The organism is Sinorhizobium chiapasense (genome assembly GCF_036488675.1).
Taxonomy (GTDB): Bacteria; Pseudomonadota; Alphaproteobacteria; order Rhizobiales; family Rhizobiaceae; genus Sinorhizobium; species Sinorhizobium chiapasense.
Window position 1 is genome coordinate 1988187 of sequence record NZ_CP133148.1, and the last position, 54830, is coordinate 2043016.

At 62.1% G+C, this 54830-nt stretch carries 63 protein-coding genes and 1 riboswitch (2 of these 64 cut by a window edge); of the genes, 23 read left to right on the forward strand and 40 right to left on the reverse strand.

Going from position 1 to position 54830, the window contains the following annotated elements; genetic code table 11:
- A protein-coding gene (locus RB548_RS09515) for a DUF1636 family protein (protein ID WP_331374682.1) crosses the window boundary here: on the reverse strand, positions 1–148 show its beginning. Its footprint begins 263 nt before the window's first position; only the first 148 of its 411 coding nucleotides appear in the window; the start codon lies at positions 146–148; its stop codon lies off the left edge, out of view.
- A gap of 108 nt (positions 149–256) precedes the next feature.
- A riboswitch (cobalamin riboswitch) is annotated at positions 257–469 on the reverse strand.
- A 171-nt stretch (positions 470–640) separates the two neighbouring features.
- A complete protein-coding gene (locus RB548_RS09520; RefSeq protein ID WP_331374683.1) occupies positions 641–1522 on the reverse strand; it encodes a LysR family transcriptional regulator in 882 nt (293 codons plus the stop codon).
- Positions 1523–1670: 148 nt separating this feature from the next.
- Here RB548_RS09520 and RB548_RS09525 point away from each other — a divergent pair, with 148 nt between their 5' ends.
- On the forward strand, positions 1671–2567 hold the full coding sequence (locus RB548_RS09525) for a polysaccharide deacetylase family protein (RefSeq protein WP_331374684.1): 897 nt from the start codon (positions 1671–1673) through the stop codon (positions 2565–2567).
- A gap of 157 nt (positions 2568–2724) precedes the next feature.
- On the opposite strand, the gene RB548_RS09530 is transcribed toward RB548_RS09525, so the two are convergent.
- On the reverse strand, positions 2725–4503 hold the full coding sequence (locus RB548_RS09530; RefSeq protein ID WP_331374685.1) for an SLC13 family permease: 1779 nt from the start codon (positions 4501–4503) through the stop codon (positions 2725–2727).
- Between the two features lie 317 nt (positions 4504–4820).
- Between RB548_RS09530 and RB548_RS09535 the strand changes: the two genes are divergently transcribed.
- The 4 genes from RB548_RS09535 (at position 4821) to RB548_RS09550 (ending at position 6257) form a co-directional block, all read left to right on the forward strand.
- Positions 4821–5111, forward strand: a complete 291-nt coding sequence (locus RB548_RS09535) for a hypothetical protein (RefSeq protein WP_331374686.1) — start codon at positions 4821–4823, stop codon at positions 5109–5111.
- A gap of 67 nt (positions 5112–5178) precedes the next feature.
- Positions 5179–5478 (forward strand): hypothetical protein, encoded by a 300-nt coding sequence (locus RB548_RS09540; protein WP_331374687.1) that lies wholly within the window; start codon positions 5179–5181, stop codon positions 5476–5478.
- A 28-nt stretch (positions 5479–5506) separates the two neighbouring features.
- Positions 5507–5782, forward strand: a complete 276-nt coding sequence (locus RB548_RS09545; RefSeq protein ID WP_331374688.1) for a hypothetical protein — start codon at positions 5507–5509, stop codon at positions 5780–5782.
- Between the two features lie 169 nt (positions 5783–5951).
- Positions 5952–6257 (forward strand): hypothetical protein, encoded by a 306-nt coding sequence (locus RB548_RS09550; protein WP_331374924.1) that lies wholly within the window; start codon positions 5952–5954, stop codon positions 6255–6257.
- Between the two features lie 164 nt (positions 6258–6421).
- Here the strand turns inward: RB548_RS09550 and RB548_RS09555 are convergent, their stop codons facing one another.
- The 26 genes from RB548_RS09555 to RB548_RS09680 all read right to left on the reverse strand — a co-directional run bounded on the left by RB548_RS09555 (position 6422) and on the right by RB548_RS09680 (position 25718).
- On the reverse strand, positions 6422–6670 hold the full coding sequence (locus tag RB548_RS09555) for a hypothetical protein (protein WP_331374689.1): 249 nt from the start codon (positions 6668–6670) through the stop codon (positions 6422–6424).
- Between the two features lie 323 nt (positions 6671–6993).
- Positions 6994–7332 carry a DUF1515 family protein gene (locus RB548_RS09560; protein WP_331374690.1) on the reverse strand — a complete coding sequence of 113 codons (339 nt, stop codon included), beginning with the start codon at positions 7330–7332 and terminating at the stop codon, positions 6994–6996.
- Positions 7325–7576 carry a hypothetical protein gene (locus RB548_RS09565; protein ID WP_331374691.1) on the reverse strand — a complete coding sequence of 84 codons (252 nt, stop codon included), beginning with the start codon at positions 7574–7576 and terminating at the stop codon, positions 7325–7327. Before RB548_RS09565 ends, RB548_RS09560 begins: the two co-directional genes overlap by 8 nt.
- A 120-nt stretch (positions 7577–7696) precedes the next feature.
- Positions 7697–8530, reverse strand: coding sequence for a lysozyme family protein (locus RB548_RS09570; RefSeq protein ID WP_331374692.1), 834 nt, complete (start codon positions 8528–8530; stop codon positions 7697–7699).
- A 63-nt stretch (positions 8531–8593) separates the two neighbouring features.
- The gene (locus tag RB548_RS09575; protein WP_331374693.1) at positions 8594–8962 is read right to left on the reverse strand and encodes a hypothetical protein; all 369 of its coding nucleotides are present in this window, start codon (positions 8960–8962) and stop codon (positions 8594–8596) included.
- A 161-nt stretch (positions 8963–9123) separates the two neighbouring features.
- Positions 9124–9321 (reverse strand): hypothetical protein, encoded by a 198-nt coding sequence (locus tag RB548_RS09580; protein ID WP_331374694.1) that lies wholly within the window; start codon positions 9319–9321, stop codon positions 9124–9126.
- Between the two features lie 100 nt (positions 9322–9421).
- A complete protein-coding gene (locus tag RB548_RS09585) occupies positions 9422–9817 on the reverse strand; it encodes an ISAs1 family transposase (RefSeq protein ID WP_331374695.1) in 396 nt (131 codons plus the stop codon).
- Positions 9818–9874: 57 nt separating this feature from the next.
- Positions 9875–10210, reverse strand: a complete 336-nt coding sequence (locus RB548_RS09590; RefSeq protein WP_331374696.1) for a transposase family protein — start codon at positions 10208–10210, stop codon at positions 9875–9877.
- Positions 10211–10421: 211 nt separating this feature from the next.
- The gene (locus RB548_RS09595; protein ID WP_331374697.1) at positions 10422–10913 is read right to left on the reverse strand and encodes a hypothetical protein; all 492 of its coding nucleotides are present in this window, start codon (positions 10911–10913) and stop codon (positions 10422–10424) included.
- Positions 10914–12008: a hypothetical protein gene (locus RB548_RS09600; RefSeq protein WP_331374698.1), complete on the reverse strand. Its 1095-nt coding sequence runs from the start codon at positions 12006–12008 to the stop codon at positions 10914–10916. It lies immediately after the preceding gene.
- A gap of 87 nt (positions 12009–12095) precedes the next feature.
- Positions 12096–13445 carry a tail fiber domain-containing protein gene (locus RB548_RS09605; protein WP_331374925.1) on the reverse strand — a complete coding sequence of 450 codons (1350 nt, stop codon included), beginning with the start codon at positions 13443–13445 and terminating at the stop codon, positions 12096–12098.
- A 7-nt stretch (positions 13446–13452) separates the two neighbouring features.
- Complete coding sequence (locus RB548_RS09610) at positions 13453–13899, reverse strand: GNAT family protein (RefSeq protein ID WP_331374699.1); 447 nt, start codon at positions 13897–13899, stop codon at positions 13453–13455.
- Positions 13896–15509, reverse strand: a complete 1614-nt coding sequence (locus RB548_RS09615; RefSeq protein WP_331374926.1) for a hypothetical protein — start codon at positions 15507–15509, stop codon at positions 13896–13898. Before RB548_RS09615 ends, RB548_RS09610 begins: the two co-directional genes overlap by 4 nt.
- An 11-nt stretch (positions 15510–15520) precedes the next feature.
- Positions 15521–16123 (reverse strand): phage adaptor protein, encoded by a 603-nt coding sequence (locus RB548_RS09620; protein ID WP_331374700.1) that lies wholly within the window; start codon positions 16121–16123, stop codon positions 15521–15523.
- A complete protein-coding gene (locus RB548_RS09625; protein WP_331374701.1) occupies positions 16120–16716 on the reverse strand; it encodes a phage adaptor protein in 597 nt (198 codons plus the stop codon). The genes RB548_RS09620 and RB548_RS09625 overlap by 4 nt, the downstream gene beginning before the upstream one ends.
- Positions 16713–17036, reverse strand: coding sequence for a hypothetical protein (locus tag RB548_RS09630; protein WP_331374702.1), 324 nt, complete (start codon positions 17034–17036; stop codon positions 16713–16715). The genes RB548_RS09625 and RB548_RS09630 overlap by 4 nt, the downstream gene beginning before the upstream one ends.
- A gap of 2 nt (positions 17037–17038) precedes the next feature.
- The gene (locus RB548_RS09635; RefSeq protein WP_331374703.1) at positions 17039–17206 is read right to left on the reverse strand and encodes a hypothetical protein; all 168 of its coding nucleotides are present in this window, start codon (positions 17204–17206) and stop codon (positions 17039–17041) included.
- Positions 17207–17525: 319 nt separating this feature from the next.
- Positions 17526–18119, reverse strand: coding sequence for a hypothetical protein (locus RB548_RS09640; protein WP_331374704.1), 594 nt, complete (start codon positions 18117–18119; stop codon positions 17526–17528).
- A gap of 153 nt (positions 18120–18272) precedes the next feature.
- Positions 18273–19085 carry a phage tail tip lysozyme gene (locus tag RB548_RS09645; protein WP_331374705.1) on the reverse strand — a complete coding sequence of 271 codons (813 nt, stop codon included), beginning with the start codon at positions 19083–19085 and terminating at the stop codon, positions 18273–18275.
- A 203-nt stretch (positions 19086–19288) separates the two neighbouring features.
- On the reverse strand, positions 19289–20410 hold the full coding sequence (locus RB548_RS09650; RefSeq protein ID WP_331374706.1) for a hypothetical protein: 1122 nt from the start codon (positions 20408–20410) through the stop codon (positions 19289–19291).
- A 283-nt stretch (positions 20411–20693) separates the two neighbouring features.
- Positions 20694–21434: a hypothetical protein gene (locus RB548_RS09655; RefSeq protein WP_331374707.1), complete on the reverse strand. Its 741-nt coding sequence runs from the start codon at positions 21432–21434 to the stop codon at positions 20694–20696.
- Positions 21435–21545: 111 nt separating this feature from the next.
- Positions 21546–22133 (reverse strand): L,D-transpeptidase, encoded by a 588-nt coding sequence (locus RB548_RS09660; protein ID WP_331374708.1) that lies wholly within the window; start codon positions 22131–22133, stop codon positions 21546–21548.
- 95 nt (positions 22134–22228) lie between these two features.
- Positions 22229–23224, reverse strand: coding sequence for a DUF5309 domain-containing protein (locus RB548_RS09665; RefSeq protein WP_331374709.1), 996 nt, complete (start codon positions 23222–23224; stop codon positions 22229–22231).
- A gap of 231 nt (positions 23225–23455) precedes the next feature.
- A complete protein-coding gene (locus RB548_RS09670; protein ID WP_331374710.1) occupies positions 23456–24409 on the reverse strand; it encodes a hypothetical protein in 954 nt (317 codons plus the stop codon).
- Positions 24410–24583: 174 nt separating this feature from the next.
- Complete coding sequence (locus tag RB548_RS09675) at positions 24584–24865, reverse strand: hypothetical protein (protein ID WP_331374711.1); 282 nt, start codon at positions 24863–24865, stop codon at positions 24584–24586.
- 616 nt (positions 24866–25481) lie between these two features.
- Positions 25482–25718: a hypothetical protein gene (locus RB548_RS09680; protein ID WP_331374712.1), complete on the reverse strand. Its 237-nt coding sequence runs from the start codon at positions 25716–25718 to the stop codon at positions 25482–25484.
- A gap of 200 nt (positions 25719–25918) precedes the next feature.
- Between RB548_RS09680 and RB548_RS09685 the strand changes: the two genes are divergently transcribed.
- The gene (locus tag RB548_RS09685) at positions 25919–26197 is read left to right on the forward strand and encodes a hypothetical protein (protein WP_331374713.1); all 279 of its coding nucleotides are present in this window, start codon (positions 25919–25921) and stop codon (positions 26195–26197) included.
- A gap of 281 nt (positions 26198–26478) precedes the next feature.
- Here the strand turns inward: RB548_RS09685 and RB548_RS09690 are convergent, their stop codons facing one another.
- The 3 genes from RB548_RS09690 to RB548_RS09700 form a co-directional block, all read right to left on the reverse strand.
- Positions 26479–26751 (reverse strand): hypothetical protein, encoded by a 273-nt coding sequence (locus tag RB548_RS09690; RefSeq protein ID WP_331374714.1) that lies wholly within the window; start codon positions 26749–26751, stop codon positions 26479–26481.
- 66 nt (positions 26752–26817) lie between these two features.
- Positions 26818–27972 (reverse strand): amidohydrolase, encoded by a 1155-nt coding sequence (locus RB548_RS09695; protein WP_331374715.1) that lies wholly within the window; start codon positions 27970–27972, stop codon positions 26818–26820.
- Between the two features lie 190 nt (positions 27973–28162).
- Positions 28163–30217 carry a portal protein gene (locus RB548_RS09700; protein WP_331374716.1) on the reverse strand — a complete coding sequence of 685 codons (2055 nt, stop codon included), beginning with the start codon at positions 30215–30217 and terminating at the stop codon, positions 28163–28165.
- Between the two features lie 304 nt (positions 30218–30521).
- Here RB548_RS09700 and RB548_RS09705 point away from each other — a divergent pair, with 304 nt between their 5' ends.
- The 3 genes from RB548_RS09705 (at position 30522) to RB548_RS09715 (ending at position 32909) form a co-directional block, all read left to right on the forward strand.
- Entirely contained in the window at positions 30522–30710 is a 189-nt protein-coding gene (locus RB548_RS09705; protein WP_331374717.1) for a hypothetical protein, read from the forward strand.
- 333 nt (positions 30711–31043) lie between these two features.
- Positions 31044–31205 carry a Thivi_2564 family membrane protein gene (locus RB548_RS09710; RefSeq protein WP_153437503.1) on the forward strand — a complete coding sequence of 54 codons (162 nt, stop codon included), beginning with the start codon at positions 31044–31046 and terminating at the stop codon, positions 31203–31205.
- A 1485-nt stretch (positions 31206–32690) separates the two neighbouring features.
- A complete protein-coding gene (locus RB548_RS09715; protein ID WP_331374718.1) occupies positions 32691–32909 on the forward strand; it encodes a hypothetical protein in 219 nt (72 codons plus the stop codon).
- Here the strand turns inward: RB548_RS09715 and RB548_RS09720 are convergent.
- Complete coding sequence (locus RB548_RS09720) at positions 32887–34245, reverse strand: terminase large subunit domain-containing protein (RefSeq protein ID WP_331374927.1); 1359 nt, start codon at positions 34243–34245, stop codon at positions 32887–32889. The genes RB548_RS09715 and RB548_RS09720 overlap by 23 nt on opposite strands.
- 171 nt (positions 34246–34416) lie before the next feature.
- Here RB548_RS09720 and RB548_RS09725 point away from each other — a divergent pair, with 171 nt between their 5' ends.
- On the forward strand, positions 34417–34662 hold the full coding sequence (locus tag RB548_RS09725) for a hypothetical protein (RefSeq protein WP_331374719.1): 246 nt from the start codon (positions 34417–34419) through the stop codon (positions 34660–34662).
- Between the two features lie 608 nt (positions 34663–35270).
- Positions 35271–35612 (forward strand): GFA family protein, encoded by a 342-nt coding sequence (locus tag RB548_RS09730; protein ID WP_331374720.1) that lies wholly within the window; start codon positions 35271–35273, stop codon positions 35610–35612.
- Between the two features lie 56 nt (positions 35613–35668).
- Here the strand turns inward: RB548_RS09730 and RB548_RS09735 are convergent, their stop codons facing one another.
- The gene (locus RB548_RS09735; protein ID WP_331374721.1) at positions 35669–35824 is read right to left on the reverse strand and encodes a DUF3309 family protein; all 156 of its coding nucleotides are present in this window, start codon (positions 35822–35824) and stop codon (positions 35669–35671) included.
- 337 nt (positions 35825–36161) lie between these two features.
- Between RB548_RS09735 and RB548_RS09740 the strand changes: the two genes are divergently transcribed.
- Complete coding sequence (locus tag RB548_RS09740) at positions 36162–36566, forward strand: hypothetical protein (protein ID WP_331374722.1); 405 nt, start codon at positions 36162–36164, stop codon at positions 36564–36566.
- Between the two features lie 210 nt (positions 36567–36776).
- On the opposite strand, the gene RB548_RS09745 is transcribed toward RB548_RS09740, so the two are convergent.
- Positions 36777–37202 carry a hypothetical protein gene (locus RB548_RS09745; protein WP_331374723.1) on the reverse strand — a complete coding sequence of 142 codons (426 nt, stop codon included), beginning with the start codon at positions 37200–37202 and terminating at the stop codon, positions 36777–36779.
- A 197-nt stretch (positions 37203–37399) separates the two neighbouring features.
- On the opposite strand from RB548_RS09745, the gene RB548_RS09750 reads away from it, so the two are divergent.
- The 4 genes from RB548_RS09750 (at position 37400) to RB548_RS09765 (ending at position 41329) form a co-directional block, all read left to right on the forward strand.
- On the forward strand, positions 37400–37885 hold the full coding sequence (locus RB548_RS09750) for a hypothetical protein (RefSeq protein ID WP_331374724.1): 486 nt from the start codon (positions 37400–37402) through the stop codon (positions 37883–37885).
- A 75-nt stretch (positions 37886–37960) separates the two neighbouring features.
- Positions 37961–38305, forward strand: a complete 345-nt coding sequence (locus RB548_RS09755; RefSeq protein ID WP_331374725.1) for a hypothetical protein — start codon at positions 37961–37963, stop codon at positions 38303–38305.
- A gap of 1128 nt (positions 38306–39433) precedes the next feature.
- A complete protein-coding gene (locus tag RB548_RS09760) occupies positions 39434–39631 on the forward strand; it encodes a hypothetical protein (protein ID WP_331374726.1) in 198 nt (65 codons plus the stop codon).
- Between the two features lie 126 nt (positions 39632–39757).
- Entirely contained in the window at positions 39758–41329 is a 1572-nt protein-coding gene (locus RB548_RS09765; RefSeq protein WP_331374727.1) for a calcium-binding protein, read from the forward strand.
- Between the two features lie 343 nt (positions 41330–41672).
- Here the strand turns inward: RB548_RS09765 and RB548_RS09770 are convergent, their stop codons facing one another.
- Complete coding sequence (locus RB548_RS09770; RefSeq protein WP_331374728.1) at positions 41673–41930, reverse strand: hypothetical protein; 258 nt, start codon at positions 41928–41930, stop codon at positions 41673–41675.
- Positions 41931–42712: 782 nt separating this feature from the next.
- Between RB548_RS09770 and RB548_RS09775 the strand changes: the two genes are divergently transcribed.
- Entirely contained in the window at positions 42713–42892 is a 180-nt protein-coding gene (locus RB548_RS09775) for a hypothetical protein (protein WP_280658773.1), read from the forward strand.
- A gap of 260 nt (positions 42893–43152) precedes the next feature.
- Here RB548_RS09775 and RB548_RS09780 read toward each other — a convergent pair whose 3' ends face one another.
- Positions 43153–44883, reverse strand: coding sequence for an adenylate/guanylate cyclase domain-containing protein (locus RB548_RS09780; RefSeq protein WP_331374729.1), 1731 nt, complete (start codon positions 44881–44883; stop codon positions 43153–43155).
- A 206-nt stretch (positions 44884–45089) separates the two neighbouring features.
- Here RB548_RS09780 and RB548_RS09785 point away from each other — a divergent pair, with 206 nt between their 5' ends.
- Positions 45090–45764 (forward strand): L,D-transpeptidase, encoded by a 675-nt coding sequence (locus RB548_RS09785; protein ID WP_331374730.1) that lies wholly within the window; start codon positions 45090–45092, stop codon positions 45762–45764.
- Positions 45761–46315 (forward strand): OmpA family protein, encoded by a 555-nt coding sequence (locus RB548_RS09790; protein ID WP_331374731.1) that lies wholly within the window; start codon positions 45761–45763, stop codon positions 46313–46315. Before RB548_RS09785 ends, RB548_RS09790 begins: the two co-directional genes overlap by 4 nt.
- 115 nt (positions 46316–46430) lie before the next feature.
- Here the strand turns inward: RB548_RS09790 and RB548_RS09795 are convergent, their stop codons facing one another.
- The 3 genes from RB548_RS09795 to RB548_RS09805 all read right to left on the reverse strand — a co-directional run bounded on the left by RB548_RS09795 (position 46431) and on the right by RB548_RS09805 (position 49278).
- Positions 46431–47246: an oxidoreductase gene (locus RB548_RS09795; RefSeq protein ID WP_331374732.1), complete on the reverse strand. Its 816-nt coding sequence runs from the start codon at positions 47244–47246 to the stop codon at positions 46431–46433.
- Positions 47247–47315: 69 nt separating this feature from the next.
- Positions 47316–48620, reverse strand: a complete 1305-nt coding sequence (fabF, locus tag RB548_RS09800) for a beta-ketoacyl-ACP synthase II (RefSeq protein ID WP_331374733.1) — start codon at positions 48618–48620, stop codon at positions 47316–47318.
- Between the two features lie 70 nt (positions 48621–48690).
- A complete protein-coding gene (locus RB548_RS09805) occupies positions 48691–49278 on the reverse strand; it encodes a TetR/AcrR family transcriptional regulator (RefSeq protein WP_331374734.1) in 588 nt (195 codons plus the stop codon).
- A 98-nt stretch (positions 49279–49376) separates the two neighbouring features.
- Here RB548_RS09805 and RB548_RS09810 point away from each other — a divergent pair, with 98 nt between their 5' ends.
- From RB548_RS09810 to RB548_RS09825, 4 genes are all read left to right on the forward strand, one after another.
- Positions 49377–50489, forward strand: a complete 1113-nt coding sequence (locus RB548_RS09810) for an efflux RND transporter periplasmic adaptor subunit (RefSeq protein ID WP_331374735.1) — start codon at positions 49377–49379, stop codon at positions 50487–50489.
- Positions 50489–53599, forward strand: a complete 3111-nt coding sequence (locus RB548_RS09815) for an efflux RND transporter permease subunit (RefSeq protein WP_331374736.1) — start codon at positions 50489–50491, stop codon at positions 53597–53599. The genes RB548_RS09810 and RB548_RS09815 overlap by 1 nt, the downstream gene beginning before the upstream one ends.
- 110 nt (positions 53600–53709) lie before the next feature.
- The gene (locus RB548_RS09820; RefSeq protein WP_331374737.1) at positions 53710–54333 is read left to right on the forward strand and encodes a TetR/AcrR family transcriptional regulator; all 624 of its coding nucleotides are present in this window, start codon (positions 53710–53712) and stop codon (positions 54331–54333) included.
- Between the two features lie 338 nt (positions 54334–54671).
- A protein-coding gene (locus RB548_RS09825) for a LacI family DNA-binding transcriptional regulator (RefSeq protein WP_331374738.1) crosses the window boundary here: on the forward strand, positions 54672–54830 show its start. Its footprint extends 843 nt past the window's final position; the window shows 159 of its 1002 coding nt (coding positions 1–159); it begins with the start codon at positions 54672–54674; the stop codon falls past the right edge of the window.

The following is a 54830-nucleotide window of genomic DNA, read 5'->3' on the forward strand; positions in this document are numbered from 1 at the left end:
AGAAATCCCGGTCGAGCGGCCCGCCGAGCGCTGAAACGCTGCGGTTCAACTGCGCGAGCAGCTCGGCGCCGGGCCGGCATGGGCCTCCGGTGAAGCGGCAATCGGTGCAGAGCGTTATCTTGTGCTGTCGGAAGTCTGATTTCGCCATGGCTTGTCTCCGCCGGGCTGGGCCGGAGAGAAAATGGCGAAGATGCAAGGAGACGGTTGCCCGCCGAGCAGAAGCCAGTTCTTTTCCATCGGAACACCCCGTCCGTTGTGGTTGATCGGTTCGATGGCAGGTCTCCTGGCTCGCGGGTCGCCGCGCATTCACGTCTTCCCGGCCTTTTGCCAGTGACATGGTGTGAATGCGCTTTCCGCTCACAGTTGCGGGGGCAGCCACGGTTTCGGCCCCTCCTGGGTCGTCCTCACCGTGTTCCCTTTTCAGCCGCTTCCGGATCACGAAAGCAGCACCATCGCGCCCTTGGTGACATGAATCGCGGCGCGAGGCAACCAGCGGATGAAGGGAGAAAGGAGATATCAACACGGGTGGGTGTCTCGTTGAGCGGTGCGTTCTGTTACGAAATAACATTACATTACGCAAGACAGAAACGTCGTCGCGAGCTGGCTCCCGCCAATGCGAAGGCAGCAAGGAGCGAACACCTCAGGCCGAAAACAGGTTCTCCGCTATGAAATCCACGAAGACCCGGAGTTTCGGCGACAGGTAGCGGCTGGAGGGCCAGAGGATCCGGAACGGGCCGGAATGTTCGACGTGGTCGTCGAGCACGCTGACGAGCGTGCCTTCGCGGAGCTGGCGGCGGATGCCGACATCCGGCAGGCAGGCGATGCCGAGCCCCTGCTCGGCCATGTAGATTAGCGGCTCGATGGTGTTGACGACCGCCGTCGTCGGCAACTCGATGTCCCTCTCCACGCCCCTGAGCGGCCAGCGCTCGAACTTGCCACTGGTCGCGTAGCGGTGCTGCAGGCAGGCGTGGGATTTCAAGTCTTCCGGAGTTCGCGGCACGCCTCTCACTGCAAAATAGTCGGGCGAGCCGACGAGCATGAGGCGGAAGGTGCCGAGCGAGCGGATCATCAGCCGCGAGTCGCTGACCTCGCCGGCGCGTACCACGGCGTCGAAGCCTTCGCCGATGACGTCGACGATGCGGTCGCTGAAGTCGAGGTCGAGCTCGATCTCGGGATAGGCACGCATGAAGGCCGAGAGCGCCGGCATCGTCAGCATGCCGATGAGCGGCATGCTGACGCGCAGCTTGCCGCGCGGCGCGCCCTGCGTCTCAGCGATTTCGTGCTCCGCCGCTTCGACCTCCAAAAAGATGCGCCGGCAGCGTTCGAGAAAAAGCGCCCCCTCCGCTGTCAGCGTGATCGAGCGGGTCGAGCGATGGAAAAGCCGCACGCCGAGCCGTTCCTCCAGCCGCGCCACCGCCTTACCAATTGCCGACGACGATACGCCCAGGTGCCGCCCGGCGAGCGTGAAGCTGCGGTTGTCCGCTGCCTGGACGAAAGCGTTGAGCGATCCGAGACTGTCCATCTGCCAAACTCAATTCCGGACATTTGGTCCGATGTCCTCGGAATTATAGCGCATTTTTCCGCGACATCGAGTGGCCTACCCTCAACGAACGCGGCAGATCGCCTCTTCACTGATCCGACCGCCCATGATTTCACTGAAGGAGAAAGCCATGTCCCCGGTTTCAGCGGCACCACAGCACCACGACCGTTTCGATTATTCCGCCATCATCGATCGTCCACCGCTAAGCTGGCCGGGCGGCGCAAGGGTTGCGGTCTGGGTCGTGCCCAATGTCGAGCACTTCCTGTTCGACCGGCCCTCGAGTTCCATCACGCAGCTGACCGCCGGCTTCGTGCCCGACGTGCTGAACTATTCGTGGCGCGATTTCGGCGCCCGCGTCGGCATCTGGCGGCTGATGGAGGTCATGGACAAATACCGGGTGAAGGGCACCGTTGCCCTCAACTCCGACGTCTGCGAGCACTATCCGCGCATCATCGAGGCCGGCAAGGCGCTCGGCTGGGAGTGGATGGGCCACGGCACCAACAATTCCACGATGATCAACGGCCAGCCGGAGGAAGAGGAACGCCAGATCGTCAGAACCGTGATCGAGACGATCGAGCGTAGCACCGGAAGGAAGCCGCGTGGCTGGCTAAGCCCGGGCCTCACGGAGTCGCATCGCTCGCTCGACCTGCTCGCCGAAGCCGGCATCGAATATGTCGCCAACTGGGTCAACGACGAGCAGCCCTATCCAATGCGGGTGAAGAATGGCTCGATACTGTCGCTGCCCTACTCGGTCGAGATCAATGACTTTGCCGCATTTCTCGAACAGGGCCAGAGCGGCGAGGCCTTTGCCCAAACGATCCGCGACCAGTTCGACGTGCTTTACGAGGACGGCGCGCAGACGGGGCGCGTGATGGCGATCTGCCTTCATCCGTTCCTGATCGGCCATCCTCACCGCAGCAAGCATTTCGCGAGCGCGCTGGCCCACATCACTTCGCGCCGCGAGGTGTGGCTGGCAACCGGCGGCGAAATCGCCGACTGGTACAAGAGGAACTATTTGAAGAACTGACCCCGCCGGCTCCTGCGCAATTCCGGACGGAACCCGCGACATGCCTTTCCTGGAATTAGAGCAATTCCAGGAAGGGTGTGTAACGGTTTTCCGTCCGGAATTGCGTAATTTCAAAGAGTTAGATCATTTCACTGTTTCAAAGAAACAATGAAATGATCTAGTGCAGCGGCCAGACCCACATCAGCATCGGCACGGCGACGAGCACGATGACGAGGGAAAGCGGCAGGCCGAGGCGCGGGTAGTCGCTGAAGCGATAGCCGCCCGGCCCCATGACCAGCGTGTTGCACTGGTGGCCGATCGGGGTAAGGAAATCCGAGCCCGCGCCGATCGCCACGGCCATCAGGAAGGCATCCGGCTTGTAGCCGAGCGCCGCGGCGAAGCTGACGGCGATCGGCGCCATGACGAGCACGGTAGCGGCATTGTTCAGAAACGGCGTGACGCCCATTGCAGCGATGAGGATCAGCGCAAGCGCGCCTGAAGGCGGCAGATCGGCCGCAATGCCGCTAAGCCAGCCTGCAATGAGATCCGAGCCGCCGGTGGTGCGCAGCGTGTCGCTGACAGGAATGAGGGCCGCCAGCATGACGAGGATCGGTCCGTCGACGGCGCGGTAGAGGTCGCGTAGCGGAATGACTCGGAAGACGACCATCGCCAGCGCCGCCGCGAAGAACGCGACCGGCACCGGTACAACGCCGACCGCCGTCGCGCCCATTGCGGCCGCCAGCACGAGAAGCGGCACTGTCGCACGGCGGATGGTCCCGAGCAGGATTTCCCGCTGGGCAAGCGGCAGGCAGCCGAAATCCTGCAGGAAGGGCGACAGGTCTCGCCGCATCCCCTGCAGCACGACGATGTCGCCGGCCTGCAGCCGGATGCTGCCGAGGCGCTGCTTCAGCCGCTCGCCCTGCCGGCTGACGGCAAGCAGGTTGATGTTGTGATTGTTGAAGAGCGCAAGCCGTTGCGCCGACATGCCGATCAGCGGCGAGCCGCTGGCGATCACCGCCTCGACCGCCTCGAGATCGGCCGGTGCCTTGCCGTTGCCGGATGCCGGCAAGCGGTCGCCGGAAATCCTGAGCTTCGCCTGGGAGACGATACGGTCGAGCGCTGCCGGCCCGCCTTCGAGCAGCAGGATATCGTCGGCCTCGATGATGGCGTCCGGCAGCGGCGCCAGATGCGTGCCGCGGCGGAAGATGGCGAGCACGACGGCGCCGCCATCGCCGAGCTTGACGAGGTTGCCGAGCGGCTTGCCGATCATCGGCGAACCGGCCGCGACGACCGCCTCGGACGTATAGTCGGTAATCTCGATCGCCTCGTTGACGGACACCTGCTGGCTCTTGCGCTCCGGCACCAGACGATAGGCGAAAAGCAGAAACACCGCGCCTACCAGCGCCAGCGACGCGCCGACCGGCGTAAAATCGAACATGCTGAAACTTTCGCCGGTCAGGTCCTGCCGCATCCGCGACACGACGACATTGGGCGAGGTGCCGACCTGGGTCATGAGCCCGCCGATCAGCGAGCCGAAGGCCATCGGCATCAGGAAGACCGAGGGCTGGACACCCGACCGCCGGGCGAACTGGAAGGCGACCGGGATCATGATCGCCAGCGCCCCGATGTTCTTGATGAAGGCGGAAAGCACCGTGACGGTGACGACCAGAAGCGCAAGCTGCGCCCTGACCGAGGTCAGGTCCGGCAGGTAACGCTGGATCGCCGCGTCGACGACGCCGGAACGGGCGACACCGGCGCTGACGATCAGCGCGCTGCCGACGATGATGACGATATCATTACTGAAGCCGTCGAAGGCGTGGTCGAAAGGCACGATGCCGACCGCGATAGACAGCATCAGCGCCGAACAGGCGACGATGTCGTAGCGGAAACGGTCCCAGATGAAGAAGGCCATCATGGTGCCGATGACGAGTAACGAAAGCCACTGTTCGGCGGTCATGAGCAGCACCTGAAGCAACGCGGGTCGGACGAGAGCGTCTACTGCATATTTCCTCGAATCGGAACCGATTGAAGGAATAAAATCACGCAGCGGCGAGTCAGATCCACTACATCGTCCGAAGCGCCCATCGGATGCAACGGGGATAGCGACAGATTCGCGTCGCAGCGCCGTGCATCACCAGAAACTCAACCGAAACTCGTTGGTTCCTTTGATCGTTGTTGAAGAAAGAATATGATGACGCAGCCAGTTTAACGTGTATCAACGGGCCTTCGCGCAACGGAGAGGGCGCAATCGCCGGAGCCAAGGAAAAAGCAGCCATGAAGACCGCCCTGCCAGCCATTTGCGCGGGTCTCCTGTTCGCCGCCTGCACCTCCACCGCCCCGCCGTCGGTCGGCTACTCGCGCAATCTCGAGCCCATTCCCGGCAGCATCACCTATGGCGGCCAACCGCGCACGAAACTCACCAAGGCGCCGGTCGGCAGCATCGTGCCGCACCGCTTCCGCGACAAATTCGGCCGCGAGGTCTCCGAAACCTACGTCATCGAGCCCGACCGCTCGCTGCGGCTGATAAGCCGCCGCATCGACTATGATCTTTTGTCCGACCGCTAAGAGGGACGAGGAGACTGTGCGGTTTCTGCGCACCGCGTCTCAAAATGTTGGAATTGAAAGGATTGCCATGAAACATGTCTTGCCCGCCCTCTTTGCCGCCATTCTGCTCGGCGCCTGCACGACCACCTCCCGGCCGCCGTCGGTCGGCTATGGGCGCTACCTCGAGCCCATTCCCGGCAGCATCACCTATGGCGGCCAGCCGCGCACGAAGCTCACCAAGGCCCCGGTCGGCAGCATCGTGCCGCACCAGTTCTTCGACAACTTCGGCCACAGGGTCTACGAAACCTACATCATCGAACCGGACCGCTCGTTGCGCCTGGTCGGCCGTCGAATCGACTACAATATCTTCGGCGACATGGATGATTGATGTTCGGGCAACACCGGGGACCGTCACGATGAAACATGCCTCTATCGCCTGCGCCGCCGCACTCCTGCTTTCAGCCTGCACCGCCACGGCGCCCGAGGTGGAGCCGATCCCCGGCAGCATCACCTATGGCGGCCAACCGCGCACAAAACTCACCAAGGCGCCGGTCGGCAGCATCGTGCCGCACCAGTTCTTCACGCAAGGCGGGCTGGCCCGGGAAACCTACGTGATCCAGCCGGACCGCTCGCTGAAGCTGATCCGTCGCCACATAGACTACGACTTCATCACGAGGCACTCCCGCGGCTAGGATTGAGGAAACATGCAGTAGGCAGCAGCAGGGTGCTGTCGCGCCCAATAGTCCCGGGAGCACGTCCCGGGAACCCTGTGCATGTAGAACGCGTTGTTTTTGCGCGAGGCCTACGTTCAAGACCTTCGGCGCTTCACCGGGCCACAGCGAGCAACGAGAATCCATGAGAATGCCCCTGCCCGCGATGTCGCTTACCATCCTGTCCGCGATCCTGCTCGCATCGAGCTTGAGCGGCTGCACCGCCACGGCCGTCACCGTCGGCTATTCGCCCTATATGGAGCCGATACCCGGCAGCATCACCTATGGCGGCCGGCCGCGGACAAGGCTTACCCGGTCCCCGGTCGGCAGCATCGTGCCGCACCAGTTCAACGATCGCGCGGGACGCACCGTTTACGAGACCTACGTGGTTGAGCCCGACGGCTCGCTGCGCCTCGTCAGCCGGCGTTACCGCTACGACTTCTTCGACTTCGATTGATTACGCACTTTCCCGGACCACCCAACAGGGCGACAGCGCCGAGCGCACAACACCCCCGAACGCCCGAGGCAAAGCTTGGCGGCGGATCCCTCGGCGAGATCGGTCCCCCGCCGCCTCTTCAGTGAAGGCGGGTTCGCGCCTGACCGGAGAATGGTTGCCTCTGTTTAGGAGAAGCCGGCCTGGCGGAACCAGTCCTTCACGCCCGCCAGCACTTGCGCCTGGGCCGCATCGAGCGTCGTGGCATGACGGAAATCTTCGCTGCCGGTCCCGTTGCAATGCCAGATGGTCCAGGCCCAGTCTCCACGCGCCTGGCGCTTCAAGACAAAGCCCATTTCATGGTCACCAAGCTTGGCGCAATAGGCATCCGCCCGTTTCTGCACCCATGTCAGATTGATGTCGGCGACAGTCACCATCCCCCTGGCCCTCCCCCGTGCGAAAGGTAACCGCAATCGTTTTGATCGCACCCATGGAATTTTAGGGGAATGGCATGGTGCCGACGCAATATCCACAGCCATGGTGAGCCGAGCTAAGCCGGCGCACGCGGCTTACGCTTGTTTCTAAGGAAGCACAACCTGGACTATTGTTTTTCCACAATTCGTACCGTGCCGGTGCAACCGCGGAGACGGCGCACCGGTCGCCGAACCTGGGGCTTTTCCCTCCGATTCGAGCAGCCTCCGCCAAGCGAAGCGACCGAATCACCCGACGGATGCGATGCCCGGACCACCGGCATGGCGACCTACACGCTCCTGAGCAGCACGAGCAATCGCTTCGCCGCATCCGCAAAGGTCACCCCCAGCGCAGCGCCGCCGATGCCGATGACGCCGAGCGCGCCCATTCCCATCAGCTTCCATTTCCGCACATCCTCGGTCACCGGCTTCATGTCGGCAATGTCCTCCTTGGTAAGCGACATCGCCCCCTCGAGCACGCCCACCCGTTCGAAAAGATCGTCCATGCGGCGGATCGTCGAGGCGAGGCTTGCGTCCGACCGCTCCTCGGCTCGCCGAAAATCCTCGCGCAGGTTCTTCACTTCGGCGATCAACGTCCCAAGCTGGTGGTGAACGCTCGCATCAATCATCGCCGCCCGCTCCATGTCTCTCGCATTCGGCCTTCGTCCATATCGCCACGGCGCAAAGGCCGACCACGGTGCGGTCAATCCGGCTTTGGTCAGCGGCCGTTGCGCCGCGGGCGCCGACAAGATCAGTGCCGACGACGCGTCTCAGGCCCGTCACATCGCCCGGCCCCGAAATCCCACACCCCGCCAGAACCAAGGCAGGCATCATAAGCGCGACGCTTCGCGTCAGCGCGGTTCGCCGCTTCATCGTTTTGCCTTTCGATTGCGTGTCTCATTGCTCGTGCCCCCTCCTCGCGGAGGGCGAGCACGGCCCAAACGACGGCAGCAAGCACGAGCCCGCCGCCAAGCATCCTTCCCCAGACCATCATCACTTGAGACCCAGCGCCTCCCGCACGACCGGCATGGAGGAGATGGCGTAGACGGCGAAGCCGACGATGACCGTGAGGATCGCGATTTGCACCCGCCAGTCGAGCGTCACGAGATTCAATTCCCTCAGGGCGGTAACGACGCTGCCGCCGGCCGTCAGCAGCCAGGTCCAGAAGCGCCCCGATCTCGCGACGGCCTTGCGCGTCGACGCGGGGCCCGCTGCCGCCGCCGGGGCGGCTTCCGCATGCGTGACTGGCGCTGTCGGGACTTCAGGCTTCACAGGCCGTCGCGCCGCGGCCAGCACCTCTCGCAGCACACCCTCGACCTTCTCCGGCTTTACCAGCGCCTCGTTGAGCCCATCGCCGGCGTAGTAGGATTGCCCGCGCTTCACCCCCTGTTCATTGCCCGTGGTGTCGGCGAGGACCGGAAGCGACGCCCATTCCTGCGCCAGCCGCCGGCCGAATTCGACCAGGGACAATTCGCCAGCCACAAACGCCGGATAGCCGCGGCGCTTCAGGAGGTGAAAACCAAGCCGGTCCTGCAGATCCGGCGTGAAGATATCGCTTCCCTCGATCGAGGGAATTTCCTTCGCAAGGCCGATCAGCGTCGCCCGCATGAACTGATAGGCGCCGGCGGCACTGGAGCCATGGCTCTTCGACCAGGCCTTTTGCGCCTCGACGACATCGCCGAAGCTCATCGTCGTCAGCGGCTGCTTCAGCCTGTTCTGCCTGTTGGCATAGATCACGTCATAGGATGCACGGTCTTTCCGCCCGACCTCGGTTTCCCGAATGAAGTCGAGCAGAATCGCCGCGCCGGCAGGCACGGTTTTGTTCATCGTTCACCTAATTGCTCAAAAAAGAAAAACCCCCGCTCGGTAGCGGGGTCGTAGGTAATTCGATCACGATAGTTTGTGCTTGACAATCAGCCCTTTGCCGGTCGGCAAAATGAGAACCATAAGGGCGCGTTTAGCCGTGGATTCGTTCCGCATGTCGTACTGCTCTCCGAGATCCTTGAAGGCGTAATCTTCCAACACGATGTGACCACCTGGGACGATCCCATCCGACACGCGCACGATGCATTCTTTTTCGTAGCGGGCGCTGTTTAGATCCATCGAAAGATGTGAGATCTTCTCTATGGCTGTAACTTCAAGTGTTTGCGGCAGTGCGCCTTTGACCCGCGAGGCATTCAGGAATCGCGAGTAGTTACGTTTCGCTATGTCGTAAACGTCGATTCCTTTAATTTTGATGCATTGAGAGCTGCACAGCAACAGAGGTGCGCCCTCCAGAGGACATCGGGACATGGCTCCGTTTCGCCCCGAGCTTCTTATTACCCTGCTCGGCAAACCGCCATGCGGCATCGAGTTTCGGATCATCGAGGAAGGACGTATTCTTATTCAGAACGCGGAAAGCCGTCCATCTCCAGCCAGGGCTATCGCATATGAGCCAGAGCTGTGACGAGGTAGTCGTCGTTCCAGGCGCATTTCCTGATGCGATGGCTGATGGGGACCTTGGGAAGGTCGGCGGTTTGCAGGATGTTGCGGGCCAGGCGGTTGAGGATGGCGGTGTTGGCGGGGGCGTTGTCCTTCCTGGCGCGACTAAGGTCCTCGTCGAGATGGACGTCGAGCATTCAGTGCAGGCCATTTTCGATCTGCCAGTGGGAGAGGCGGATGGCGAACGCGCGCTCGGGGCTGATTTCGGCAGAGGCCATGAACAGGCGCGTCGGCGGCTTAGCCTCGTCGCGTCGGCTGGTGATGCGGACAAAGGCTTGATGACCTGGCACCAGCGCGGTTTGGTGTGGCGACGACCTTGGCCCGGCGCCACTCGTTTCGGCTATGGCTGCGTTCGCTCCGCTCAGCCATGGCCGGCGTCGCTTGCGCCAATGCCGCCTCGGCCTGCCGCCGCCGGTGACGGCGGTTGCCCTTCAGCGCGAGCATATAGTCGCCACGCCGGTCGAAGACCGCCTGAGCCATGTGGATATGGCAGTGGAGCGCGTCCGCCGTGACGATTTTGTCCGTCAGATCAAGCAGTTCCACCACCTTCAGCGCCGCCTCGACCTCGTTCTCCTCGGCCCTTGGCGTCACCGTCGCGAGGCCCAGCCGGGCTTCGGCGGCAGAGGCGGACACCGTCAGTGGCGGGCTGCGGCCTGCCCAAGCGCATAGGCGCGGCGCAAGGCCTTGCCGTCAACGGCGAGCAGCCCCGCTCGCGCCCAGCGCCTGGGCAAAGCCGGCGGCAAAGACGGCAAAGGCGCGGCCGAACGCCGCGGGATCCATCAGCCGTAGCAGCCGCGAGAATGTGTCGTGGCTCGGCGCGCTGTCATACTCGATCAGACGGGAGAGCGCCGCCTTGCGATTCTCAGCGAACAGCGCGAATTCCGTCGCCGTGCTCGCCCCGCGCGGGCTGGCGGCCACCATCATCACCAGCAGATCGCCAAGCCCATGCTTGGCGCTGCCAGCCCGCGGATCGGGCAGCGAACCAAAACAGTCTTCCAGGCAGGAAATGGCAGTCTCTCCTCTCAAGATCTGCCTTTCCAAGATTCCTTTCAAACCCGAAACGCAATCAAAATTTCATATGCGAATCCCTGCATCTCCAGCCCTGGAAGCGACTTATCCCCGTGCGCTACATAGCGCGCCCGTTTCCTTGATTTGCGAAACCGCATGCAATTGATCCCGTGTGTGATTCTGCTACTTGGGCTTGCTATACAGGCAAGAGTTGAGCGCCGTAAGCAGATCAGAAATCGATAGCTGTCGACCAGATTTCATCGATCTGCGTTTCTGACAGACCGAGAGCGCCGCCTATCACGCTAATGAACGGATGACCGCGAACGAATGTCGTCGCATATTCCCATTCGATCCTTGCCGTTTCCTTCTCGGGGCCTTCCGGCATCGTGTCGATCACAGTATCGACTCCTGCGAGGGCGAAGCCGTTGTTCACAAGGCCAATGCGAAGCTGACGCGCAGTCAGCGCCGGCATACCAGCGCGAATTTCGGCCACCGTCGGGGGAGCAAATGGCTGGATTGGAAAGGACGGATTAGCCGCGAGCCACGCGCGGACGGCCGGGTTCAGGCCATAGAGGTCGTCAGAACGGCTACAGTAATATGTGTCGTAGGTGTGACCTTCGACGTCCGTGATATTGCAATGAACGACAAGCACGCCCTCTTCAGTTGTAGCCGCGACGGCGATGACCGAATTGAGAGATATGTTGGAGGACATGACAGTCATTTAGGCAACCCTTTGGAACAGATTGATTTCCGAACCGCCGTCAGACACACCACGACACCGCCATGTGCCAGCCAGTTGGGCGCCGGCATTGACGTAACCAGTAGTGACGTAAGAGAAGCTATTCGGCGAAAAGAGATGGATGCCCGCACTGGCGTTGCGCGCAGTGTATGCGCTCGAACTCGCGCACAGAACATGCCCCAGCGGAAAATTCGTTTCCCCCGCCGCCGTTCCCGTATAAACTTCCGCCGCCGTGAACCCCAAGGCGTGGGTGTGGCTGGTGGTTGTCACGCTGTTCGTCGTGTCGTTTGTGATGCTTGACGGCGTCCCGAGCGCGAAAGTCCGGCTTGCGGATAGATCGCCGCCGCCGGTCAGCCCATTGCCGGCAGTCATGGTCGTCGCGGTTGATGCCGCGCCCATCGAGGCGCGGGCCGTTGCGCCGCTTTCGGCGACCCAGGTGGTGCCGTTGCCGACTATAAAATTGCTGTCGGTAACCGCCATGTTCGCGATCGCCGCAAGGCCGGCGTCGTAAGCCTGGACGTTTGTGCCGATCGCAAGGCCGAGGGTCGAGCGCGCCGTTGCGGCGTCGGCGTCGTCGAGGAGCGTGCGGGAGAAGGCCGTGAGCGGGGCAACAGCATAGGAGTCGGCCGCCGTCGTATAGATGATGCGGTCGGCGGCCGTCGTCAGCCCGGCGATCGACTGAAGCCCGGCGTCGAACGCCTGGACGTCGGTGCCGATGGCAACGCCGAGGGTCGAGCGCGCGGTCGCCGCATCGGCGTCGTCGATCAGCGATCGGCCGAACGGCGTCAGTGCCGTCGTCGCATAGGCGTCCGCCGCAGTCGTGTAGATCGTCTTGTCGGCGCCGGTCGCAAGCCCGGCGATCGAGCTTAGCGCCGCGCTCGTGGCCTGCGCGCCCAATGCAGTGCGGGCGGCGCTGGCGCTGGTGGCGCCCGTTCCGCCCGCGGTGATCGGCCGCGCGGCATTGGCGTCGGCCGTGAGGTCGTCGACCAACGCGTTATAGGGCACGCTTTGGATCGTCGTGTTCGGCACACCCTTGGTGCCGGCCGGTGGGGAATAGACTCCGCCTGTTCTTGGCAAGTTAGCCTCCATGAAAAAAGGCCTCCCGATGGGAGGCCATGCCTGAAGTCGTGTTTCGCTTCCAACGAAGAGAGACGAAATCCGCCTCTACTTCCGCCCCTTCCCCGCCGCGAAAAGTCGGCCGTAGTCCACCCGGCGCATGCCGTCCGGCCCGCGGATCACCGCGTCGGGGCGGGTCTTTTCCACCTCCTGCGCCATCACGCCGAGATGCTTAGGCCCGGAGACCGGCTCATCCTTGTAGCGGAACTCGTAAAGATTGTGCCCCTTGACCCTGCCGACCTTCTCGATGTTCTTCTTGGCGCGGCGATCGGACTTTGGCAGGAAGCCCAGTATGGAATCGATGAGATTGCCGCTCGCCTGCTGCCGGGCGTTATAGGTCGCCATCTGATTCTGGTAGTTCTGCTGCACCAGCCCGGCATAGTCGACCGGCTGGATCGACTGGCCCTGTGTCGGCACGAAATTCGGGCTCGTCACCTGGCCGCCGGCAAGCAACGCTGAAATCTCGTTGATCGGCTGGTTGCGGCTCGCATACTGCTCGTTCAAATAGTTGGCGCGCGCGGTGTTCTGGGCGTTGATCCGCGCCTGCTCGGCGTTGAAGCTCTGGTCCTTCAGCGCGTTGTTGGCGGCCGTGGCCGACTGGCTGTTCTGGTGCATCTGCTGCTTGGCGTTGTTGCCGAAGTCGGCGTTCTGCAGCGCCTGGGCATAGGCCTGCGCCTGCGCCGCATTCTCGAAGCCCGCCTTCTGGTTGGCGAGGTTGGCAAGCCGCGTCTGCTCCTGGCCGGCGTTCAGCACGGCGGCGATGCGGGCGTCGTTGGACGTCCGGTTCGCCTCGTCGATCGCCCGGTTATAGGCCTCCGATCCCGGCTGCAGCCCCTGGTTGGCAAGCCGCGTTTCCAGCGCCGAGCGGTCCCGTTCGAGTTGCGGGTTGAGCCGGGCCATCAGCGCATTCTCGTATTTCGGGGTATCGAAATCCGTCTCGTAGCTGCGGGTGATGTTGCCGGCATCGCCGACCGAGGTTGCAAGCTCCGGCCCGCCGGAAAACTGCTGGTATTGCGGGAGCTGGAGCTTCGAAGGGTCGCCGGCGGCCGGCGCCTTGGAAATGTCCATCGGCTTGCCGAGCAGATTATTGAGCCGGCTCGATTGCGACGTGGCGAGCGTCGCAAGATTGAGGCTCGCCGCATCGTTCTCGTCCTTGATCTTCTTCTGCATCGGCGAGAGCGCCTGCGTCGCCGTCGCCACGGGCAGGTCGTAGACGTTGCCGCTCAAGGGATCGGTCCATTTCTGCGTCGTGTAGCTGTAGGTGAGACTGCCGTCCGGCGTCACCTGGTTGACATTGCCCATGTATCCGTTGGCGACTGCGGTGCCGATGTTGGTCGCGGTCTGTGCCGCCGCTGTCGCCTTCGGATCCGGGGGCGTGGGAGCTTTTGACTTTCCGATAGCACACCTACCTTCGATTGACGGGATGCGCCCGCCAGTCGTTGTCTGTCAGAGTGAAGATGATTTCCGCCTCCTCGCGCCCGCGGAGGCGGGGGATGCGGTGGCCCGTGAAGCCGAAGCGGCGGGCAATCTCGGCCATGCCTCGGTTCTCCTCCGAGACGCGCAGCACCGCCATCTGGCAGCCGATCTCGTCAAAGGGATAACCGAACATGGCTTTGAGCACCGGCCGCGTCAGCCAGCGTTTGCTGGTGGCGGCGGCCGAAAGCTCGATGACGCCCGCTTCGGGCGAATAGTTATGGTAGACGACGCCGGCAAGGAGCCTGCCCTCCTCCATCACGCCAAGCGTGGTGAAGTCGGCAAAGCCTCTTTCGCAGCCGTCGATATGGGCGGCGACGAAGCCGGCGATCGCCTTGTTCTTCGCGGAGTCGCCCACCCCTCCCCAGATGATGTTCACGCGCTCGCCTCCCCGGCCGCGACCTGTAGCGTGGCGAGGTCCACCTCGATGTCGAGCTTCACCGCGCCGCCGGAGGTGATGACGCAGCCGACAGCGAGCATGTCGCCGCTTGCGCGCACGTTCTGGCGAAAATCATAGCGCAGCGCCTCCGACACGCCGTCCCAGCGCGCCACGTCCCAGAGGCCGACATCCCATTCCGGCGAGGCCGTGTCGCCCTCCGTCACCCGATCGAAGGGCGGCACCCTCCGGTCGAAGTCGGCGCGGGCGAAGAGCTGCACCTTGGGCTTCGTCTTGGCGCGAAAATACATATGCGCCATCGTCGCGGCCGTCCGCTGGCCGAATTGGCCGGCCGGCGTGAACTGCGAGAGATAGGTGGCGGCAAAGGTCAGCCCGTCGTCGGTGCCGCCGGTGTCGCCCTGCCAGCAATAGCCTTCGCGCGAGCCGAAGAAGAGCCCGCCCTGCAGCGTCTCGAAGCAGTTGGCCCGCCAGTTGCTGATCGTCGCCCAGCGCCCGCTCAAGACGTTCAGGACGAAGGTCCGGTCGCTGACGACGCTGTTGTCCGGAAAGGCGACGAAGACCAGGTTCTGCTCGGTCCAGGGTTTCAGCGTCCAGCCGGATCCGGTGGCGTTTGCCGCCTGCCGCCAATCGTCCTCGATCGGCCGCGACACCGAGACCTGCCTCAGCGCCTGCCGGTCGCGTTGAAACACTTGCGACATCGGCGTCAGCCCATCCGAGGTCGCGATCAGCACGTCGCCGCCGACACGGATCCAGGCGTTCTTTCCGAGCGGCTTGCCGATCTGGTAGACGCCCTTCAGCGCGAAATCGCTGGCGCTCGAAGGGTCGGAGCCGGCATAGACGGCGATCTCGCCTTCCGTCGAAACGAAGACGCAGAGATCGGAAAGCCCGTCGCCGCTTTCGAGCGACCAGGAAAAGCCGGTGATCAGCGACCCGCCCTTCTTCATCACCCCGCCGAGCGGAAACACGGCCGCCGCGCCGCCGATCGCGTTCACCGGCAGGTAATAGGCGTCGAGCGTCGCGTTCTTCAGGAAGAACTCGCGGTTCTTGAACAGCCAGCCATAGTTGAGCTGCGCCATGGTCGTACTGTCGGAAAAGGTGATCGTCGGCGTCGTGGTCCAGGCGTTGCCGTCATAGATGCGGCGCGTGTCGGCGCCGTTGAGGCAGACGAGAAACGAACCGCCGGCGGTCGTGTGCTGGATGGCGCACCAGTCGCCGCCGGCAAGCCCGCTCACGGCCGCTGCCGTCGTCGCCGGCGGGCCGGCCGGCGCGGTCATGTTGTAGATCGCGCTCGTCGTCGCCATGAACAGCTTTTCGTTGCTGCCGAACTTGTATTTGAAGGCGCTGCGAATGGCGCCGCCATCAGCCGCAAGCCCGATCTTGCGCGAGCCGCCGCGGATCTTGCAGCCGGCAAGCGTCGGCAGGAAGTTCGTAAGTACGGTAGCCGAGCCCGGCGTCTGCGACGCCATGTCGGCGGTGGTCACGAGACCCTGTTTCGGCGCCGGAAAAGTCACTGATCCCGAGTTCTGCGGCCGGCCGATGCTCGCCTGCCCGCGGTTGGTCTGCGGCAGGCGGCCCGGGCGAACTGTATTCATGCGAACTGCCGTCATGATATCCCTCTGTCCGCATTGATCTCCTGCAGGAGATCCGCCTCGAACTCGGCGAGGTTGTCCTCGAAGGAGAGGCCCTTCTGCCGCTTCCAGCGCCAGATCAGCCCCTTCTTCAGCAGTCGCTCGGGAAAGAGCGTCGTGTCGTCGTCGGCGCGGAACGTATCGCGCTCCTCGTAAGGATCGCCGAGCACCCAGTTCTTCGAGATGTAGTCGATCGTCGCGCCGGCGGCTGAAGCGGCCGGCGAGAAGACTATCTCCCTGCCGCGAAGGTGGCAGTAGGGCTCGGTCGAGGCGACGCCGACGATCACCGCCCATTGCGCGCCGTTCGCGACCGGCCGGAAGAAGCGGCCGTCCGCCGCCCGCACCGCCCCTCCGGGCGCCAGCCGGTGGTAGTCGGCAGGCAGAAGTTCCGGCGAAGCGGAGACGGCGTGCGTCTTCAGCATCCGCTTCCAGTCGGCGCGCCGGGCGATCTCCGCGCCCGCCTCCTCGGCGAGCGCAACCATCGTCTGCGCATTCGGATCGTTCGTCCCGTAGACGCTGTCGAAGCGGTCGAGCGAGACGATGTCCGAGATTTCGTTGATCACGGTAAGAAGCGTCATGGCGTCAGCCCTCCGATGACGATTTCGGCATTGCCCCAGCGCAGGCGCTCGTCGGCAAGCCCAAGGCCGGCCATCGCCTGGCGCTTCAGCGCCTCGGCCGCGCCCGCCTTGGCGGCGTCGCGCTCCCAGATGGCGATCTCCTCGACGAGCGCGTAGAGATAGACGTCCGGCGCCTTTTCGATCAGCCAGTTGCTGGGTGCTTCGGCCGTCAGCGGCGGGATTTTCGCGTAATATGTCAGGCGGATGTTCTCGCCGCCCTTCGGCCGCACCCGGATCGCGGCGCCGACGATCGCGTAGCCGATCGGCGCGCCGGCGGATGTCCCGTTACTGTTGAACTCCTGCAGCGGCAGCGCCCGCAGCGCCCGGCCATCGGCGCCAAGCACCTGCCGCGCCTCCAGGAAAGCCGCCGGCAGGCTGCCCTCGCCTTCGGCCAACGGCACCGTCGCGGTCTTCTCCATATCGGCAACGCGCATCACGCGGTTGAGCTTGAGCTCGGCGAGCGCGAGGAAGCGCGGGAAGAGATGGGCGACGTCATCGCGACCGGAATAGTCGCCGGCGTCGGCGAGGAGCGATGCATAGTCGGATATGGTCATAGATGTCCCTCGAATGTGCGCCAGGCGCGGTTGTCGCTGTCGTTGAGCCACCGCTTCACATAGCGGTCGTCGCCTTCGGAATGCGCCCTGACCAGGTTTTCGGAATGCGCCAGGTTGAGCGGGATCGAGGCGACCTTGGTCCATTCGCCAAAGGCGTTGCCGGCGGTGGCGCGGCGGGTGAATTCGTTCTGACGGACGAGGTTTTCGACCGGATAATCCGTCCGCCAATAGGTCCTGTTGCCGTCCTCCATCACCCAGACGGAGCGGCCGGTCTGAAAATCATAATCGAAGAGCTTCCAGTCGCCGTCGCGGATCACCATGGTCACTCCCCCGGCAGCGGATCGGCCCGCTCGGCCTTGCCGGCGGCGATCAGCGCCTTGGCCTCGACGAGGCCCACGGACACGACGGTGCCCGCCGGCGTCCGCTCGCCCTCCTTCAGCCAAACGTCATAGATCAGCCGGACGGGCGCCGGCTTCTTTGTTTCGGACATTGATTCCTCCATGAAAAAAGGCGGCTCCGGAGAACCGCCTTGGCTGCAAGCCATTTATGTCTGTGATGCGGACGTCCCCGCTGCCTACAGCGCCATGCGTCTTTCAGGCGCACCAAGATCGCTGTTCTGTTCCGATCTAAGGAAACGTGCAGCAGTAAGCCGTGACCTTGAAACCGATAGGCTACGAGAGGACGCTGTCGCTTTCGCTACTGCATGTTTCCTTAAATCCTAGCCGATTTAAGGGTAAAAACATGCAGCAATTCAAAGTGCTACAGCGTCCTTTGCGCGTCTCATAAGACGCGCGGCGCAGCAGGCTCCGTTATGGCGCCCCGAATAGGTCCCTTATGTCCGGCGGCTGCATGTCTGCCGTGGCGTCCGGATCGACATCACATGTCAGCGTGGCCTGGCGATCCGGATCGTCGTAGGGTGCGATGGTCAGTTTCGGCGATAACGGGCCGGCGTCGGGTGTCTGGCTGACGTCCACGCTCCAGCCCTCGAACATCCACGGCCGGGCAAACTTCGCGTCAAAGCGGGATTCGAGCAAACGGATGATCACTTCCGGCTGCTCGGCGATCTGCAGCGCCCAGCTATATCCGATCGGCTGGCCACCCTGAACGGTCGCGCTCTGGAAATAGCGCACGATCGAGAGATCGCCGGCCTTGACCGGCTTTTCGAAGGTGGCGATCTGAGCGTATACGTTTTTTGCGTCGGGATCGTCCTGCCTGTTGCCAGGGTCTGCGAAAGTTTCAAGCTTCACCCGTCCCAGTGCCGGCGCTTCCGCTTTCAAGACCGAGAAGAAATCCGGCCTGCAAGAAAGCAGCGTGTCGAACACTTTCCCGGCGTCGGCAAAAGCCGGCGTCGAGAATCCGGTTGCGACACCTGCCGCAAGAACGAACGCGACATATCTGAACAAGGGTCCTCCTTTTGGCCGAGCAGGCCGAAAACTCAACGCCGCAAAACGCGGCGATCCATTCCTGTTCCATGCAGCGGCGGCAACTTCAAGCTGCGTGAACAGAAGTCATGAACCGTGCATGCGTTTTTCAGCATTGATCAGCGTCACGCCCGTTCAATACTTCCAGGGCTCCACTTCATCGTCCGGCCGCGGTGCAGGAATCGGCGCCTGGCGCGCATAGTTCGGAAACTGCATCACGCGTGCGGCGAGGCGCTTGCGATTGCCGTAATGCTCCAAACCCTTCTTTGGCCGCAGGTAATCCTTGGCAACCACTCTCGTGGCGGTGTCCAGATCGCTCGCACGAGAAAGCGGCTCTCGGAAGTCACTCTCCGGCTTCGGACCGACGATCTCCTGTTTCAGGAAGCCGTAGTTCGCTTCGTAGGAGTTGGGATCAAGTCCGCGCGCTTCGCTCCAATCCAAAAACCGCTTGCGCCGGTCCCCTGTCCATTGCGCATAGCCAAGACCTTTGTTCGGGTCCTTGTTCCTCTCCTCGAGGTCTCCGTAGAGCGCCCCGAAGTCCCCACTCTCGTGATAGAGGTTCCCCACCAAAGCCGCCGCCTCCTGTTCGGGCATCAACAGCTCCTGCTGAAGATCTCGCTTGAGGCGCATCGCTATGCTGTCCGCGAGTTTGTCCTTGGGTCCCAACTTCCGGAAATGATCGACCGGCAATGACCGAGCGCGTTTGCTGAAGGCGGTCGTGTCGGTGAGGGTTCCTTTATAGTTCAGAGGTCCTTTGCGATCGCCGCTCAAAATACTCTCGATGGGCGCATGGCGGAAACGAGTGTCTGCACTGCGGCGCTCAGTCGCTTGGGCGATCGACCCGTTGTGCAGAACAGGACTGTCATCGAAATACTCGACCGCATCGCGGACCGAATGGATTCTCGCAGGAATACCCATCCAGTTCAGGGTCTTGTTTTTTCTGGTCATGATTCACCTTTGGAATTTTGAATTGGCGGCCGTCGGAATATCCCACGCTGGCGGCGACCGATGCCGCTCTGCGGTTCTCGCGTGCAGTCCGCTGCGCACCGAAGAATGCACTGCATTATCAGCCAGGAGCGCATCGTTCCCGGCGCACGCAACGCCGCGAGCGTCGGGATAGTGACGGCGCAAAACAGTCGTGAGGAACGTGGCTATCGCGACGAAGTCAGGAACAGATCGGCTGTGTCCGGCAAGGCGACGCCGCTATCATTCGCCGGGATGGAGCAGGACAGAAGACCAGCAGACGACTTTCCGCGCGAAACGGAAAAATTCTGTGCTGGGGCATCGCCGTCCAATTTTTCCTTGTTGAGGCCGTGAAGCCACGCCACGCTATCGATCCATTTCTTGCCGTCCGGGTTCACCCGTCCTGTGCGATACTCGATGACGTGAGCAAGTTCTTCGGGGTCCTCCTTGGTCAGCAAGCTCCATGACAACCTTGGTTTTCCCGCCTTCACCTCGACGCCCTGTACGTAGGCCGCGAGGCGCATTCCCCAGACATGCACGATCGAGGGAAAATCGGCGCGAACGGCGACAATCGGTGAATCTCCCTTGCCCGAACTCGCTTCCCGCGTGAGTCGCACTGCGCCAAACGCTCTCCCTTCGCCTCTCACGATGTCGAAGAAATCCGGACTGCAGGATAGCAGCGCCTTCATGAGACGATCGCCATCACGCAGGGGAAACACGCCCAGTTCCGGAGCCCCGAAGAGCTCCATTGCGTCCGGCAACTCCATGTCGCCACCCACGCGCACGTAGTGATCGCAATGCAGTTCTGTCTGTATGACACCATTGTCGAAATCGGCTTCGATCATCAGCTGCGGCGAAACCGGAGCGGCTTCGACATCGTTCCGCCACATTACGCTCATTGGCATTTGCTCGTAGGCTGTACCGAAACGTGCGTTGAAAATGCCCGCAAGCGCATCCGGCCGGACGGCGATCAGCAAGGCCCATTGGTAGGAAGCGGGTTTGCCCTCGTCGATGAACCGGGACTGGAGATATCCAATGACAGACAGCCCAGCGACCTTGAACGGCTTTGCGAATTTCACCTTCTGGTAAAACAGCCCGTCAGTGTCGGAATCGATGGCTCGAGAGCTTGCGGTTTCGAAGAACTCCATGCTGACCGGCCCCAGCGCCGCCCTCTCCTCCTTCAGCACCGAGAAAAACTCGGGCTTGCACGAAAGCAGCGCATCGAGCAGCCGGTCCGGCCCAGCAAATGCCGGCGCAGCGAACGTGAGTGTGACGAGAGCGGCAAGGGCCGCGGTGAAGTTCCTGAACAAGATTGCTCCTCCCGAAGCGAATTAATTCCAACTGGTCGTTTCCGTGCCCGCCTGTCGCCGGACCGGTCCCCGGATTGCAGAAAAGGATAGAATTTGCGTGGCAATTGGCCCCTACGGCACGGAGGTCAGGAAGAGAGCGGGAGCGTCGGCGACACCGGTTCCGACCCGTTTTGCCTGACACTCCCTACTCCATCAGTGGTTTCACGAATTGGCCTGCAACCCGCTTTTCCTGCAGAACATTACAAGAACATTGATGGAAGGCAGCGCTCCGCCTTTAAAATCGTCAGAACTCCGCGATCGTCTTCGCGAACGACGCGATGAATAGCCTGAGCCTTCCGACAATTCGCAGTTCGCCTGATTGCGACAGGAAAAGATCGGCCACGTAGGGCAATTCCTCCATCCCGTTGTCCCCTCGGTCACCAAAACAGTCGATCTGCGTTCCGGGAAAAACAGCTTTCGGCGTCCAGATCAGGCCCGGCCAGTCATCGGATCTCATCGCGCCCGACACCCATCCGGAGCGGCGAAACTCTTCCTTATCAGGGTGACGCGCTTTGATCGCCTTCGCGACCTCGGCCGGGGGTTCGATGACGTGAAATCCCCAGCTGTAACCCTCCGACGAGGCGCCCTTGTAAAGAGACCAATCCTGGCTGTAGCCGATCAGCGTGAGTCCATAAGCCTCGATCGGTTTGGCAAAGGTCGCCACTGTCGTCCGTGGTTCCTCAAGACTGATCAGGTTGTAAGGGAGAGCCTTGATTTCCGCACGCCCGAACACAGCCCTCTCTTCTTTAAGGATCCGAAAGAAGTCGGGACTGCAGGAAAGCAAGGCATACAGCACCTTGTCGGCGCTCTCCGGCGGCAGCGCACATTCCGGCGCCGTCCCTCCGCTTCTTTCGCAAATACCCCTTCGGCTTGCATCCTCGCCGGCGTCGGGACCGATCATGGCGAAGACCACGCCGCCCAGAACGACAAGCAGGCCCAAGACTATGGCAAAACGATAGAGAATGCCCCGTGGCCAGTTTTTCATACTCGCTCCCGCCGCTGCACGCGGTTTCATATTCCCCTAAAACGCTTCTAGAACATTCCGTGAACACACGCAAGGCTGTGGAGGAAAATATTCTCAACCCCAGGGTATTTGTCAGAAGTGTCGCGAAAGCGCGTCCCAAAGAGAAATCCCCTCGGGAAAACGTCTGTTTCGGGGCAGAGATGAGTCCGGTGTCCAGCGATTGCCGCGCTCCGAGGTGGACGTATCGGGATAGGAGACGACGAGCTCCGCGGACTGCCCGGTTTTGTCGTGGAAGTCGGCAAACCGATCCATCTGGTCCGTGAGGTCGATACATCCCGCAGACCCCGGATCCCGACCTCCATGGATCGAAAATCCGCTTCTGTGCGCGTACTTCGGATCAATATCTGCCTTGGGAGTGAGCCACGCCCTTGAGTTGCCCCACGCCACGCGACCGCCCGGCCATTTGCCTCCCTTTCCGAAGGGGTAGCCGAGCAAGCCGATCACATCGTCCATAATTCCCCGGTGCTGCAGTTCGCCAACGGAGTATCTGCCCTCGGGTATTGGCCCATTCCCCTGGTTATGCTGCTCCGTCGGAAAATCATGGCCTGGTCTTCCGCTTACCGCCGGCCAGGAGCCGGAATATCGGCCGCCTTCCGTTGCAGTGAGACGATCGCCGTCGAAGTGAAGCATCATTCGCTTCCTGAGGTTGTTTTTGTCCATGCCGATCTCCTTCTTTTTGCATTCTTTGGACCGCTGCCTCTCAGTCACCCTTGTCACGGACACAGGGGCGACTGAGAGGACCGGCAAACCCGTCGTCAGCTTGCGGCGCTCAAACCGAAGAGGTCGGCAGCAACCCCGAGGCCCTTTTCGTTGTGCACCTTCAGCGTGCCCTCGCCGATGATCACGCCCTTGTCGGCGTCGCCGGTCTTGGCCACGTCACGGTCTTCCTGGATCTGGCGCAGCCACAGGAAGGAGAGCATGTCGGTGTCGATGAAGAAGGCGTTGCGGGCAAGCCCGGCATTCACCGCCTGCACCCGGTTCGGGTGGACCATCACCGTGCCGAACGGGCCTTCGTAATAATCCGCCGTCGCGACGATGGTGTTGCGCTCGCCGCCCTGCGAGACCGCGTAGCGGAAGGGCGCGACATTGCTGTCGGACATGAAGGTGACGAACACGGATTTGACGTAGGGCGAGACCGAGACGTGGCGGAAGTTGGCGCCGTTCTGGTAGCCCTGCTGCATCACCGTATCGAGGATCGCCTTGGTGAAGGGGCGCTGCGTGCCGTCGGTCGGCGCCACCGTCAGCCCGGTGCCGGCATTGAAGCCGCCGTTGGCGCCGCCGGCGCCGCGCGAGACGTTGGAGGTGAGCCAGGTGCTGAGCGAGCCGAACTCGCGGGTGGCGCCGCTCACCGACGCATTGGTGTCGGCGATCGCGAATTCCACGTCCTTGCGGATCTCGACGCCCTTCTTCAGCTTCTGGTACTTGCGCTTCTGCACATTGCCGGCCTCGGCCGTCACCTCCTGCGTGGCGGAAATGATCCAGTCCTTGCGCATGATCTGCGTGTAGTTACCGAGCCGGGTCGGCGGGGTGATCGCGCCGAAGGCGTATTCCTCGCCTTCCTCGCGGATGTTGTCGCCGGGCGCGGCCAGCTCGTCCGTCTCCCATTCCGGGTGATAGGTGGTGCACTTGCCCTTTTCGATCAGCGAATAGATTGGGGTATCTTCGGGCGTAATGCGCGACACCACGTCGGAAAGCTCTTCGCGGTTGCCGACGGCCTGGGTCGTCTGGAAGGTATTGCTGAGAACTGCCATTGTCTGGTCCTTCTGTGAAAATGAGATCGCCCGCGCGAGGAGTTCACGCGGGCGAAGCCTTTAGGTTGTTGAAGTGAGTCGGCTCGGCTTGCCCCTCACCCTCACCCCGCAGACGGGGAGAGGGAACGTGGGCGAGAACGATGCAACGCGTCCCTTCTCCCCGCGTGCGGGGAGAAGGTGGCCGGCAGGCCGGATGAGGGGCAATCTAACGCCCTAAGTCCGCAGTCGGCGCTATTCGAAATCCACCGCCATGGCATCACGGATCGATCCGGTACGCGTGAGCCGCTGCATGGCCTCACGGCTTTCGCGCTGGTGGCGCCGCGTCTCGCTCCGCGCCTTCAGGCGCGGTGCGGAGGCGGGTGCTGCCGCCACCTTCTGCAAGGCCCTCGCCCGCGAACGTTCGGCGATGAGCCCGAGCCGGGCGTAGTGCGCCACCTTGAAGAGACGGTGGTCTATAACCTCGCGCACCTCCTCGTCGGAAAAGCCGAGCTCCCGCGCCGTCTCGAAGGCGTCGGCGAAGAAGGCCTGCCGCCCCTCGTCGTGCCCCGTCTCGGGGAAGGTTTCGAGAAGCCTGGCGTTTTCCGTCTCCAGCCTCTCCTCGTTCGCCGCCGCCTGAAGTTCCGCCGTCACCGCCGCCGGCTCGTCGCCGAGCGCCATCACCCGCGCGAGCTGTTCCAGCCCCGCCTGGTGGAGCGCCCATTGCCGCTGATAGGCTTGCGGGTCGTAAAACCTCAGCTCCTCCGGCGGCTCCTCGGGGATTTGACCGGCGACGAGTTCGGCAACGGCGTTGGCGGTGGCCGCGACCCGGCTGCTCATGCTTTCGAGCGCCCGTCGCCCGTTGGCGAGGTCCTGGGTTTTGTGGCGGTAGTCGCGATCCCGCATGTAGCCGAGCTTCAGTTCCTCAAGCGGAACCTCTTCGCCGCCCTTGAGCGTCACGACCAGATCCTCGGCTTCGTTGGCCGGCTCCTCGTCGGAAAAGCCCGGCTCGTCGCCTTTGGCATCCGGATCGTCGTCCTCACCGACGTATTCCGTGGTTCCCTCGCCGCCCCACGCCTCATCATCCTCGTCCTCCGGGTTGGCGTCGTGCAGTTCCCGGAAATCGAGGTCGTCGAAGCTTGCGGGCTCGAGCGAGCCGTCAACGGTTTTGCTCCCGCCGAAAGGCAGGTTGGCACTATCGTTCATCATGGAATGACCCTTTGGTTCGGGCGCGGCTCACGAAGCCCGTTCGCCCGGAGGAAGTTAAGATATCTCAATGTGCTACAGCGGTTTCATGAGGCAGATTGGAGGTTGCTTCGCTGGATGGAGTAGCGTCGGCTCACCCGGTTTGCATCTACCGCACATCACGCCGGCGCGCTCGCCCTACGGCCTGCTCTGTTCGATAAACCCCCGCATGCCGCGGAAACCGTGGGGCGCACCGCGCAGAGACCACACGCGGCAGAATTTATTCCCGTTTTGTTCCGGGTTATGAGTGTGAGAAACCGCTGGTTTTGAAGAGTGCCCAATCTCACGCCGCCCACCGGCCTTGCGGTTGTTGCCGGGCAAATCGTCTCGATGATTATCTGCAGGGGACAGGATCTTGGAAAAGACTCCGATATGGATGATAGCGCTGATCGGTACGCTGTCCGCTTTGATGACGAGCATGATAATCAGGCCGCTCTTGCCGGATTACAGCCAATGGGTTCGTAACGGACTGGAAATGGCATCATTTGCTATTTCCTATTACATATTGATTTTGTTTTATGAATTTCTCCGAAGGCTATTGTTCAACCGCAGATAGGCCATTTGACCATCGCCGGTCGATTGCCGTCGCAGCGTGCTTGGAACCTTCTCGGGCTAAACTGAAGCCATCCTCTAGCGGCTCCGGCTCCACCCGCCCACTCCGTCGCGACCGGAACAACCCCAATAGCCGGGGTAGTCCTTCTCATTCGGTGTGAACACTCCCCGCGCGACAGTTTCGGCAACAGGCCCGTCCAGAGTGGACCCGATGGCCCCACCGATCTTATAGCCAATGGCTCCGCCAAGGCCCTCGCCAAACTTGCCAAATCTGGAGCCCAACGCACCACCCGCCGCCCCACCAAGAAGCTCCCCTATCGTCCTTCCCCCACCGATAGGCGCCGCCGAACATTTCCGCGACGTTCTTACTGGCGTTTAAAATTCAGTGCTGCGTCGATCTGGTAGCACCTCAATTCACCTTGCGCCCCTTCGGACAAAGCGGTCTCGCTGCCGCGCTAAAAATCGAGTCCCGGGGAGTGCCCCATCAAGCCGGTGCGCTCGTTCCCTCACCCCTGGCTTGTTCCGTCAGGAACTTGAGCCTGCCGCGGAAATTCCGGATCGCCCGCACCTCGGCCGCAAAGGCCGCGCGCGTCTCGTGGTCGGTAATCTTCGCATTGACGCAGCCGTTGATCGCCGCCGCTTCCAATTCGTCCATCAATCGGTCGAACAGCGGATTGTCGACGAGCGCCCGCGCCGCGGCAGTCCTTTCCTCTGGTTTCATATCATGTTTTCTCCCGACCTCCTGCACCGCAAAAAGTATCGCTACACGGCAGGATTGATTCCTGTTTTGTTCTGAGATATCTATTTGCCAAGCCAACCCGTCGTCACGTGAGGCGGGAGCCTTCAGCCACGACACGTCAAGTCCACCCTGGCCGAGAGTCTCGATGAAAGAAGCGAATCAAGGAATGGCTAGGTTTTTTCGTGTTCGATTCTGCTTTCTGGCTTGCCTTGAATAATATCGGCGTCCTCGTTTTCGAGTTCTTCTTTTACGGAACTGCACGGGTCGCCGTGCCATTGTTGAGCTTCGGCAAAGTTGTGGTCGACGATTTCTACCTTGAAGACTCCGGCTTCAACTGGATCGGGCTCAAGCGCCGGGAGGACGGCCGCTACGTCATGAATTCCGACGTCAGCAAATTGGCCGCCGTCGCCTTCTGGGTGCTTTGCCTTGCTGCCTACGCCGTCTACACCCGCGGCTTTTGACGACGCGTCGGGGTCATTCGCGCCAGTCGTCCTGCGCCTGTCTGAGGGACGTTCGCCCCGGAAATAGGCTCTCCCGCAGCGTACGTCCCTCCGGAACACCGGAGGACGCCGGTAGCCGCGAGGTACGCTTCACCGGCGCCATTGTCGGGCCGCTTCGACGGTTATTTGGATCGCCCTTGTAGGCCCCCTCCCAGAACTGTGGGTTCTGATGGTAGGTTTGATGTGCATCGTACCAGTCGTTGCCGAAGTCCCGCGCAATTCGACCCCGCGCCATCACCCGCCTATTTGCTCGCCCGCCTCGTGCACTCCGTCTTTTGCTTCACGCAGGCGATCTGCGGCGTCGAGCATTCGGCCACGCCGGCGACCACCGCGCAGAAGGAACATCGGTCGTTGAATTCCAGGCAATCCGGATTGGCCGCCATGAATTCCTTCATGCTGTCGCCCTGCGTCTGAGCCGCTCCTGGCGTCCCCCCGACCTCGGCCGGAAGCGCGGCCGTTGCGCCGGCAACGGCGAGCACGAATGAAAGCGCGAACTTGCGGACGGCATGTCTCATTCCATCCCCTTTGCGGCGCCGATCTTTCTTCGCCTTTCACGAGGCTCCCATCTTGCCACAGGGCAATCACCCCACAAGGTTGCGGATCGCGCGCATGAAGACCCGGGCGCCGATGCCGATCAGCGCATCGGGAAAATCATAATCCGGATTGTGCAGCCGCGGATGGTTTTCGCCGGCACCGAGGAAGAACATCGCCGACGGGGCGACGCGGCCGAAGAGGCCGAAATCCTCCGACGCCTTCATCGGTAGCGCGCCCGCGCCCCGATCGTGGTTGATGCCTTCCTCGTCGAGCGCCCGTCTGAGTTCGCTGACGGCCGCGGCATCATTGCTGCATTGATGGAATACGTCCTCGTAGCTGACCGTCGCATCAAGATTGGCCGCCTCGGCCTCCCTCAGCACAAGAGCCTCCGCAGTCGCCACCAGCGCCGCCATTCCCTCGTCTGTAAGCGTGCGCAGCGTTGCCCAGATTTCAGCGTGACCGGGGCTGATGCCGAAAGCCTCCTCGCCGAGCTTCGCATGCGTCACCGTCACGAGCGTGAAATTCTCGTCGAGCGCCCCGCCCGCGCCGAGTGCGGTCAGGCCGCTGAGGAGTCTTGCAAGCGCAAAGGTCGGCGCGATCCCGTCTTCGGGCGATGAGGCATGCGCCGTCTTGCCCGAAAGCGTGATCTTCATGCCGCGCGAGGCGCAGTTGACCGGCCCTTCCGCAAGCGCCACATGGCCGAGCGCTAGGCCGGGAAAATTGTGCAGCGACAGCACGAAGTCGGGCCTCAGCGCGGAAAACTTCGGATCGGCGAGCACTGCCGCCGCCCCTGCCCCGTTCTCCTCGGCCGGCTGGAAGAGGAGGATCGCCCGCCCGCGCGCCGGCCGCTCGCGGCCAAGCCCCTTGGCCAGCGCCATCAGGATCGCCATATGCCCGTCATGCCCGCAGAGGTGCCCCTTGCCGGCGATCTCAGAGCGGTGTGGCAGATAGGAAACCTCCGTAATCGGCAGGCCGTCGAGCTCGGCGCGGATCATCACCGTCGGCCCCTCGCCTGCTCCCCGGTAGATTGCCGCCACGCCATGCCCGCCAAGCCCGGTGACGATCTCGTCCGCCCTGGTTTCCTCAAGCGCCCGCTCGACCGCCCTTGCCGTCTCCGCCTCCGCGCCCGAAAGCTCGGGCCGGCGATGCAGCGCGCGTCGAAACGCCGTGATCTCCTCTAGTTCACCGCCGCCCAGAAACACGCTTCACCTCCCTACAATCGTCCTGATAGAACCAACTCTTCGAAAATGCCCCGGCGGCGACAGCCGGTCCAGCCCAAATAACGCGCGATTGCCTCGCATGATTCAAAGGGCTGGCACTCGGTAGCCGGCAACGTCAGCATCTCATATCAGCAGACGCGGCATGCCTGAGCCCCTATGAAAGGCTCGATCCTCATCCCGGTATCCCTCCAACATGAGCCACCGACACCGGCTCTCCCCCCAGCGCCTCTGCAGCATTCTGCTGGCGTTTGAGGTTCAGTTCGGCGTCGATCTGGTAGCGCTTCAGGGCGCCCTTCTGCTGGAGTTCGGCGAGTTTCAGCTCGCGCTCGATCTCCAGCTTCCGCCGGTCGTTTTCCGCGGCAAGCCGCGCTCTTTCAGCGTCCGCCTGCTGCCGCATCTCAAGCTTCTGCATTTCCGGGTTCGGCTGGCTTGCACTCGCCTGCATCCGCCGCTGGATCTCCTCCGGCGACGGCTTCGAAAAATAGAGGTCGGGCGATTTCAGCCCCGCCGCTTCCACCGATTTGGCGATGCCGTTGTAAAGGTTGTCCGGCGAGACGTAGGGGTTGTCCGGACCCAGCGTCATCAGGAGCTTTTCCTGCAGCTGCTGGACCATCTGCACCATCATCATGTCGCGCTCGCGCGTACCGGCGCCAAGCCCGGTATTGACCGTCGCGTCCATCTCGGCGTTCCAGTGGCGCGGATCGAAACTCACCCACTGGCCGCGCAGGCGCGCGACACGCGGCCGGTCCTGGTGCTTGATGACGAGGCGCAAGAGCCCCTTGAACACGCGCCTCAACCCTTGCGCAAAGGTGCGCACCATCAGCTCCGTCTGGCCGATCCCCGCCTGCTCGATCAGCGCCGTTGCCCGCGCCGTCATGTTCTGCAGCGCGTCCGGCGCAAGCCCGCTCGAGGCGTCGGAAATGCCGGTGCGATCCGTCGCCTCCTGATCGAGATAGGAAAGCATCGCGAAGGACTCCTTCGCCACGAACGGCACCACGGTGTAGCCGAGCGCGGCGCGGGCGTCGATGCCCTGGCTGACGCGGATCGGCTGGCCGAACTTCGGGTTGAGCACGGCTTCCGGATTGGCGATCGCGCCTTCCTGGACGATCGGCTGCTGGTTGTTCTGCCAGTAGAGATTGTCGAGCGTCTGGCGCATCAGCACGGTCTTCACCCGCTGGATTTCCGCCATGTCGTCGGTGACCGAGCCGCCCTCGCGCTGGTGCGGCCGCCGCTCGACGATCAGATCCGCGAAGGGCACCTCGTCCCATTCGTCGTTCGAAAGCAGGTTTTCCGCGCCCGTGCCGCCGGCAAAGACCAGCCGGCGCAGTTCCGCAATGCCGTCGTCGTCCGCGTCCACCTTCACGTAGAGCTCGTAATAATCCACTTCCTCCAGCGCCTTCGGCGCCGCATCCCGCGCCGCAAAGGCATCGCGCCTGCGGGTGAACTCCTCGGCGTCGCTGCCGCTGTCGCCGGTCGAAGCCGGCAGGCCTTCGATCAGCTCGCGGTCATGCCCCATCGCGATGAGATCAGAGCGGCGCATGCGCGTGGCAATGCCGGTGATCGGGCTCTCTTCGATCGAGAGCGCGTCCGGATGGATGAGGAACTCTTCGAGCGGCACCGCCGCCAGCCGCGGCGTGCCGCGCTCCACCTTGCGGCGGATCTTCACGTTGTAGCTCGGCTGTTCGATCACGCCCTGAGGGGTCTGGATCTTCCCGATCGTGTGCGACTGCTCCAAGACCTCGACCGCGTCGTCGCCGACGAGTTGCACCAAAGCGGCCTCGTCGAGCCCGGAATGGGTGGAGACCGCGACCGACACCTTGTCCTCGTACCACCAGCGGATCACGCCGTTGCGGAGCTTCAGGGCGTCGTGCGCCGCGTCCTGCACGGCGTCGTAGCCGTCGCTTTCGGGAAAGACGACGTAGTTGATGTAGTCGGTCGCCTGTTCCGCCGCCGCCTCGTCGCCCTCGTTGACGGGGGCGTATTCCACCACCTTGTCGTTGCCGAGAATGGTACGGATCAGCGAAGGCAGCACCTTCTTGATCGCCGCACGGCAATCGCGCGAAACGACCTTCGAGCGGTTGGCGTCCGCCGGCACGTCCTTCATCGTGCCGTCGTAATATTCCATCGCCTTGATGCGATCGACCGCGAGCACATCGCGATAGTCCTCGCAGTCCTTCACCAGTTGGCTGACAAGCTGGGCCAGCCGTTCATCGGTCATTGCAGCCATAGGAGAACCTTTCGGGCAGTAAATTCCTGATTTGTGTTTGCTTGGGTGCGCGCAGAAGGCGCGCTTTCACCAGCGCTTCGCGCGAGGAGGAGAAGAGATACGTTGAGGAAGGGACGTCATGCAGTCTCATCATTGCTGCAGAAACCCAGCTCTTTCGCGTGCGGCGAAAGCGAAGCTACCCGGTTTGCTCCCGGAAGATGGCACGCAACTGGCCGGGAACCCGGTGATCTTGCTAAGCTAAAGTGCGAACGCCGGCGGGATGATGTTATATCTCAATGGACCGCAACATCAGAGAGGCTGATCCATGTGGCTTAAACTGCACGACAACAACGGACCGATCTTCATCAACATGGACACTGTTACACACTTCCAGCGGGTAGAAGGGCAGCGGCGCACCACTCTCGTCACTTTCGCGCCCAATGGCGGAACCTCCGTCATGCTCCACGTTCATGAGTCACCTGACGACATCATGGAAATGCTTTGGGAAGAGTAACACAGGTGGCCAATCTCGGCATCGCCTCCGACCGATGGAGAGCGAACCAAAACGCCCCAGCCGCGCAGCGCTCGGCGCACGCGACCACCGTCTATAGCACTACGCTCCGGGCTTCCAATGCAAGTGAGGGGCGCAGTCAAACGTTGCCATCTTCGGTAGCAGATCTTCCCTTCTGCAAAACCTCCCATAGTTAAGCCCTACAGCGCTGCGCGTCTTGCCAGACGCGCAAAAGACGCTGTAGCACTTTAGAATTGCTGCATGTTTTATCCCTAAATCGGCTACGATTTAACGAAACATGCAGTAGTCGGAAGCTTTCATCGGGAGTAAGAGGCCATGTCGATCCTCATCAGCATCTTGATCACGTTCCTGGTCGTCATCCTGGTGCTTTATCTCGTAAATCGGCTTCCACTGGACGCGCGTGCGAAACAGATCGTCCAGGCCATCGTGATCATCATCGGCATCCTGTCACTGCTACGGTATTTGGCGGTCTTTTGATCGCGCCCTCGACACGATTCGGCGCGCCGTGACCCGTGGCGTCCGACGAGACGCGCGGCGCTCCGGGCCTGGATGTGTATAGCTTGTGAGGCTTTGAAAAACGCGCTCGAATTGACATCGTGGCGAACGTTCCCGACCGACCGACGGGCTGGTCTCGACGGAGACGCCGATTGGTCGCGCTTGCCCGCTGCCAAAAATAGCTACGAACAGTCAGTGAACCGGTGGCGGCAGATGCCGCCCATCACCCGTAATCTCCGGCCACGAGCTGAGGAGCATGGTATAATGCCGTCACGCTACAACGCCTCAACCTTTGTTATCCCTGGCCAACCATCGTGCAGGAACCAGTTGCACTGATGGCACGTTCTCGTATGTGCATGGAGTGGAGTTCGTTACGATGGCTGGAAAAGATTACCGAGGACCGGAATATCACGCTTCGAGCGGCCTCCCCGTGGCCATTCTGCTGCTGTCTGTGCTCGGCATATCGGCCTATCTCTTTCTTGCAGGATCTTTGACGAGTGAAGAGCACGCCGCCGCGAGGGTTTACTTGCCGGCCGCACAGACCGAGACGCGATAACAGGCTCTAGAGCATCCCGCTTTCAAGTGGAATCACTTGAAAGCGGATAAGATGCTCTAGAATCAAAGTGCTAGAGCGTCCTTTGTGCGTTCACTTGAACGCACGGCGCTCTAGACGCTACTGCATGATTCCTTAAATCGGAATCGATTTGACGACAAAATCATGCAGAAAACTCAAAGCTCTACCGCGATCTTTGCACGTCCGATCGGATGCGCGGCGCTGTAGGCGTGAGGCTTCTGCCTCGCGGGCCCGCGAATGCCTCGAAATTCTCACATTCAGTGCCCCATGATGGGGAATGAACAAGACCGGCATCGCCTTTCTGGCGCTTATACTCATCCTCGTCGCTCTCGTCATGAGTATCCTGGCGTTCCATCCCGAACAGGAGGCGCCTCCGAGCAGACCGCCAATCGCGCCGAGCAACTAAAGCAATTCCAGAGAAAGTGTCGAGCGATTTTCCGCCCGGAATTGCGCAACTTCCAAAGCAATTCCAGGAAAAGTGTGGAGCGGTTTTCCGTCCGGAATTGCGTAACTTTCAAAGCAATCCCAGGAAAAAGTGTCGAGCGGTTTTCCGTCCGGAATAGTCTGAAAGCGCCGGATCCGGCTGCCTACGCCCACCGCTCGCCGCTTATGCAAACATCGGCTCAAGTAATTACGAACGCCAGAGGAACGCTTGGGGAACGAAACATGGACTTCTACTCCCCGTGGGCTAAGCCCTCGTCCGCGGCGCCGAAGGCGGAAATACCTCCTCCGGGTAGGGCTTATTCGGCAATCCGGAGGAGCCGCCGCCTGCCACGGGAGAGGCAGTCAGTTGCGAGCGGCGCACCTCTCCTGGCTGGGCTGCACAGCGCAGGAAACGGGTGGCTTCGGTGACATTGCGCGATCAACATGCTGATCAACCGACGGAGACAGCCATGAGATCCCTCCTCGCACTCCACACCATCGCAATTGCGCGCGCCGATGGCCTTCGCCCGGAACTCGTCGAGGCCTTCAAACGGCAGGAGCCGCACGGATACGCGCTGCCCGGCGCCCGGGTGTCAGCAGAAATGGCGGGCGAAACGGATGAATGGAAGGCGATCGCCCCCGAGCGTTTGCCCGACATCACCCGCGTCAAACAACCTTCCGATCCGTAAACTTCCACGCCGCGGCATCGACCTTCCCCCGCGCGAACCGCTTCATCATCAGCGCGTAACGTGAGGCCGAGAGAAGATCGTCGCGTTCCTTGACGACCCGGCCGTCCTTGCGGTGGTAGAGGCGGAATTCCTCGAACCAGTCGGCACAAGTGGAAAACACCTTCCAGCGCCCGGTCTGCATCCGCTGCAGCATCTCGGAAAGCCCCGCTTCGACGCCGTTGGTGCCGTCGTCGAAGGTTGCCCGCTCGGCAAGCAGCGCCAGCCCCTGCCCGCGATATTGCGACGCCAGCTGTTCGCCGCTGCCCTTGTCGTGCTGCAGGCCGTCATGCGGCCAGGCGAAGGGCAGCCACGGCCCCCAGGGTTTCAGCGCCGCCGCATGAATGATCGGCGTCGCCTCGCGCTCGCGATAGGTCCTCGTCACATAGAAGATGTCGGCGTCCCGGTCCCAGGCGCAGCCCGCGGCGGCGAAAGGGTGGTCCCAGCCGAAATCGAGCCCGCCGATCTGCACCCAATGCTTCGGGATTTCGAAGGGATCGACGCGGATCGTCTCCTCCGTCACCGGGAAGACACGCCCCGAACCGAGCGCCGGTACGCCCTTGGTGCGCGCCTCGCGCTCATGCGCCGGATAGCTGTCGATGATCCGCTGCCGCTCCTCCGCCGTATAATGCTCGGCATCCTCGATCGTCATGGTGATGACCTCGCGATCCGGCGACTTTTCCATCAGATACCGCGCCACGACGCTGCTCAATCCTTTGAGCGGCGTGAACGTGACGGCGACCGCGCCGCGCGTCGCATTGGTGCGGGTGATCCCCTCGAAATAGACATCCTCCGGGGGCTCCTCGTCGAACCAGACATAGTCGACCGTGTTCGCCTGCCACTTGCCGCGCCCCTGTTCGTAGGCCTTGAAGAGCAGCGTCGAGGCGCCTCCCGTGACATGGCGCACCGTCAGGCTGTCGAGCGCGCCGGATGCGCCTGAACGCCGCGTGGTCGCCTGGATCGTCGCCTTCGGAATGAAGCCGGTGCCCCAGTCCTCCTCGTTGAGCGGCGGGCCGACCAGCAGCCGCTGCACGCCGTCGCGCGTCAGCTCATAGGATTCAGAGCCCGCCAGCATCACGACCGGCCTGTCGAACCGTCGCCCCCTCCACCAGTCCGGGTAGCGCCCCGTCAGGTGCATCGCCGCCTCCGCCGCGCCGGCAAGCGTCTTGCCGAGCTGGTTGCCGGCCATGAACAGCCGTTCGCGCACCGCGGCACCCGCCGTATGGAAATCGCGCTGCTTCGCATAGGGCCGGTAACCGGCGAGAATATTGGTGCGCCGCCGCCGGTCGAGTTCGGCCATCAGCACCGCCTGTTCTTTGAGCAACGCGTGGAGATCTGACGGTTGTCCGAAGGCGCCCGATATCGCCGTTACAGGCTCGGTCGATCGGTTTGGCATTTTTTCTCCGCCGGTTCGCGCATTGTTCCATCATTGGCTCTTGCCTTTGGCGAGCAGTCGTGGAAATTCCACCGAATGAGAATCAGCCGTACCTTATTGATTACGCTCTGCCTCTCGGCGCTGGCGTCCTCGTGCACCGAGACCGCCGAAGCGCCCGCGCCCGCACGCCGCCCCAAGGTGGCCGCCGCTGTCGTCGATAATTCGCCGCGCCAATGCGCGACCCGCCTGACGCAGTGCTACTACGGCACCGGTCCGGCCGGCGAACCCTGCTCCTGCTGGTCGAGCGAAGGCGCTCCCGACCACGGCATCACCACCAAGTAAGTCGAGAGTCGCGAAGATCGCCCCGCCGCCGGCGGCCGGCGATGCCATCACTGCAAAGATATCTAAGGGAAACCGCCCTCGCGCGTCTTATCGGACGCACGGCATTCGGCTTGCGCCGGCCGCCATCAATCAGTCGTTAACCATATTTCACGTTACCGGGGGAACAACTCGATCGGCGCCACACGAATATCGTCATCGCACGCTCTGAAGAGACGGACGACAACAACGCGCTTGAAAGGGATGGAGATGGTCAAAACTGGTCTTGGCGCTTCGATAGCTGCTCTCACCTTCTCCATTGCCGTGTCCGCGGTTCTTCATGTCGCCTTGGCCCAGAATCGAACAGAGGCCGTCCCCGCCGTGTCGGCCGAGATAACCTCTTCGATCTCGAAATGAGGTGATCGCCCCGTCCGGGAAGGCCCGACTGGATGGGGCTGACGCGGTTGCCTGCGCGTCACGCGGCGCGATAGCCGCGCTGGGCCTTCGTACTTACCCTGAAAACGTCGCAACCCTCACCCCGGTTCCAATTCCGGGTTCGCTTCACACCCCTCTTGCGCTTCCTTCGGTGCTGGCCAATGCTTGAACGGACCGGCTCACCGAAGGAGCACACCATGATCGAAGGTCATTGCCATTGCAGGTCGGTGCGCATCACCGTTCCCATCCGCCCCGAGACGCTCGGTGATTGCAACTGTTCCATCTGCAGCCGGCTCGGCGCGCTCTGGGGTTACTATCCTGTGAACGACGTCAAGATCAGCGACGAGCAGAAAACACTTGTCGGCTATGTCCAGGGCGACGCAACGCTCACCATGCACCATTGCGGGCGCTGCGGCTGCACGACCCATTGGTCGCCGCGCGGGCGCAACGCCTCGCGCATGGGTGTCAACATGCGGATGTTCGACCGCGCCGTCTGGGAGGAAATCCCGCACCGGCTGATCGACGGCGCAAGCTGGTGAACCCCCGCTTGTCAGCACGAGCGATTCGACCGACTTGGGCGTGGCCACGAGGGCGCTCAGATCCTGCCCATCAGCAAGAGAACAAGCAGCACGACCACCAGGACGCCGAGAATACCGGAAGGGCCATAGCCCCAGGCGTTCGAATGGGGCCAGGCGGGAAAGGCGCCGATCAGGAGCAGGATGAGAATAACGAGAAGTACGGTTCCAAGCATTTCGCAATCCTCCGCTCGCATAATTCGATCCGCGGATGAAACTATGCAGCAATAGAAGGTGCCGCCGTGCTATTGGCGCGGGTGCGCTGGCGCAGCGGGGTGTTTTCTTCCCTACCGAATTCCCGCCGTCGCAATAAGTTCCGCTAAAATCGCGCGACCGACCGTCGGAAAAACCTCTTTCTCCCGCCAGCAATGCTGCAGTGCCGACTCGCCCTCCGGAAATATTTCGATTGTAACATCGGTAACAGCGTCGGCGCGCCAAAGATCCTTTGATAGCCTCGTTCTCGGGCCTCTGAGAACATGCTAAATTTCTGTCGGCAACAGAGGGGGAGAATCAATGCCACGCATCGCAAATCTTTACTTCAAGACCGCCATCATTTTTCTGATCGCCGGCATCTCGGTCGGACTTCACATGTCGATTTCGGGCAATCACGCGCCCACCGGCGCCCATGCCCACGCCAACCTGCTCGGCTGGGTCACCATGGCGCTCTTCGGCGTCTACCACGCGCTCAATCCGCGCAAGGCCGAGAAGCGCCTGGCGATGATCCAGTACGTCGTATACACCTTCGGCGTCGCGGTGCTGATCCCGTCGCTTTATCTGCTGCTTTCTGGAAACGCGGCGATGGAACCGATCGTCGCCATTTCCTCGCTGATCGCGTTCGCCGGCGTGCTGATGTTCGCCGTCATCATCTTCTCGGGCAGCGAGGCAGCGGTTCCCGCCAGCGCCTCTGCGATCCGCTGATCAGACTGCGTTAAATCGGCACCGGTTTAATGAAACATGCAATTGGGATGAGGTGGGGCTCCACCTCATCCTTCTTGTTGAAAGGTCCCCTACAGCGCCGCGCGTCTTATCGGACGCGCAAAGGACGTTGTAGCACCTTGAATTGCTGCATGTTTTTGTCCTCAAATCGGCTACGATTTAAGGAAACATGCAGTAGCGCATTGAACTGATTCATTTCTTTCCGAGACACTTGCCGCTCGCCCGCCGCGTCCGCGCGGGCTTTCGCGCCGCCCTGCCCTTTGTCGGCGCTTCGATCAGCGGCCGGATCGTCGCATCGAGCATCCGGATGCGCCGGACAAGCTCTTCATCCGTCAGTTCGTCCAGCGCGTTCGCATTCGCCGAGAGATCCTTGGGCAGGATCGAGGCGAGCAGCTTCAGATAGGATTCCGGCTTCTCCTCGCGCAGCCGCGCGATCACGTCGACGCCATGCGCCTCGAAATCCGCCTGCACCGCCTCGAGGAAAGCGCCGCCGAGCCGCGTGCGCGAGCCCTTCGCTGCAGGGCTGGCGGATTGGTCCGCATCATCGGCTGGCCCATCTGCCGGATCGCCCGGGCAAAACCCCGGGGCGCTTGAAACATCGTCTACGGTCACGTCCATCGCCTCTCTTCCATCGACCTTTGCATCGTGTGAACAGGCGCAGGAGCCACCTCGGGACGGTGCGTGCATCGGTGATTTTTCGCCACCCATAATTGCACCAGAATCACGAATCAGTTTGAATCACAAGCGCCCGCAACGCCTCGATTGCGGCCGGGTCGCACCAGCGCGTCACACTCAAAGAAAGGGACCCTGGACCCATGCTGAAATTCATTGCCACGACCTTGCTCGCCGCCGCATCGGCCGTTTCAGCCTTCGCAGCCGGGCAGACCGGCAAGCCGCAATATTTCGTCAAGGCCTGGCTGCAGAAGGCGGACAAGAGCTTCGAACACACGACCGGCTGGTGCGACGGCAGCTATTTCTGCACACTCGAGATCGGCGATCACACGGTGAAGCTACGCGAGATCGGGCATTTCCGATATTTCCTGAGCTTCGAGACCGCTCCTTCCGAACGGGAGCGCTGCTGCCTGTTCGCCGACGGCACCGCCGAGACAGTGGTCAAGACCGGGCGACCTCATGTCGAGACCCTCTACGACAGCGCGGCGGATGTGGCGGCCCGCGGGAATCCGGTTGAATTCGGCAAAATCATCATCCTCGTCGAAGACCTGAAGAAGCCCGAGCCGGACTGGTGGCAAGCGACACCCGTCAGCGCAAGGCCGCTCGACACGCTGCAGGAGGCAAGGTGAACGTGTCCGGCTCACTGGCAGCGACGCTTCTCGCCGCCATCTCCGCCTCCTCTGCCCTCGCCTCGGGCCAGACCGGTGATCCACGCTACCTCGTCAAGGCCTGGATTCAGAAATACGACAAGAGTTTTTGTACACGCGACCGGCTGGTGCGGCACCGGCGATCTTTGCACCCTCAAGGTCGGCGAGCACGACATCCGCATCCGCTTCTTCCTGTCGGGCGACAGCTACCGCTTGAGTGTGCGCGCCGCACCCGACGATCCGGCCGCCTGCTGCGTCTTCGCCGACCGCACTGAGGAAGTCTTCGTCGGCGGCGGATCACCGCACGCCGAAACACTGTATTTCCGGCTTCCGGACGCACTCGCGGACAAGGGCCGCGTGGAATTCGGCACGCTCTTCATTGCGCTGGAGGATTTGCGGTAGCTGGATCACTCGACCCAATAGAAAGCGCCTCTCGCAAGGAAATAGGGCGCTTGCGGTTTGGACTGTCCCAGGGCGACGGCTCTTCACCTTTCAGTTGAGGTTCGGTTTTGTACGGATCTTCGTAAAACCTCTTACGCTCATCGTCGTCCAGCCTGTCCTGCGTCGCCTGTATCGACGATATGATGCCATTCAAGGCAAAGGACGTTTCCAATCGCTCATAAACTACTCCTTGATTTCCGTCCCGCAGCCCGCCCGGCCGTCGCGTTGCGCCTCTGGTCAGCGTCGTTCAAGCGTCTTGCGCCTTGCGATCGGGCCGGGCGGCTGCGGGGCGGCCGGTGACGCTGCCATGGCCGCAGCGCCGCGCATCCTCGCGGACGCCTCAAGGTCGCTGTTCCACTAAAGGCGCATCACCGGCCGCGTACGGCGCCGCGCCGCGTCGTGAGACGCGCGGTGGCTGCCGTAATCCGTTGTTTGACGATGGTTTGATAAATTCAGGAATCAGAACGGCTGCCGAAGCAGCCGTCGCATCAGGACAAAATTCCTATCCTTGATTTACGGAATAATCCAAATCACCCGCGGAACACAAGACCCGGCAAAGGGCAAAGCGCCCGATCGCCGACTTAGCGACAGCATTTTTGCTCGAAGCCTGCCTGTCGGAATCCGCTCCCTTGTCCATCCTGCCCCTCCGCTGCCGGCACGATCGCCTCACGCCACGCACCCACAAAAACCAGCCAAGCCCTTGCTATACAAACGTATATTATAATTTTCTTGCATAAGACAGAGCCCTCTGCTTCAATCAAAGCCAGGTCGATGCTCAAGGGGCTTGGGCATGATTGGATTGGTGGCATTTCCGCAAGCAGAGCGACGGGGACGAGACATCATCGCGCCTTGAGGCCGGTGGTGGCCGTCGTGCACGCCGCGGAAAGCCCTTGCCTGACCTGCCGGTAAAAAAGACGTGAGCGAGGCTAGAAAAACCGGCAAGCCGACAGATATTTATACTGTAATGCCAAGAAATGATGGTGCGGCGCTTATATTTTAGACTTTCGATAAGCTCATGGCTCCCGGGCCGATACCGGGGAACCAGACAAGCCCTCACGCATTTGCCTTCCGACAGAAGGAGTTTCAGTCATGCGTAATCACTGGATCTATGTTGCCATCGGATTTGTTGCCGGCGCCGGCCTGTTTCTCACCACCTCCTGGCAGCAGCGCATGCCGCCAGCCGAAATGCCGACGGTAAAGCTCGAAAAGACCGACCGCCTCCAGGGCCCCGCCGTCCAGACCTCGTTCACCATGGAACGCTTCGGCCCCGTGCACTCGGTGGAATAGATTACCTAGTCCCCTGAATCCACGCCGATATCGCCGGAAACTCACACCGATTTTCCGGCGGCATCGACGCTCCTTGCCTGCAACCATGAAACGATCTATGGGTTCCCCTACAACGCTGGGGGAATAATGGCTACGATCACTGTAAATAGTAACTATTCATTGGACATGAGCGGCTACGACTTCAGCTGGCTCTACTACGGCGAATACTACGAATTCGGAACGACGCTCTACCGGGTCGACTATGGCGACGGCGGAGTCGACGCGTTCGGCGGCTTCGGCTTCACCTACGGCGGCGCCGTCCCGATCGGCGGCACGGTCACGAGCTATGGCTACTATTACAATGGAGAGCCCGTGTGGATCGCCGAGGGGATCAGCATCTCGGCCACGAGCATCGTCAATGCGGCAACCACCTATTCGACAAATGACGACCTCGCAGTGATGACCGCTGCGCTTGCCGGCAATGATACAATCAGAGGCGGCAACTACGCCGACCTTCTGGCGGGCTTCGGCGGTAACGACCTGATCTACGGCAATGGCGGCGATGACGCGCTCCGCGGCTTCAGCGGCAACGATACGCTTGACGGCGGAGCGGGCAACGACATGTTGCGTGGCGGCGCCGGCGGCGACAGGCTTTACGGCGGCATCGGCACGGATACCGCCTCCTGTATCGACGCGACGGCCGGCGTGATCGTCAATCTTACGAGTACAGCGGCCAACACCAACGACGCCAAGGGCGACAGCTACTCCTCGATCGAGAACCTTATCGGATCAATCTACAACGACGCGCTCACGGGTAACATCGGCGCCAACAGCCTCGACGGCGACGCGGGCAACGACACGCTGGTCGGTGGTGCCGCAGGCGACAGGCTCTATGGCGGCACCGGCACGGACACTGCCTCCTATGCCGGCGCGTCGCTCGGCGTAATCGCCAATCTTACGAGCGCTGCGGCAAACACCAATGACGCCAAGGGCGACAGCTACTACTCGATCGAGAACCTTGTCGGATCGAGCTACAACGACGCGCTCACCGGCAACGCCGGCGCCAATACCCTCGATGGCGGGCTCGGCAACGACACGCTGATCGGCGGCGTCGGCGCGGACAGGCTCTATGGTCGCGGTGGTACCGACACCGTCTCCTATGCGGGTGCTGCTCTCGGCGTGATCGCGAATCTTACGAGTGCAGCGGCAAACACCAATGACGCCAAGGGCGACACCTATTCCGAGGTGGAGAGCCTCATCGGCACGAACTATGCGGACAAGCTCTACGGCAACGCGGTTGCCAACGGGCTCACCGGCGGCGCCGGCAACGACACGCTGACGGGCTATGCCGGCAACGACCTTCTTTACGGCGGCGCGGGCCGCGACCTGCTTTATGGTGGCACAGGCGCCGACCGGTTCATCTTCAAGGCGACGTCCGAATCCGCCGGCGCCTCCTTCGACTCGATCTACGATTTCCTCGCGAGCGAGCAGGACAGGATCGATCTTTCGGCGATCGACGCCAGCACGAAACTGACGGGCAATCAAGCGTTCAGCTTTGTCGGAACGGCGGCGTTCAAGGGCGTGGCGGGCGAGCTTCGCTATGAAAAGCAGGCGTCCGACACCTGCGTCTATGCCGACGTCAACGGCGACAAGGTTGCCGATCTCAAGATCCACCTCGACGACGCCGTCACGCTGACCAAGGATTATTTCGTCCTGTGAGTTGAGGCGGGATTCGCCAGCCATAACCCCGCCCCGGCGGGGTTTTTCATTGCCACTGCATCACTCCTCAAGCGGGGGCTGAAAAGACCCAAGAGCCTCGTTCACGGCGGGCTGGCGAACGTTCGCCGCCGCATTCACCGCGCAGTGGCCGGCCTTCCAGTGCCCGTGACATGAACCTTTGCGCTCGCCGAACGTTTCCCTCCCTGCCTGCAATAGTGCGGAGGACTGGCGATGGTTCCTGTCCGGCATGCCAAGATGGTCGAGTGGATCGTGGTGATTGCCGCATGCGGCCTTGTTGCAGCGTTCATGGTCGCCACGTTGATGCCCTGATCGATGTCGCCTTTCAGATAATGCCGGAAAACTTCCGCTCGCGGATGTAAGCGATTGCCGCTGCTTGCAAAGCCCTACACTCCTCCTCCAGCCGGAGCAGGGATTCATCGTCCTTGTCGGAAGCGCACCGCAAAGCATCGCGCCGCACGCACGCATGCTCGTACATCTCACATAACTGCAGAAACGCGAGATCCTGCATCATCCAGGGGCTGTTCCTCAACTCAGGGGCCGCCAAAAGCAGCCTGGTCATCCCCGCCTTTTGCACATCCATGCCAAACGCCCGCATTCTTCGACGAGCCGCGAAGTGTTAATGCCGACGTCGGCGGAAGGTTCCAGAAGCGCCCCAAATGCACTCGCTCACGCGGGGGTCTTCAGTGCCCGCAACGCGGGACGACCCAAAGAAGAAAAGAAATCAAATGGATGTTTCCTTGAGAACATGCGGCGCTGCAACCGACCGCAGGTCATTTGACAACCGCCGTGACGAGAAAGGCGGCAATGGCGCCGCAGAGCGCTGCATAGGCGCAGGCGCGCAACATTTTCATTCGGCGCGTTCTCTCCCCGGTCCAATCGTAGCCCATCATGTGCTCCGAACCGCCTTACAGCGCCGCGCGTCTCATGACGCACGAGGGCCGCCGTAATGCTTTGAATTGCCACATGATTCCTCAACCCAGCTTCGACTTGGGGAATCTTCCGGTACCTTGCCGGCTTCTTCTTAAAAAATGGAGAATCGAGGCCAGAAAATCTGCTCGACCTACAGCGCCGCGCGTCTTATCAGACGCGCGAAGGACGCTGTAGCACTTTGAATTGCTGCATGTTTTTACCCTTAAATCGGCTACGATATAAGGAAACATGCAGTAGTGCTGGCGTCCTTCAGACGCAGAAGGGCGCTGACACCTTCGAGGTGCTGCCTGTTCCCATCCTTGATCGGCTTGATGGCGCGTCAACGTTCGTGAACGGGCGCCATGCGGCCCCTTCCCGTCTTGCCTTTCATCCGCGAATGCGCAAGTTACACCAGAACGGGCCTTGCCCGAGGAAACTTTCGAGGAAACCGCTTTGAACTCCGACAACAAGCCCGATGCCACCATCAAGGTCGAGAAGCGATTGAACGGCCGCTGGGCCTTCGTGCTTACCTTCCGTGGCGTGACCTATCCGGCCGAGGGGCAGTTTGCCTCCGAGCTCCAGGCGCAGGCCGCGGCGCATGCGGCGAGGAAGATCCTCGAGAAGCGCGGCTGACCAAATAGCCGCTCGGGGCCGCCTGTCCGTGAGCCGCCATGCTACAGCGCCGGGCGTCTTATCAGACGTGCAAAGGATAAGTGCAGTAGGGTCACTATGACTTTAGGTCGAATCCATGTAATTGGGCTCGGCGCTCCCACACGCTCCCTTATTCCTGTGCTTGTCACAGGAATCCAGCGCGCCCAAGTCCTTGGGCGCGGGAGACCCCGCAGGGCCGACCGCGGATGTTTCGGGCACCCCGCCGCGCCTCAAGCGCGGCCTCACTCCGGCAGGCCCGCCAGGCGATAACCATCGACAAAGTACCGCCTGAGCTCTTCGTCCCGGAAGGGCTGCGATTCGGACCACTGCCGGATCGTGAAGTTCGGGTTGTTCATCATGAACAGCTGCGCCTCCGTCCGCGCGTCGTCCAGCCGTCCGAGCCGCGCCAGGCTTGCCGCAAGCAGGCGGCGCGAGGTCGCCCGGTATGTCTCCGGGCGACGCAATGTCTGGACCGCAGCCTCGTAGTCGCGGCCGGCATACTGTGCCTGGCCGAGCATCCAGTAGTACCAGCCGGGCGGACGAGGATTGAGCCGGAGTGCCTTGCGGACGTGCTCGATGGCATCGCCGGGTCGCCCGGCCAAGACAATCAGATCCGACCGCATCGCCCAGGCGTCGGCATGGTTGGGATCGAGCCGCAGGGCGAGGTCGAACTCCGCGTCCGACTCCTCCCAGCGGCGCTCATGCCCGAGAATGATGCCGAGCACCCAGCGGTTGCCGGCGTCATTGGGGTCGAGCGCGACCGCCCTTTGTGCCTCCGCCACGGCGCGCGCCCGGTTGGGATCGATCGGCTGATCCCAGAACTCCCAGCTCAGCCACAGATTGAGCGCCAGCAGCCGGTGCGCCTCCGCATAGTCCGGATCGCGTGCGATGACCCGCTGCAGCAGGAAGATCGCCTCCCTTGCGCTGCCGGCCGTCTGCAGGCCGAGCGAACGCGCCCGGACGCAGAGGTCATAGGCCTCCATGTCGGTCGGCCTGTTTCGCGCCGGCGCGGCCGTCAATCGCCCGACGAGCGCCTCGACAATCTTGCTCGTCACCTCGTCCTGGACAGCAAAAACGTCCTCCAGGCTACGGTCGAATCTTTCCGCCCACAGGTGGTCCCCTTGCATGGCATCGATCAACTGGGCATTGACGCGGACGCGTCCGGCGGCGCGGCGGGCGCTGCCTTCGAGGACGTAGCGAACGCCAAGCTCGCGGGCGATGCGGCGCACATCCGTGGGCCTGCCCTTGTAGGCGAAGACGGAATTGCTGGCGATGACGAACAGGCCACTGGCCCTGGAGAGGTCGGTGATCAGGTCCTCGGTCAAGCCGTCGACAAAAACCTCCTGCTCCGGATCGTTGCTCATGTTGGTGAACGGCAGGACGGCAATGGAAGGCTTGGTCGGCAGCGGCAACGGTGCCTTGGCGGCGCCGTGCTGGCCCCAGGCCGGAGTCTCGATCCGATAGACGGAAACCGGCTCGACGACGTTCTTGATGGCGTGCGGGCCAAGGTCGTCGAATTCGCAGTAGAGCCGCCGGCGGACCTGATCGTAGATGCTGCTCGAGACGAAGATCTCTCCCGGACCGGCCATCGCCTCCAGCCGCGCGGCTACGATCACGCCATCGCCGTAGAGATCGCCGCCCTCGACGACGACGTCGCCGAGGTTGATACCGATTCTCAGAAGAATTTGCCGGTCGTCGGCCAGTCCCTCGTTTGCAACCTGCATCCGCCGCTGGAATTCGATCGCACACGTCACGGCGTTTACCGCGCTCGCGAACTCGACCAGCACACCGTCGCCCATGGTCTTGACGACGCGGCCGTTATTCTCGCGGACGAGCGGTTCCAGGATCTGCTTGCGGCGTTCCTTCAACGTCGCCAGCGTGCCGCTCTCGTCCAGTTCGACGAGGCGGCTGTAACCGACCACATCGGCAGCCATTATGGCGGCAAGACGCCGTTGAGTGCGTTCATCAGCCATGTCAGACGCTCTCGCAGAACGCAGTACCAGGAATTGTAGGACGTCGCCGGAAAATGTCTATCAGTCGAATGCTTCGGCGGCCGCGCCCGGTGGACGCCGGGACGATCGCGGTTCTACTTGCGAATTCCGAGAAGTTTTATGTTGTGGCAAATGAAAAATCTGATTTACTGCCACTTCGCTACTTGGCTTTTCGGGGGATATTGCCGATGGGGTGGACGCGCAGGGATATTGTGCTTGGTGGTCTGGCGTCGCTTGGCGCCGTGGCGGTCCAGAGACCCACATTCGCAGCCGCGTCTTCCTATTTTTCCGGCACCGCCGTCGACAATGGCGTGACGTTCCGAAGCACCAACTTTGCCAAGATCGACCAGAAGTGGCGCCGTCAGGTCGTCAAGTATTTCAGCAGCGAGCCGATCGGCACCGTCGTAGTCGATACCAGGCACCATTTTCTCTACCTGATCATGGAGAACAAGACTGCCATCCGCTATGGCGTCGGCGTCGGCCGCGAGGGCTTCAAATGGTATGGCCGCGCCACGATCGACCGGAAATCGCTCTGGCCACGCTGGACGCCGCCGCCCGAGATGCGTGAGCGCCACCCCGAACTGCCTGAATCGGTCGACGGAGGTTCGCCAAAGAACCCGCTTGGCCCGCGCGCCATGTACCTGCTCCGCGATGGCGTCGATACCGGCTATCGCTTGCACGGGACGCTGGAGCCGGGCAGCATCGGCAAGGATGCCTCCAGCGGCTGCATCCGCATGTTCAACGAAGATGCGATCGATCTTTATCAGCGCTGCCCCATCGGCACCGCGGTGCAAGTCCTGCCGCACATCGCCGACCAGGCCGAAAGTGCCGCTCAGCTCAGCCAGGCAACCCCGGTCGAATGAGGAATATCACCCTGATGTCTGCTTTGACCGGATATACGAGGCCGCTTTTCGCCGCGGCCATGCTCCTGACGCTCGCCGCCTGCGCCACCACTGAAATCGCCGCGCTGGAAGAGCCGGCCGCGGTGCCGATGACCGGACAAACCAACGATCCGGCGCCCGGTTTCGAGAATGTCGTGGCCGGCAGCGAAGAGGACTTCATCCTGAATGCCGGCCGACGGACATATTTCACGCTGGACTCGGCCGCGCTCGACTCCGTTGCCATGGCAACGCTGGACAAGCAGGCCATGTGGCTCAACAACAACCCGCGTTGGCTGGTCAAGCTGCAGGGATTTGCCGACGATTCCGGGTCCGCGTCAAATATGACAACGCTGTCGCAGAAACGCGCCGACGCGGCGATGGCCTATCTCGTCTCGAAGGGCGTGGATCCCAACCGCATGTGGGCCAAGGGTTACGGCAACGACCGCGAGGTCCGTGACTGCACGGACCGCTCCTGCAAGGTCCAGAACCGGCGCGTCGTCTCGAACCTCCGCACCGAGCGCGACGCACTTTAAGGAAAACCTGCAGCGGGCGCATGAAGCCCATCCGAGGGATCAGGACCCTTGAACTCTCGAAACGGCTCGAGCAGGTCGCTCGTCTGGCTGTCGCATGGCCAGATGTTGTCGTGCTTCAGACCGGCAGCCCGCTCTGCTTCCGAAGGCTTTTGTCGAAAGCGGATTCGGGGACGAAACGGCGCAGCAAGCGAACTTGGCCGGCGAGTTTTCCCGCTGTGTAGCGTCGTTTCGGCGCGTTAGCCATTGCCGCTTTGACGACGGTCTCTGCTACGACCTCTGGGTCTTCGCCGCTTTTGACGCTCTTGCGCATCTGCATTTCCATGTCGGCGCGCACCGCGTCGTAGACAGCAAGCGGCCGATCGGGCCTGGTTATATTTTCCTCGAACGCCGTGCGGGTAAAGCCGGGTTCGACCAGCGCGACCCGAATTCCGAATGTGCGTAGTTCGTGATCGAGCGACTCGGAATAGCCTTCGACGGCATGCTTGGTCGATGCATAGAGAGCATTGTAGGGCGACGGGATCAGCCCCAGAATGGAACTTATGTTGATGATCCTGCCCTGTCCTTGACTCCGCATGGTTGGCAACACCGCGTTGGTGACTCGAAGAACGCCGAAGACGTTCACGTCGAACAGTGCCTGAGCCTGGGCAGTTGAGGACTCCTCTGCGCCACCGAGCAGTCCAATGCCGGCATTGTTGACGAGCAGGTCGATACGCCCTGTCTCGGCCAGCACCTCCTCCACCAGTTTCGCCACGGATGCGTCATCGGTCACGTCACAGGTCAGCATGGTGATGCCGTCGGATCCCCCTGAGGCCGCGCGACGGCTGGTTCCGAAGACGCGAAAGCCCGCGCGCTGAAGGGCTCTGGCGGTTGCGCGCCCGATGCCGGTCGATGCCCCGGTCACCAGGGCGACGCCAAGATTGGCTTTGTTCATGAAACTACTTCCTTCTTTGTGCTGATTTCGTTTGCAAATGACGCAAGCGCTCTCGTTCACGCTGCCCGGCTAAGCTTCAGTCACGGGCATTCCGGCGCCGGCAAGCTTGTCTGTCCATCTCCGGAACACGGCGCTGGCGTTGACACCGCCGAAGCCAAAGCCGTTGGAGATCGCGTAGTCCATCTCCGTTGGCCGAGCCTGGTTTGCGACGAAGTCAATCCCCTCGCCGGCCGGATCAGGAGCGCTCAAGTTGAGAGTCGGGGGGGCCATCTGATCTCTAAGCGCCAGGATCGTGAAGATGGCTTCAAGCCCGCCGGCAGCTCCGAGCAGGTGCCCGGTCGCCGACTTCGTTCCGCTGACAGCTACGCTGAAATCCGCGCCGAACACCCTCTTGATCGCCGCGATTTCCCCGAGGTCGCCGACCGGCGTCGAGGTCGCGTGCGCATTGAGGTGGCGGATCTCGCGCGGCGAAATTCCGGCCTGGGCGATTGCGATCTCCATGGCTCGGCGCGCACCGTCGCCGTCCTCGGGACCGGAGGTGACGTGGTGGGCGTCCGCAGTCGTGCCGTAGCCGACGAGCTCGGCGAGCGGTTTCGCGCCGCGTGCGAGCGCGTGGCTCAATGCCTCGATGACCAGGATGCCGGCGCCCTCGCCCATGACGAAGCCGTCGCGCAACATGTCGAAGGGACGCGAGGCCCGATCAGGCGTTTCATTGAAGCCGGTGGAAAGAGAGCGTGCCGCGGCAAAACCGCCGAGGCTGACGATATTGATGCAGGCTTCCGTTCCGCCGCACACCGCGATGTCGGCTTCGTTGGCGCGGATAAGACGAGCCGCATCGCCGATTGCCTGAATGCCGGCCGCGCACGCCGTCACCGGTGCGCCGAGCGGACCTTTGAAGCCGTAGCGGATGGAAATTTGTCCGGCTGCCAGGTTCACCAGAAAGGACGGCACCGTGAAGGGTGAAAGCCGTCGCGCACCGCGCTGATCGACCGTTCGCACCGCTTCCGTAATGGCGGGGAACCCGCCGATGCCCGAAGCGATGATCGTGGCGGTCCGGGCGCGGTCATCTTCGGAGGCCGGCTTCCATCCCGCCTGGGCAAGCGCCTCTTCCGCCGCCGCGAGCGCGAAGAGAATGAACCGGTCTACCTTGCGCTGATCCTTTGGGGCAAAGACGGTATTCGGATCGAAGCCCGCCTCGGGGTCTTCTTCCAGGGAGGGAACCGTCCCGCCGATCTTCGCCGGCAGGTCTCCCACCACTACGTCAGGAAGCCGCCGGACTCCCGAACGGCCAGACAAGAGCCGCGACCAGGAAGTCGCCACATTGGCTCCGAGCGGGCTAACTGCTCCCATGCCTGTAACAACGATACGGCGCATGTGTTCTCCAGATATAATTTTGTTGGATCCATCGGCGCGGCTACAGCGGTAACGCCGCCACGGGATGGCGTCATTCTTTCCCGGCGGAAGCCGCAATCCGCCGAGCTTCGTCGGCGGCTGCCTCGAGAAAGCGCTGCGACATCTCTTCATCATTCAAGATACGAGAGATCGTCACGGCACCCACCATCAGCGACAGCATCGCCATGGCCTTGCCGTAGGCTTTTGGACTTTCCGCCTCCGACATCAGTTCGTTGAGAATTTGAAGATGAGCTTGAATGCCATCCTGGAACGGGGCTCTCACCTCCTCGGTTTGACGCGCCGCATCAGCACCAAGCGCCACCAAGGGACAGCCGTCGCTCTTCTCTTCGCGATGTCCCATCGATAGGTAAATCTCGATAACGGCCTCGAGGGGGTTAGGGCTTGCAGCAGCAACAGCCGACCATCTGCGGGTCGCGTGCTCCATCGCTCGCCTCGATGCCTGTGCCGCAAGATCGTCCTTGGATTCGAACTGCTTGTAGAATCCACCCTGGGTCAGGCCGGCCCCTTTCATCAGATCCTTGAGCCCGATGCCATCAAAGCCGTGCTCTCGAAAAAGCCGGCTAGCAACGTTGATGACCGCTTCGCGATTTGCCTCCGCCTGTGCGCGGCTAACTCTCATGATCGACCTCCAATTAGATTTCACTTGACATCTATACCACGATTAGATTTATATCGCAATCTAATAGAGGCAGCGCCCGTCAACAAGGGTCATCTGACATGAACCGCAAATTTCTTCTCACATCGATCGGTCTTATGGCTGCAGCCGGCGGCGCGGCGTATGCGTTCGTTTTCGAAGCGCCAGCACCGGACGCGGAGGCCGCCGACCCCCGCCTCGCGTCGCCACTTGTAAGGGTCGTGCAGGCGACGAGATCGCAGAGCGGCGAGCGGGCCTTTACCGGTACGATCGCCGCCCGGGTGCAAAGCAATCTCGGCTTTCGCGTGCCGGGCAAGATTGTTGAGCGACTGGTCGACGTCGGTCAGCAGGTCAAGGCGGGTCAGGCTCTGATGCGCATCGACGAAACCGATTTGCGTCTTGCGCTGGCTGCTAAGCGCAATGCGGTTGCCGCGGCCCGCGCGGTCCTCGTTCAGGCAAGCGCGGACGAAAGGCGCTATGCCGCTCTTGTCAAGGGCGGAGTCGCCGCTACGCCCCAGCGTTACGAGCAGGCCAAGGCGGCGTCGGATACGGCTGAGGCGCAGCTTGCCGTCGCGGAAGCGGAAGCCAAAGTCGCAGAAAACGAAGCGACCTACTCCGTCCTGGTGGCCGATGCGGATGGAACAGTGGTCGCGACGCTCGGCGAACCCGGACAGGTCGTCGCGGCGGGGCAGACGGTGGTTCAACTGGCGCATGCAGGCCCGCGCGAGGCCCTGGTCGCGCTTCCCGAAACCGTTCGTCCCGCAATCGGGTCGGAAGCCGAAGCAAGTGTCTATGGAAGTGACGGGCGGCGCGGAAGGGCGCGCTTGCGACAAATCTCGGATGCTGCCGATTCGCAAACCCGAACGTATGAAGCGCGTTACGTGCTCGACGGCGAGGCCGCCTCGGCGCCGCTCGGTTCGACGGTAACCATCAGATTCCTCAACGGAGAAAGGCAGTCGGAGGTCGCGGTGCCGGTCGGCGCCGTGTTGAATGACGGGAGCCGCACCGGGGTTTGGATTGTTGAACGAGCTTCTTCGACCGTGCGCTTTGCTCCGATCCAGATCAAACGGCTCGGCGAAGAAACCGCGTCTGTCACCGGCATCGAGGTTGGAGATCAGGTCGTGGCACTCGGGGCGCATCTGCTCAGGGATGGCGCGCCCGTCAGGACGGGACTTCAGGCAGAGGCGGTAAACTGATGAGCTTCAATCTTTCCGCGCTCGCGGTTCGCGAGCGAGCCGTCACCCTGTTCTTCATCGTTCTGCTGGCTGCCGCAGGCGTCTACGCTTTCGCCAAGCTAGGGCGTGCCGAGGACCCCTCCTTCACCATCAAGACCCTGACGGTCACGGCTGTGTGGCCGGGCGCAACAGCGCGCGAGATGCAGGATCTAGTCGCTGAGCCGCTCGAGAAGCGCATCCAGGAACTGACCTGGTACGACCGTGTCGAGACCATGACCCGGCCGGGCTACGCCTTTCTGACCGTCACGCTGAAAGACAGCACGCCGCCCACGGCAGTTGAGGAAGAGTTCTACCAGGCCCGTAAGAAGCTCGGGGATGAAGCCCGCAACCTGCCGTCCGGCGTCTTCGGCCCCTTCGTCAACGACGAGTATTCCGATGTGAGCTTCGCCCTTTATGCGTTGAAGGCCAAGGGCATGCCGATGCGCGAGCTTGTGCGGCAGGCCGAGGTGATTCGCCAGGATCTTCTGCATGTGCCGGGCGTCAAGAAAATCAACATCCTTGGGGAGCGGCCCGAGCAGATCTTCGTCGAATTCTCCTACGCTAAGCTCGCAACCCTTGGCGTATCGGCACAGGACATCGCTGCGGCTTTGCAAAGGCAAAATACCGTCACGCCGGCGGGTTCGATCGACACACGCGGCCCGCAGGTCTTCATCCGGTTCGATGGTGCCTATGATAGTATCCAGGCGATCGCCGATACCCCGATCGTCGCCGCCGGGCGCACGTTGAAGCTCTCCGATTTCGCAGATGTGCGGCGCGGTTATGAAGATCCCGCTACCTACCTTATCCGCCATGAGGGCGAGCCCGCCATCATGCTTGCTGCGGTGATGCAGCAGGGCTGGAACGGGCTGGAACTCGGCAAGGCGCTCGAAAAGAGATCTGCCGCGATCGCACAGACGCTGCCGCTCGGTATGACGCTCGCCAAGGTCAGCGATCAGGCTGTGAACATCGACGCTGCGGTCGGCGAGTTCATGATGAAATTTGCCATGGCGCTTGGCGTTGTGTTGCTCGTGAGCCTGCTCAGCCTCGGTTGGCGTGTCGGGATCGTCGTGGCGCTGGCTGTTCCGCTCACGCTTGCCGTCGTTTTTCTCATCATGCTGGAAACCGGCCGGTTCTTCGATCGCATCACCCTCGGCGCCCTCATTCTGGCGCTCGGCCTTCTCGTTGACGACGCCATCATCGCAATCGAGGTGATGGTAGTGAAGATGGAAGAGGGCATGGACCGCATCAAGGCGGCCGCCTATGCCTGGAGCCATACGGCAGCGCCGATGCTGTCCGGCACACTCGTGACAATCATAGGGATGATGCCGGTTGGCTTTGCTAGGTCAACCGCGGGCGAGTATGCCGGCAACATCTTCTGGGTCGTGGGCTTCGCGCTGATCGTCTCCTGGATCGTCGCGGTGGTCTTCACGCCTTACCTCGGCGTCAAGATGCTGCCCGCGATCAAGCCGGTCGAGGGTGGCCATTATGCCATCTACGATACGCCGAATTACCGGCGCTTGCGGGGGCTCATCAAGTCCGCAGTGCGCCACAAGTTCATGACATGCGCTGTCGTCGGCGTCGTCATGGCTCTTTCTGTCGTTGGCATGGGAGCGGTGAAACAACAATTCTTCCCGACGTCGGATCGTCCCGAGGTGCTGGTCGAAGTCCGTATGCCCGAGGGCACCAGCATCGAGACGACGACCGCCACGGTCGAGAAACTCGAGCGCTGGCTGCAGGAACAGCCCGAGGCTGAGATCGTCACCAGCTATGTCGGACAGGGCGCTCCCCGTTTCTTCTTTGCGATGGCCCCGGAATTGCCTGATCCCGCCTTCGCCAAGATCGTCGTGCTGACCCCGGACGCGGAGGGGCGCGAGGCTTTGAAGCACCGGCTCCGCGAAGCGGTGTCACAGGGGCTTGCACCCGAGGCTTATGTGCGCGTCACCCAGCTTGTGTTCGGGCCGTATACGCCGTTCCCGGTCGAGTTTCGGGTCATGGGACCGGATCCTGCCCAACTGTACAGCATTTCCGAGAAGGCCCTCGACATTATGCGGGGCGTCCCGGACGTGCGACAGGCCAACCGCGATTGGGGCAACCGTACACCTGTTCTCCGTTTCATCCCGGATCAGGATCGATTGAACCTCGTCGGCCTTTCGCCGGCCGAGGCAGCTCAGCAGATGCAGTTGCTGCTGAGCGGCATTCCGGTCACGCAGGTTCGCGAGAACATCCGCAACGTGCCTGTCGTCGCACGTAGTGCTGGCGAGAGTCGCCTCGATCCGGCAAGGCTGGCCGACTTCTCGCTGATGAGCAGGGACGGCCGACAGATTCCACTCGATCAGATCGGCCATTCCGAAATCCGGTTTGAGGAACCGATTCTGAAACGTCGCGATCGGACCCCCGTCATCACGATCCGATCGGATATCAATGAGGCGACGCAGCCCCCGGAGGTCTCACAGCAGGTCACGACCGCGCTTCAGCCACTGATCGCCTCGCTCCCCGTTGGATATCGCATTGAAATGGGTGGAAACATCGAGGAATCGCTCAAGGCAAATGTGGCGCTGGTCCAAATCTTCCCTGCCATGATTGCCGCCATGCTGATCGTCATCATCCTCCAGGTCCGCAGCCTGTCCACGATGACAATGGTCATGTTGACGGCGCCGCTCGGTCTTGCCGGGGTGGTTCCAGCGTTGCTCCTCTTCAATCAGCCCTTCGGCTTCAATGCTATTCTCGGACTGATAGGGCTGGCCGGCATCCTGATGCGCAACACGCTGATCCTGACCGAGCAGATCAAGGAGAACCAGGCGGCTGGTCTCGACGATTATCATGCGGTCATCGAGGCGACTGTGCAGCGGACACGCCCGGTTATCCTCACCGCACTTGCCGCCGTACTGGCCTTCATTCCCCTCACCCACTCGGTCTTCTGGGGGTCGATGGCCTATACGCTGATCGGCGGCACGGCGGTCGGCACGGTGCTGATCCTGCTCTTCCTTCCGGCGCTCTACGCGGCGTGGTTCCGGATCAAGCCGACTGCAGATGAGATCCATGAGGATACGGCGGAGAAACCGGAACTGCGCATAGCAATGGCTGCCGAGTAGCGTCTGTCGCGGGTCTGATGGCTCAAGCCGTCGCGCGCTGGCCTTGCCTGAACACAAGGCTAGGCCAGCTACGCGGCGTCCCGCTCCGTTAATCCAATCTGGAGGCATCCATGGATTATCCGGTCCGACCGGGGACTGATACCGAGAGCATGCGCGCGCGCATCCTGGAGGTGGCGGAGGAACACTTCCGCCGCATCGGTCATCATAAGACGTCGGTAGCCGACATTGCCTCCGAGCTGGGCATGAGCCGCGCCAACGTCTACCGCTTCTTCCCCTCCAGGGATGCAATCAACGAGTCCATCTGCAGGCGGGCTTTGAACGAGGTAACTGCGATCGCCCTTGCGATCGCACGCACCAACAGGTCGCCCTTGCAGAAGCTCGAGGAGCTACTGGCCGCCGTTCACCACCACAACAAGTTCACGCTGCTTAAGGAAAAGCGCATGCACGACCTGATTGTAGCGACCATGCAGGAGAACCGGCCGGCCATTAAGGCGCATACCGAGCAGATGGTGACGATCCTGGAGGCAATCATCCGCGAGGGCATTGGAACGGGTGCATTCGAGGTCGAAGATTCCGCCGAAGCGGCGCGCGCAGTCAGGACCGCGTTCATGCCGTTCTTCCATCCTGTTCTGATCGAGCATTGCCTTCGACACGGCGAAGACACTGAAGCGGCCCTGCGCGACCAGATCCGGTTCATCCTGAAAGCTCTCGGTAGGTCGGACTATCCCCGCTGATCAGCGGATCTGGCGGCCTCACCATTTGACCGTCGGCTTCGGGGTCGAACTTTTGCGTTCGTATCCTCGTGAGGGCGGTTGAAGGCCGTTTCAGCTCAGTTCCGCTCGCCTTCCAAACCTCAAATGTGGCCTGAACACGCGCTGAATGCGCGTTCGAAGGAGACCCCGGCAAACTCCAACTTACCTATTGAGCCCGACGACGATCGTCGTCATAGCCGCAAACTTCTCCTTCAGGCGCGAACCGGACCTCAGCCGAGGCGCGTATTGTTGCATGTTTTTGTCCCTGAATCGGATACGATTTAGGAAAACATGCAGCGGCCCATCCGAGGGATCAGAATGTGAGCAAGCCGAATTATCGGGACATCGCCCGCCGTGCCGGCGTGGGAACCGCTACGGTCGAGCGGGTCCTGAACGGGCGTGGAGGCGTTCGCCCGGAACTGGTGGAGAAGGTGGTGGTTGCCGCGCGCACCTTGAACTACCCGCGCACGCTTCCCGAC

What these genes read in the sequence shown, in the direction of transcription:
- RB548_RS09545 (WP_331374688.1), top strand. Translation starts at nt 5,507, where the DNA reads ATGAAACATGCCTCTATCGCCTGCGCCGCCGCACTCCTGCTTTCAGCC.
- RB548_RS09735 (WP_331374721.1), bottom strand. Translation starts at nt 35,824, where the DNA reads ATGCTTGGAACCGTACTTCTCGTTATTCTCATCCTGCTCCTGATCGGC.
- RB548_RS09820 (WP_331374737.1), top strand. Translation starts at nt 53,710, where the DNA reads ATGGATTATCCGGTCCGACCGGGGACTGATACCGAGAGCATGCGCGCG.
- RB548_RS09595 (WP_331374697.1), bottom strand. Translation starts at nt 10,913, where the DNA reads ATGACTGTCATGTCCTCCAACATATCTCTCAATTCGGTCATCGCCGTC.
- RB548_RS09675 (WP_331374711.1), bottom strand. Translation starts at nt 24,865, where the DNA reads ATGCTCGTCATCAAAGCGGACAGCGTACCGATCAGCGCTATCATCCAT.
- RB548_RS09660 (WP_331374708.1), bottom strand. Translation starts at nt 22,133, where the DNA reads ATGGACAAAAACAACCTCAGGAAGCGAATGATGCTTCACTTCGACGGC.
- RB548_RS09550 (WP_331374924.1), top strand. Translation starts at nt 5,952, where the DNA reads ATGCCCCTGCCCGCGATGTCGCTTACCATCCTGTCCGCGATCCTGCTC.
- RB548_RS09580 (WP_331374694.1), bottom strand. Translation starts at nt 9,321, where the DNA reads ATGCTCGACGTCCATCTCGACGAGGACCTTAGTCGCGCCAGGAAGGAC.
- fabF (WP_331374733.1), bottom strand. Translation starts at nt 48,620, where the DNA reads ATGCGCCGTATCGTTGTTACAGGCATGGGAGCAGTTAGCCCGCTCGGA.
- RB548_RS09805 (WP_331374734.1), bottom strand. Translation starts at nt 49,278, where the DNA reads ATGAGAGTTAGCCGCGCACAGGCGGAGGCAAATCGCGAAGCGGTCATC.
- RB548_RS09760 (WP_331374726.1), top strand. Translation starts at nt 39,434, where the DNA reads ATGCGTAATCACTGGATCTATGTTGCCATCGGATTTGTTGCCGGCGCC.
- RB548_RS09750 (WP_331374724.1), top strand. Translation starts at nt 37,400, where the DNA reads ATGCTGAAATTCATTGCCACGACCTTGCTCGCCGCCGCATCGGCCGTT.
- RB548_RS09560 (WP_331374690.1), bottom strand. Translation starts at nt 7,332, where the DNA reads ATGATTGATGCGAGCGTTCACCACCAGCTTGGGACGTTGATCGCCGAA.
- RB548_RS09785 (WP_331374730.1), top strand. Translation starts at nt 45,090, where the DNA reads ATGGGGTGGACGCGCAGGGATATTGTGCTTGGTGGTCTGGCGTCGCTT.
- RB548_RS09705 (WP_331374717.1), top strand. Translation starts at nt 30,522, where the DNA reads ATGTGGCTTAAACTGCACGACAACAACGGACCGATCTTCATCAACATG.
- RB548_RS09540 (WP_331374687.1), top strand. Translation starts at nt 5,179, where the DNA reads ATGAAACATGTCTTGCCCGCCCTCTTTGCCGCCATTCTGCTCGGCGCC.
- RB548_RS09525 (WP_331374684.1), top strand. Translation starts at nt 1,671, where the DNA reads ATGTCCCCGGTTTCAGCGGCACCACAGCACCACGACCGTTTCGATTAT.
- RB548_RS09565 (WP_331374691.1), bottom strand. Translation starts at nt 7,576, where the DNA reads ATGAAGCGGCGAACCGCGCTGACGCGAAGCGTCGCGCTTATGATGCCT.
- RB548_RS09715 (WP_331374718.1), top strand. Translation starts at nt 32,691, where the DNA reads ATGAGATCCCTCCTCGCACTCCACACCATCGCAATTGCGCGCGCCGAT.
- RB548_RS09555 (WP_331374689.1), bottom strand. Translation starts at nt 6,670, where the DNA reads ATGGTGACTGTCGCCGACATCAATCTGACATGGGTGCAGAAACGGGCG.
- RB548_RS09810 (WP_331374735.1), top strand. Translation starts at nt 49,377, where the DNA reads ATGAACCGCAAATTTCTTCTCACATCGATCGGTCTTATGGCTGCAGCC.
- RB548_RS09815 (WP_331374736.1), top strand. Translation starts at nt 50,489, where the DNA reads ATGAGCTTCAATCTTTCCGCGCTCGCGGTTCGCGAGCGAGCCGTCACC.
- RB548_RS09690 (WP_331374714.1), bottom strand. Translation starts at nt 26,751, where the DNA reads ATGAGACATGCCGTCCGCAAGTTCGCGCTTTCATTCGTGCTCGCCGTT.
- RB548_RS09535 (WP_331374686.1), top strand. Translation starts at nt 4,821, where the DNA reads ATGAAGACCGCCCTGCCAGCCATTTGCGCGGGTCTCCTGTTCGCCGCC.
- RB548_RS09720 (WP_331374927.1), bottom strand. Translation starts at nt 34,245, where the DNA reads ATGGCCGAACTCGACCGGCGGCGGCGCACCAATATTCTCGCCGGTTAC.
- RB548_RS09770 (WP_331374728.1), bottom strand. Translation starts at nt 41,930, where the DNA reads ATGGATGTGCAAAAGGCGGGGATGACCAGGCTGCTTTTGGCGGCCCCT.
- RB548_RS09630 (WP_331374702.1), bottom strand. Translation starts at nt 17,036, where the DNA reads ATGGTGATCCGCGACGGCGACTGGAAGCTCTTCGATTATGATTTTCAG.
- RB548_RS09790 (WP_331374731.1), top strand. Translation starts at nt 45,761, where the DNA reads ATGAGGAATATCACCCTGATGTCTGCTTTGACCGGATATACGAGGCCG.
- RB548_RS09730 (WP_331374720.1), top strand. Translation starts at nt 35,271, where the DNA reads ATGATCGAAGGTCATTGCCATTGCAGGTCGGTGCGCATCACCGTTCCC.
- RB548_RS09745 (WP_331374723.1), bottom strand. Translation starts at nt 37,202, where the DNA reads ATGGACGTGACCGTAGACGATGTTTCAAGCGCCCCGGGGTTTTGCCCG.
- RB548_RS09680 (WP_331374712.1), bottom strand. Translation starts at nt 25,718, where the DNA reads ATGAAACCAGAGGAAAGGACTGCCGCGGCGCGGGCGCTCGTCGACAAT.
- RB548_RS09765 (WP_331374727.1), top strand. Translation starts at nt 39,758, where the DNA reads ATGGCTACGATCACTGTAAATAGTAACTATTCATTGGACATGAGCGGC.
- RB548_RS09670 (WP_331374710.1), bottom strand. Translation starts at nt 24,409, where the DNA reads ATGATGAACGATAGTGCCAACCTGCCTTTCGGCGGGAGCAAAACCGTT.
- RB548_RS09780 (WP_331374729.1), bottom strand. Translation starts at nt 44,883, where the DNA reads ATGGCTGATGAACGCACTCAACGGCGTCTTGCCGCCATAATGGCTGCC.
- RB548_RS09665 (WP_331374709.1), bottom strand. Translation starts at nt 23,224, where the DNA reads ATGGCAGTTCTCAGCAATACCTTCCAGACGACCCAGGCCGTCGGCAAC.
- RB548_RS09635 (WP_331374703.1), bottom strand. Translation starts at nt 17,206, where the DNA reads ATGTCCGAAACAAAGAAGCCGGCGCCCGTCCGGCTGATCTATGACGTT.
- RB548_RS09520 (WP_331374683.1), bottom strand. Translation starts at nt 1,522, where the DNA reads ATGGACAGTCTCGGATCGCTCAACGCTTTCGTCCAGGCAGCGGACAAC.
- RB548_RS09570 (WP_331374692.1), bottom strand. Translation starts at nt 8,530, where the DNA reads ATGAACAAAACCGTGCCTGCCGGCGCGGCGATTCTGCTCGACTTCATT.
- RB548_RS09655 (WP_331374707.1), bottom strand. Translation starts at nt 21,434, where the DNA reads ATGAAAAACTGGCCACGGGGCATTCTCTATCGTTTTGCCATAGTCTTG.
- RB548_RS09740 (WP_331374722.1), top strand. Translation starts at nt 36,162, where the DNA reads ATGCCACGCATCGCAAATCTTTACTTCAAGACCGCCATCATTTTTCTG.
- RB548_RS09710 (WP_153437503.1), top strand. Translation starts at nt 31,044, where the DNA reads ATGTCGATCCTCATCAGCATCTTGATCACGTTCCTGGTCGTCATCCTG.
- RB548_RS09795 (WP_331374732.1), bottom strand. Translation starts at nt 47,246, where the DNA reads ATGAACAAAGCCAATCTTGGCGTCGCCCTGGTGACCGGGGCATCGACC.
- RB548_RS09645 (WP_331374705.1), bottom strand. Translation starts at nt 19,085, where the DNA reads ATGACCAGAAAAAACAAGACCCTGAACTGGATGGGTATTCCTGCGAGA.
- RB548_RS09620 (WP_331374700.1), bottom strand. Translation starts at nt 16,123, where the DNA reads ATGACGCTTCTTACCGTGATCAACGAAATCTCGGACATCGTCTCGCTC.
- RB548_RS09625 (WP_331374701.1), bottom strand. Translation starts at nt 16,716, where the DNA reads ATGACCATATCCGACTATGCATCGCTCCTCGCCGACGCCGGCGACTAT.
- RB548_RS09615 (WP_331374926.1), bottom strand. Translation starts at nt 15,509, where the DNA reads ATGAATACAGTTCGCCCGGGCCGCCTGCCGCAGACCAACCGCGGGCAG.
- RB548_RS09725 (WP_331374719.1), top strand. Translation starts at nt 34,417, where the DNA reads ATGAGAATCAGCCGTACCTTATTGATTACGCTCTGCCTCTCGGCGCTG.
- RB548_RS09530 (WP_331374685.1), bottom strand. Translation starts at nt 4,503, where the DNA reads ATGACCGCCGAACAGTGGCTTTCGTTACTCGTCATCGGCACCATGATG.
- RB548_RS09700 (WP_331374716.1), bottom strand. Translation starts at nt 30,217, where the DNA reads ATGGCTGCAATGACCGATGAACGGCTGGCCCAGCTTGTCAGCCAACTG.